Below are 57671 nucleotides of genomic sequence, written 5' to 3'. Positions count from 1 at the left end.
GCCGACCTCCTCGACCGGATGATCATAGGGAAACAGGAATTCGACCGCGGTGAAGCCGGCCTTGGCGGCGGCCGCGAAGCGATCGAGGAACGGATGCTCGGTGAACATCATCGAGAGATTGGCGGCGAATTTGGGCATGGCTGGGAGACTCGTCGTCTTGTTATTTGCAGATGTTACTTCGAAGAGCCCGGCAGCGTCGTGCCGGTGACCTGCGCGTACATCCGCGCGACCGAGGCGTCGTCGTCGCGGCCCATGCCGGCGGCCGCCGTCATCAGAAACATCTGCAGCGCCGCAGCCGAGACCGGCACCGGGAAGCGGTGATTGCGCGCCATGTCCTGGATGATGCCGAGGTCCTTGACGAAGATCTCGACCGCGCTGCGCGGCGTGTAATCGCCGTCGAGCACATGCGGCATGCGGTTCTCGAACATCCAGGAATTGCCGGCCGAGGCGGTGATCACCTCGTAGACCTTGCGGATGTCGAGCCCCTGCTTGGCGGCGAAGGCGATCGCCTCGCTGGCCGCGGCGATGTGCACGCCCGCGAGCAGCTGGTTGATCATCTTGAACGCAGCGCCCTGCCCTGCGGCATCGCCGAGCTCATAGAGCTTGGCGGCCATCGCATCGAGCGCCGGACGCGCCTTGGCGAACGCCGCCGCGCTGCCTGAGGCCAGGATGGTCAGCTCGCCCTGCGCCGCGCGCTGCGCACCGCCGGAGATCGGCGCGTCGAGATAGTGCCGGCCGGTCGCCTCGAGCTGCTTGGCGAGCCGACGCGCGACGTCCGGGTCCATGGTCGCGGAGGAGACGAAGACGGCGTCCTTCGGCATCGTCTCGGCCGCACCGCCGGGACCGAACAGAACGGCTTCGGTCTGCGCCGCATTGACGACGACGCTGACCACGATGTCGGCGCCAGCGGCCGCCTCGGCCGGGCTCTTGGCGCCCTTGCCGCCATCGGCGACGAACCGCGCCACCGCGTCCGCCGAGACATCGCAGCCGGTCACCGCGAAGCCGGCTCGCTTGAGCGAGGTCGCCATGCCGTAACCCATGGAGCCGAGCCCGATCACGGCGACGTTCAATTGCGATGACGACATGCAGCAAATCCTCGAAGCGTTTCCCGACCTGTCCGGTTGACCCGGCTCATCCCTGGGTAACACGGCTTGGCCGCGCTGCCAAAGCGTGAGACAAAGCAGCAAAAGAACGAGGAAATATCTGTGGCGGAGACTGCGATTCGTGAGGCCATCTGCCGGTTCGGCCGCTCGCTGTTCGAGCGCGGGCTGACGCCGGGCTCGTCCGGCAACATCAGCGTGCGACTCGACGATGGCGGCTGGCTGGTGACGCCGACCAATGCCTCGCTCGGCTTTCTCGATCCTGCCAAGCTGTCGCGTCTCGATACCTCAGGCAAGCTGGTCTCGGGCGATGCGCCGACCAAGGAGGTGCCGCTGCACACGGCCCTGTACCAGACCCGCGATGCGGCGCGCGCGGTGGTGCATCTGCACTCCACGCATTCGGTCGCGCTCTCGATGCTGCCGGAGATCGACCCGCTGATGGCGCTGCCGCCGCTGACACCTTATTATTTGATGCGCTGCGGTCAGACCGCGCTGGTGCCCTATCATCGCCCCGGCGATCCCGCCGTGGCCGATGCCATCAAGGGTCTCGCCGGCAAATATGCCTCGGTGCTGCTCGCCAACCACGGCCCCGTCGTGTCCGGCGACACGCTGGAGGCCGCCGTGTTCGCGATGGAGGAGCTGGAGGAAACGGCCAAACTCTATCTGCTGCTGCGCGGGCTCAATCCCCGCTATCTGTCGCCGCAGCAGGTCGCCGACCTCGTCAAGGTGTTCGGCCTCACCCTGCCCGATCACCACGATCATCACTGATCGAACCGGGCGGTCGACGCGCATGCAGTACCCTGCACCTTCGCCCGCCGAGATCGAAGCCGCGGCCCGCGTGCTGTTCGAGGAGGCCCGCTTCTATCGCTGGTTTCCGATAGCGACCGACTCCTATGAGATCTTCGCCGAGTCCGACCGGATCGGGGTCGCCGAGTTGCGCGGCATCGCGGAGCGCATGTTGATGGCCGCCTCCGTGGCCAAATTGCACACGCGATTGCGCTAGCCAACGCAGCCTGCCGCGCGTCCGCAGCGCGTAGCGTGGAGGTCAGCCCCGCTGTCACCCTCCTTTGGAAGAAAGGGCAACGGCCGCGCAGAGCGGCCGACCGGCCCCATCCACTCATCACCGAGACCAGATGGCGGTTGTGCTGCGATGTCACCCGTCAGTCCGCCTTGCCTCCGATCAGCTTTGATGCCTACTATTCAGGCAGAATTCGGCTGCGCAGGCAATCAGCGGCCGCTCGATCGATAGGCAGACGCGGCCCGGCCTGAGACATCATCGCGCCCGGGGGCGCTACCATCGATTGCAGCGGGTTCCGTTCCACACGCCTGATGCACAGACAGGAACAGGCAAAGTGCCTCCACAACGCCGTGGTTGCCGCTGTTTTCCCGGCTTATCGCCCGGGATGAGCCCGGCTGGCGCCGATGCTGACGGCTCGCGCCTGCCGATTGCATACGCGTCGCCTGGAGCGCGCGCTCCTTATGCACAGGGCCAGTCGGCGGCCAGCCATTGGCATATCCGTTGCAGACACCACGCAGGTCGGGAGCCGGGCGCCCGACCATGCGAAGGATGACTCATGCCCGGTTCTCGTTGACGACAGTCGAAATGGAGGGCGGATGGCGTCGGGCGCAAGCTTGGAATTGGTGAAGGTGACGAAGATGTACGGTCACGTCACCGCCGTCGACGCGATCGACCTGCGGATTCCCGCCGGCTCTTATTGCTGCCTGCTCGGCCCCTCCGGCTGCGGCAAGACCTCCACCTTGCGCATGATCGCCGGTCATGAATCGGCGACATCGGGCGACATCATCGTCGGCGCCAAGAACGTCACCGAGCTGCCGCCGGCGGGCCGCGGCACCGCGATGATGTTCCAGTCCTACGCGCTGTTTCCGCATCTCTCGGTGATCGACAACGTCGCCTTCGCGCTGAAGATGAAGGGCGTGTCCAAGACCGAGCGCCACGGCCGCGCGCGCGAGCTGCTCGATCTCGTGGACATGCAGAGCTATGCCGGCCGCCTCCCCGCGCAGCTCTCCGGCGGCCAGCAGCAGCGCGTGGCGCTGGCGCGCGCGCTGATCACCTCGCCGCAGATTCTCTTGCTCGACGAACCGCTGTCGGCGCTGGATCCGTTCCTGCGCCTGCGCATGCGCGCCGAGCTGAAGCGGCTGCAGCGCGAGCTTGGCCTTACCTTCATCCACGTCACCCACGGCCAGGACGAGGCGATGGCGCTGTCCGACCTCGTGGTGCTGATGAATGGCGGCCGCATCGAGCAGCAGGGCAGCCCGCGCGAGATCTTCAACCATCCCCGCACCGAGTTCGCCGCTCGCTTCATCGGCGGCCACAACGTGATCCCGCTGAAGGGCGAGACCTTCGCCGTGCGCGTCGACCGCATCCAGCTGAAGGCGCCCAATGCGACTGTCGACGGTCCCGCGGTGGCCGGCATGATCAGCAAGATCGAATATCAGGGCACGTATGTGCTGGTCGCGGTCGCGACCGATGGCGGCCCGGAAATCTCGGCCCAGCTCAGCGACGACCAATTCGATGCGGAGACCCACGTGATCGGTGAGCGCGTCACCGTCACCTGGAATCCGGCGCTTGCCGATGCCCTCACGCCGCGTCCTGCTTCAGCCGCGCCGGCTGCAGAGCTGGTCGCCTGATTTCGTTTGCTTGTCCTTATCTTTCCTCAAGGAGTGATCATGACCGATCGATCGAAAACAACCTCCGTCAGCCGCCGTTCGCTGCTCAAGGGCGCGGCCGGCATCGCGGGCCTCGCCGGCACCGGCACGCTGCTCAGCGCGCCCTACGTCCACGCCGCCGATCCGAAGGTGCTGCGCTATCTCGGCACCGCCGTGAACGAGGGCGATGAGATCTCGAAGAAGTGCCTCGCCGACACCGGCATCAAGATCGAATACATCACCGCGACGACCGACGACGTCACCAAGCGCGTCATCACCCAGCCGAACTCGTTCGACGTGCTCGACACCGAGTATTTCTCGCTGAAGAAGCTGGTGCCGTCGGGTAACATCTTCCCGCTCGATGCGCGCAAGATCAAGGAATTCGACAACATCACGCCGGTGTTCACCAAGGGTGAGCTGCCGAACGGCAAGAAGATCGGCGGCCAGGGCACGGCGCCGTGGAAGGTGCTGTATCTCGACGGCCCGAACTCCAAGACCTTCTCGGCCACCCCGACCGAATGGGTCACGCTGATCCCGACCGTCTACAACGCCGATACGCTCGGCATCCGTCCCGACCTGATCAAGCGTCCGATCAATTCCTGGGCCGAGCTGCTCAACCCCGAGTTCAAGGGCAAGGCCTCGATCCTCAACATCCCCTCGATCGGCATCATGGACGCCGCCCTCGTCGTCGAGGCAACCGGCCAATACAAATATGCCGACAAGGGCAACATGACCAAGGCCGAGATCGACCTCACCATGAAGGTGCTGACCGAAGCCAAGAAGGCCGGCCAGTTCCGCGCCTTCTGGAAGGACTTCAACGAGTCGGTCAACCTGATGGCCTCGGGCGAGACCGTGATCCAGTCGATGTGGTCGCCGGCCGTCACCAAGGTGCGCTCGATGGGCATCGCCTGCACCTTCCAGCCGCTGAAGGAAGGCTATCGCTCCTGGGCCTCGGGCTTCTGCGTCTCCAAGGCGGTGGCCGGCGGACCGAAGCTCGACTGGGCCTATGAGTTCGTCAACTGGTACCTGTCCGGCTGGGCCGGCGCCTATCTCAACCGTCAGGGCTACTACTCGGCCGTGCTCTCCACCGCCAAGGCCAACATGACCGAGGACGAGTGGGGCTACTGGATGGAAGGCAAGCCGGCGAAGAGCGACATCAAGGCGCCGGACGGCACCCTGATGGAGAAGGCCGGCGCGGTGCGCGACGGCGGCTCCTATGACGACCGCATGGGCGGCGTGGTGTGCTGGAACGCCGTCATGGACGAGAACGACTACATGGTCCGCAAGTGGAACGAGTTCATCGCCGCCTGATGTGACCGCCAATGCTGCCGCGCCCGCGACGTCGTGGGCGCGGCAGATCTTCTCAGCCGCCTCTTTGCGCCCCGACGACAGGTACACCCGTGGCCGTGACGATCGACACCTCGCCCGACACCGCAGCGCCTGCGGAGAGCACCTTCCGCAAGCTCACCATGCGCTCGATCGCCTGGCTGCAGGCCGGGCCGATGATGCTGGTGTTCGCGCTGTTCTTCCTGTTGCCGCTCGTGCTGGTCGTCGTCGTCAGCGTCTGGGACTACAACGAATATGAAATGATCCCGGCGCTCAGCTTCCGCGGCTATACCGACACGTTCGAGGGCTGCGTCGCCAATTTGCCCGAGCTGTGCACCATCCTGAAGACCTATCTGAAGACCTTGAAGCTGTGCCTGCTGACCTGGGGCCTGACCCTGATGATCGGCTTCTGGGTCGCCTATTTCCTCGCCTTCCACGTCCGCAGCAAGACCTGGCAGATCGTGCTGTCCTTGCTGTGCACGATCCCGTTCTGGACCTCCAACGTGATCCGCATGATCGCCTGGATCCCCCTGCTCGGCCGCAACGGCCTCGTCAACCAGGGCCTGATCGGGGTCGGCGTCATCAACAAGCCGGTCGAATGGCTGCTGTTCTCCGAATTCTCCGTGGTGCTGGCGCTCGTGCACCTGTTCACCTTCTTCATGGTGGTGCCGATCTTCAATTCGATGATCCGCATCGACAAGCGCCTGATCGAGGCCGCCTATGACGCCGGCGCGTCGGGCTGGCAGACGCTGGTCAACATCATCATCCCCTTGGCGAAGCCCGGCATCGTGATCGGCTCGATCTTCGTCATCACCATCGTGATGGGCGACTTCGTCACCATCGGCGTGATGGGCGGCCAGCAGATCGCCTCGGCCGGCAAGATCATCGAGGCGAGGCTGTCGGCGCTGCAATTCCCCGCCGCAGCAGCGAATGCCGTGATCCTGCTCGGCATCACCGTCCTGATCATTTCCGCGCTGACGCGGATCGTCGACGTGCGCAAGGAGCTCTGAGAGATGGGAGACAAGCGCCCCCGCTCCTTCTACATTCTCGCACTGTTCTTCACGGCCTATGTGCTTTTCCTGTACGGCCCGATGATCGCGATCTACATCCTGTCGTTCCAGGGGCCGGACGGCGGCCTCACCTTCCCGATGAATGGCGTGTCGCTGACCTGGTTCGGCAAGGTGTTTTCGGGCGGTGGCATCGTCGACATCGGCGCCGCCTTCAAGCGTTCGCTGGCGCTTGGCCTCGTGGTGATGGTCATCACCGTCGTGCTGTCGGTCGCCGCAGGCATGGCGTTCCGCAAACCGTTCCGCGGCGCCTCGATCCTGTTCTACACCGCCATCGCCAGCCTGATCATGCCCTCGATCATCACCTCGCTCGGCATCGCGCTGGAATTCCGCCTGGTCGACGATTTCGTCAACAAGCACGCCGCCGACTATGGCCTGGGCTGGCTCGCCGACGGCTACACCACCGCGATGGGCCTGTTCACCTCGGGCCTAGGTGCACATCTCACCTGGACCTTGCCGTTCGGCCTCCTGATCATGTTCGCAATCTTCAACCGCTTCGACGGCCGCCTCGAAGAAGCCGCCCGCGACCTCGGCGCCACGCCCTGGCAGACCTTCCGCCACGTCGTGCTTCCGATCATCCTGCCCTCGGTCGTCGGCATCGGCCTGTTCGGCTTCACTTTGTCCTGGGACGAACTGGCACGGTCGAGCCAGGCGATCGGCTCGGTCAACACCTTGCCGCTGGAATTGCAGGGGCTGACCACAACGGTGACCAAGCCCGACATCTACGCTCTGGGCACGCTGACCTCGGCGGTGTCGTTCGTGGTGATCTTCGCGGCGCTGTCGGTGATTTTGGTGCTGCAGGCCCGCCAACGCCGTCAGGGCTCGGACGCCGGCAAGGGAATGGTGTGAGGCAGGAAGGCTGATCGCTCGATCCCTGCGCCGTTCGACATCCTCACCAAGGAGACCCTTGCCTGAGCCCCTGGATTGCTTCGCTACGCTCGCAATGACGGTTGTGGCGGGCACCGCAGATCGCATACTCCGTCATCGCGAGCGCAGCGAAGCGATCCAGGGGCGGCAGCAAAGACTCTAAGTGATCCTGCGTCGCTCCGCTTGATGAGTTGGGGGCGCCCATGAAACAGCCTTTCGTGTACATCATGGCGAGCGGCCGGAACGGTACGCTCTACGTGGGCGTGACGAGCGATCTGCCGAACCGGGCCTACCAGCATCGCGAAGGCCTCGTTCCCGGCTTCACCAAGATCTACGGCTGCAAGATGCTGGTGTGGTACGAGCCGCACGAAACGATGATCGCCGCGATCGAACGCGAGAAGCAGGTCAAGTCCGGTAGCCGCAAGAAGAAGCTGTTGCTGGTCGAAGCGCTCAACCCGCAATGGCTCGATCTCTACGAGACACTGATCTGAGTCGAATCCCAACTCAAACCGATCAAGCGGCCCCTGGATTGCTTCGCTCCGCTCGCAATGACGGTTGTGGTGGGCACCGCCGTCCCCACAAACTCCGTCATCGCGAGCGCAGCGACGCGATCCAGGGGCTACAGAAAAGACTCCGGATTGCGTATTCGCTCGCGATGATGGCAGGACTGACAGCGGAGTGCGACGCGAAGCAGGCAACTGAACGTATCGCCTCAAAGTCCCAGATACGCCTTCCGCACATCCTTGTTGCCGCTGATCTCGGCTGCCGTGCCCTGCATCAGCACGCGCCCTGTCTGCAGGATGTAGGCCCGGTCCGCGATCTCCAGACATTCGGCCATGCGCTGCTCGACGATGAGCACGGTCATGCCGGCGTCGCGGATGCGTTTCACCGCCTGGAAGATCTCGTCGACCAGTTTCGGCATGATGCCCTGCGACGGCTCGTCCAGCATCAGCAGCCGCGGCCGGGTCATCAGCGCGCGGCCGATCGCCAGCATCTGCTGCTCGCCGCCGGACAACGTCTCGGCGCGCTGCTCGAGCCGCTCCGACAGCCGCGGAAACAGCGTGAACACGAAGTCGAGCGGTTCCTCGCGATTGGCTTCGCTGCGGTAGAGATAGCTGCCGAGTCGTAAGTTGTCGCGCACCGACAATCGCGGAAACAGCCGCCGGTTCTCGGGCACATAGGCGATGCCCTTGGCCGTGATCAGATGCTGCGCCATGCCGTCGATGCGGTTGCCGTCGAAGGTGACGCTGCCCGCGCGCGGCCGCTCGGCGCCGGCGATCGATTTCAACAAGGTCGACTTGCCCGCGCCATTGGCGCCGGCGACGCAGACGATCTCGCCCTTCTCGACGTCGATCGAGACATTCGAGATCGCAACCAGGCCCTGATAGGCGGTGGTGACGTCACGCACCGACAGCATGGCGGTCTCCAAGATAGGCGGAAATGACTTTGGGATCGCGGACGACGTCCTTGGGGCTACCTTCGATCAGCACCTTGCCGAGGTCGAGCACGATGGCGCGGTCGACCAGCGGCATCACGATCTCCATGACATGCTCGACCATCAGCACGGTGATGCCGGTGTCGCGCACGCGACGCACGAGTTCGACGCCCTTCTGCGACTCGACCGGCGTCAGACCGGTCAGCACCTCGTCGAGCAGCAGCAACTTCGGCTCGGTCGCGAGCGCGCGTGCGACTTCCAGCCGCCGCTTCTCCGACGGCACGAGGTCGCTGGCGAGCACGTCGGCCCGCGCATCGAGGCCGCAGAATGCCAGCACCTCATGCGCCTTGCGGCGCGCGTCGCGCATGTTAGTGGTGCGCACCAGCGCGCCGACGATGACGTTCTCGATCACCGTCATGCTCTCGAAGCTCTTGACGACCTGGAAGGTGCGGCCGATGCCGCGCTGGCAGCGCTCGGCGGCCGGCAACGCGGTGACGTCCTCGCCGTCGAACAGGATCGTGCCCTCGGTCGGCTTGAACGCGCCGGCGATCAGGTTGAACAGGGTCGACTTGCCGGCGCCGTTCGGCCCGATCAGGCCGACGATCTCGCCGCGCCCGACCGAGATCGAGACGTCGGAGTTCGCCGTCAGGCCCGAGAATCGCTGGGTGATGTTACGGGTTTCCAATAGCGCGGTCATGACGCCACCGCCTCTCGCACCGGCTGCGCTGCCGGCTTCCGCTTGCGGGAGAACAGGCTGACCAGCCCTTGCGGCCGCGCCAGCGAGATTGCGATGATCAGGCCGCCATAGACGATCAGGTCGACCCCACGGCCGGAGCCGCCGATATAGGAGCGGGTCAATTCGGTGAGCGGGATCAGGATGACGGCGCCGAGCATCGGGCCCCACAGGGTGCCGATGCCGCCGAGCACGGCAGGCAGCGCCATCAGCAGCGAGAACTGGAAGCCCATCACGCTCTCGGGATCGATGTAGGTGACGTACATCGCATAGAAGCCGCCGCCGACCGCAACAAGAAACGCCGACACAGCCGCCGCGCCCATCTTGGAATTGAACACGACAACGCCCAGGCTCTCGGCAGCGACCGGATTGTCCTTCACGGCCCGCCACCAATAGCCCCACTTGGAATCCTCCAGCCACCAGGTCACGAACCAGGCGACGCAGGCCAGAGCGAGCGCGAAGTAGAAGTAAGGCAGCTTGTCCTTGGCAAATTGAAGGGTAAGCCAGCTATCCTGCTTCGACAGCGGGATCGTGATGCCGAGCGCGGCTCCCGCCCATTCCCAGTTCTGGAACAGCACGAGCGCAATCTCGGCGATCACGATGGTTGCAATGACGAAATAGTGTCCGCCCAGTCGGAAGCAGGGATAGCCGAGCGCCATCGCGATCACCGCCGACAGCAGCCCCCCGGCGCACATGCCGAACCAGGGCAGCATCCCGAACTTGGTGTATAGAATCGCAGTGACGTAAGCGCCGAGCCCGAAGTACAGCGCGTGCCCAAGCGAGATCTGGCCGCAATAGCCGGACAGGATGTTCCAGCTTTGCGACAGCGCTGCATACATCAGGGTCATGATCATCATGTTCTGGATGTACACATCGGTGACGTAGCGCGGCACCTGAGTCGCGAGCAGCGCCAGGCATGCCGCGACGATCAGGTCGCGCCGGCGACGTTGAATGAATGCCTTGTCCATCAGATCGATCCGAACAGGCCGCGCGGGCGGATGAAGACGATGAGGAGATAGACGCCGTAAATGCCGACGGTCTTGAGCGACGGCGGCAGGATCAAGGTGGTCATGGCCTCGACGAGGCCGACCACGATGCCGCCGGCAAAGGCGCCGAACACGCTGCCGAAGCCGCCGAGCGCCACCGTGACATAGGCGATTGTCGCAAACGAGGCGCCGACATCCGGGAAGACGTAGAAGAAGATCGCCATGACCGCGCCAGCTAGCCCGACCAGCGCCGCGCCCAGGCCCCAGCCGAGCGCGAACACCTTGTTCTTGTCGATGCCGACCAGCGCCACCGCGCCGGCGTCCTCACGCGTCGCCTCCAGAGCGCGGCCGAAATCGGTGCGGTGGATGAAGAAATACAGCCCCGCAAAGGCCGCGATCGCGATGAGAGCGCCTACCAGCTGCGGCTGCGGAAGGTAGATGCCGGCGATCGAGATCGTCTTGCCGCCCAAATAGGAGTGCGGAATGCTGCGATAGTCAGGCGTGAAAAAATACTGCGCGACGCCGCGCATCAGCACGGCCAAGCCGAAAGTCGAGAAGATCTGCACCATGCCTGTATTGGCCTTGGCCCTGACCGCAAATCTCACGATCAAGAGATAGACCACCGCGCCAAAGATGAACAGCGCGGCCGCGACCAGCGGCGCCGCCAACAACGGATCGAGCGCGAAGAACGCAAACAGGAAGAAGGTCGCGTACATCGCGATCATCAGGAACTCGCCATGCGCGAAGTTCACGACGTCCATCAGGCCGAAGATGAGCGCCAGCCCCACGGCGATCAGGCCGTAGAGCAGCCCCATCAACAGGCCGCTGGCCAAGCTTTGGATGATTGTTTCTGCCGTCACAGATCTTGCCCCACTCTCGATGTGACACTGGGTGTCGTCCTGGCGAAAGCCAGGACCCATAACCACGACTGTTTGTGTGGGGCACGACGACAGCCGATCATCGTCCAACCACGGCCTCGGAATATGGGTCCCGGGTCGGCGCAGCCACGCGCTGATGCGCGTGACTGCTTGCCCGGGACGACGCCCGAGGTACTTACTTCATCGGCCAGCTGGCTTCGGCGACCGCGGCCTGGGTCGGGAAGATCGTGACGAACTTGCCGCCGACATATTGCAGCAGCACCGGATCGGCGTCGTTGTTCTGGCCGTTCTCGTCGAACTTAACCCGCTTCCACGGCATGATCGTCTGGTCGCCAGGCATGTCGGTGGCGGCCAGCGCATCGCGGATCTTCTCGCCGTCGGTGGACTTGGCGCGGTTGATGGCATCCGCCATCACGATCAGGCCCATGAACTGGCGCGACGAGTAGTCGTTGAAGTCCTTGCCCGACTTCGCCTTGAACATGTCGTTGATCTTGCCGACCATCGGCCGCTTGGCGGCGAGATCGAGCGAGAATGAGCCGCGCGAGATCACGCCTTCGAGCTTGTCGCCGACCGCGTCATACAGCGCCTTCTCCGAGAAGCCCGCGTCCTGGGCGACGATCGCGTTCGGCTTGTAGCCGAGCTCGGCCATGGTCTTGACCAGCAGGATGCCGTCGGTGGTGTAGCTCGACGGCATCAGCACGTCGGCATTCGCAGCCTTCAGCTGCTGCACCTCGGCCGACAGCGACGGCGAATTGGCGCGGTACTTGATGTCGGCGACGATCTTGTAGCCGCGCTCCTGGGCGAGCTTGAGCTGGGCGTTGCTCGAATCGGTACCGAAGATGGTGTCCTCGTGGAACAGCGCGAGCGTCTCGATCTTGGTGCCCTTCTTCTTCATCGCGTCGAAGAAGTCGAACATCGCCTGCGAGAACATCTCGTCATGCGGGGCGGCGCGGAAATAATACTTCAGGCCGCGGCGATGCAGGCTGGGCGAGGAGTTGTCGGCGGAGAGATACGGGATCTGGTAGCGCTCGCAGATCTGGCTCGCGGTCACCGCGACGGCGCTCTGATAGGAGCCGATGACGGCTGCGACCTTCTCCTGGGTGATCAGGCGCTCGGTCTCGGCACGGCCCTTCTGCGGATCGGCCTGGTGGTCGGCGAACACCAGCTTGATCTTGGCGCCGCCGAGGCCCGGCAGGCCTTCGGTGCGGGCGAGCGGCAGGTCGTAGTCATACTTGCCGTTGATGATTTCCGCCGCGGTCTCGAACGCGCGCTGGGCGTCGACGCCGATCTGCGCGCTGGCGCCGGAGAACGGATAGATGACGCCGATCTTCACTTCCGACGTCTGGGCGCGGGCGGCAATCGGCCCGAGCGCGGCGGCAGCGGTGGCTCCAAGCAGGACGTTACGGCGCGTGATGGTCATGGCAAGATCCTCTGATGAAAGCGCATCGATGAAGCGGTTGAGGTCGGCGGTAAAGGCTCAATAAGCAGCAGGACTGCCTGATTAAGGGCGGCCTGATTAGAGGACGGCGAGATCCTTGTTCTTGAGATCGGTGATCAGCATCAGTCCCGGCGCATGCGTGATGGCGAAGGGCAGCCTGGCGGCTGCGATGACCGCCTGCGGCGTCACCCCGCAGGCCCAGAAAACGGGAATTTCATCTGCGCCGACCGGCACCGGGTCACCGTAGTCAGGCTTGTTGATATCGGCGATGCCGATCTGGTCGGGAAGACCGAGATGCACGGGTGCGCCGTGCACGGCGGGAAAGCGCGTCGTGATCTGCACCGCGCGGATCGCCTGCGCCGGCTTGAACGGGCGCATCGACACCACCATGGGACCGGCGAACGGCCCTGACGGCGTGCAGGCGATGTTGGTGCGGTACATCGGCACGCGGCAGCCCTGCTCGATATGCCGGATCGGCAGCCCGTCGGCCATCAGCGCTTCCTCGAACGAGAACGAGCAGCCGAGCACGAAGGTGACGAGATCGTCGCGCCAATGCGCCATCAGATCGGTCGGTTCTTCGACCACCTCGCCGTCGCGCCACACGCGGTAGCGCGGCACGTCGGTGCGGATGTCCAGATCGGCGCCGAGTGCCGGAATATGAGGATTGCCCGGATCGGACATGCCGATGATCGGGCACGGCTTTGGATTGAGCTGGCAGAAGCGGTGGAAGGCGCCGGCGTACTGCTCCGGGATGATGGCGAGATTGCCCTGGACGAAGCCGTTGGCGACGCCGGCCGTGCTCCAGCCCTTGCCGGTGCGATAGTCCAGGCGGGCTTGGTGGCTGGGCAGAAGGCCCGCTTTATCGGTCGATTGCTGCAATGCCGCAAAAACAGTCATTTGAGCCATTTGCCTAATATCTCGACAAACTCACTCAACATCAGCCATGCTATAAAGTCTAATCTTCGTTTTTAATCAGGATCGATAAAACAAATTGATCCAAGGCGGGCCTGATGTTGGATTTCCGTTCCATCGAGACGTTTCTCTGGGTGGTCAAGCTCGGCAGCTTCCGCGGCGCGGCGCAGCGCCTCAATACCACCCAGCCCGCGATCTCCCAGCGCATCGCCCAGCTCGAGCGCGAGCTTGGCGTCAAGCTGCTCAACCGCGACCACCGCGTGGCCTCGCCGACCGCCGTCGGACGACAGATGCTGGTCTATGCCGAGAAGCTGATCGGCCTGCGCGCGGAAATGATGGCCGAGGTCGGCGACCGCTCGGCGATGCGCGGCGTGCTCCGGCTTGGCGTCGCCGAGACCATCGTGCACGACTGGCTGCCGCGGCTGATCAAGAGCGTCAACGAGAGCTATCCGAATTTGTCACTGGAGATCGAGGTCGACGTCACGCCGAACCTGCACGCGCGCCTGCTGGCGCAGGAGATCGAGCTCGCTTTCGCATTGGGCGCGCCGTCCGAGTCGGGCATCCGCAGCCGGGTGCTGTGCGACTATCCGATCAGCTTCCTCGCGAGCCCTGCCCTCGGCTTCGGCACCGGCGTGGTCACCGCCGAGCAGATGGCTCGCTTCCCGATTATCACCTTCCCACGCAACACCCAGCCCTATGACAATGTGCGCTCGCTGTTCAATCGCCCGCATTTGCCACCGATGCGCCTGCACGCCAGCGCCTCGCTGGCGACGGTGATCCACATGGCGGTCGAGGGCCTCGGCGTCGCCGTGATTCCCGCCGCGATCGTGGCGCACGAAATCGAGCGCGGACGACTGCAGGAGCTCAAGACGGATTTGCGGATTCCGCCGCTGACCTTCACGGCGAGCTGGCTGTCGTCGCCCGAGATGGTCGCGATCGAACGCGTCGCCGAGCTTGCAGCGAGGACGGCGCAGACGGCCAGCCATCCCTCTGCGTCGGTTGACGCCGCCGTCGCGGCGCGCGATGGACAGGATGCCGGAGTACAGGGATTTCAAGCATGAGCCGCGCCGTCACCAATCTGCAGATCGATTCCGCCCGCCTCTGGGACAGCATCCACGAGACCGCCAAGTTCGGCGGCACCCCGAAGGGCGGCGTGCGCCGGCTGACCCTCAGCCAGGAGGATAAGCAGGTCCGCGACTGGTTCCGCAAGGCCTGCGAGGATGCCGGGCTTGAAGTGCATGTCGACACCCTCGGCTCGATGTTCGCCCTGCGCAAGGGGCGTGACATGGCGAAGGCCCCGGTCGGGCTCGGCTCGCATCTCGACACCCAGCCGACCGGCGGCAAGTTCGACGGCATTCTCGGCACGCTCGGCGCGCTGGAAGTGATCCGCACCCTCAACGACGCCGGCATCGAGACTGACGCGCCGCTGTGCATCGTCAACTGGACCAACGAGGAAGGCTCGCGCTTCGCGCCGGCGATGATGGCCTCCGCCGCCTATGTCGGCGACTTCACAGTCGAGGACATTTTGTCGCGCAAGGACGCCGAAGGCACCACCGTGGGCCAGGCGCTTGATAGCATCGGCTATCGCGGCGAGACCAAGGTCGGCACGCAGAAATTTTCGGGCTTCGTCGAATTGCATATCGAGCAGGGTCCGATCCTGGAGGCCGAGAACAAGACTATCGGCGTGGTCGATCACGGCCAGGGCGTGTTCTGGTACGACGGCAAGATCACGGGCTTCGAGAGCCACGCCGGCTCGACGCCAATGCCGCTGCGCCGCGACGCGCTGCTGACACTGTCGGAGTTCGCGCTGACCCTGGAGCAGATCGCGCTCAAGCTCGGGCCGAACGCGGTCGCCACCATCGGCGAGGCCGTGATCGCCAATCCCTCGCGCAACGTCATCCCCGGCGAAATCGCCTTCACCATCGACTGCCGAAGCGCCAATGCCGATACGCTGGAGGCGCTCGACGCCAGCCTGCGCGCGGCGGCCGGCGAGATTTCCAAGAAGCGCCGGGTCGAGATCGCGATCGACCAGGTCTGGCGCAAGCCGCCGACGCATTTCGATCCCAAGCTGGTCGACGCCGTCGAACGCGCCGCCGGCACGCTCGGCTATTCGCACCGGCGCATCACCTCCGGCGCCGGCCACGACGCCTGCAACCTCAATACCATCATGCCCGCGGCTATGGTGTTCGTCCCCTGCAAGGACGGCATCAGCCACAACGAACTGGAGGACGCCACTCAGTCCGACTGTGCGGCGGGCGCGAACGTGCTGCTGCACACCGTGCTGTCGCTGGCCGGCGTGGCGTCGTGATAGGCTGATTCAATCAGCTCCACAGAACTATCAGTTATCAATCACAGCCCTGAATCGCGCGGGCACACTGAGCTCCCCTCCCCCTTGCGGGGAGGGGTTGGGGGTGGGGGTCCACACAGGAAGTCTTTCCTGGGTCCCCCCTCCCCGACCCTCCCCCGCAAGGGGGGAGGGAGCGCACCTAAGTCTGCGCAGCCACTTCGCATCCTTTGTAAAGGAGACCACCCCGTGCGCGGAGTTTTCATCGACGCCAACTCGTCGCTTGCCGAGATCTTCGAGCGGCAGCGCCAATCCGGCGATCCCGAGATGCACGTACATCTCGACCCCGACATCAAGCCGGAGGACTGGCCGACCATTCTCGACGGCGCCGAGATCGGCGTGGTCGATCACACCGCGCTCCCCACCGACGTCGCCAAGCAGTGCAAGAACCTCAAGCACGTCGTCTTCCTCGGCACCGGCGCCCGCAGCTACATGAACCCCGACGAGCTCGCCGAGCTCGGCATCACCGTGCACCTGATCAAGGGTTACGGCGACACGGCCGTTGCCGAAGCCGCCATCGCGCTGATGTGGGCCTCGGCCCGCGGCATCGCCCAGATGGACCGCGAGATGCGCGCCGGCAACTGGCTCCGCGATGACGGCATGCAGCTCACCGGCAAGACGCTCGGCCTGATCGGCTTCGGCGGCATCGCCGCCGAGGTCGCGCGCATTGCGTCCGGCAGCGGCATGAAGGTGATCGCCTGGAACCGCTCGCCGAAGAGCCATCCGGGTGTGGAGTTCGTGTCGCTCGATCAGTTGCTGGCGACCAGCCACGTCGTGTCGCTGCATCTCCTGCTCAATGACGAGACCCGCGGCTTCCTCTCGCGCGAGCGCATCGCGCAGATGCGCAAAGGCGTGATCTTCGTCAACACCGCCCGCGCCGCCATCGTCGACGAAACAGCCATGATCGACGCGCTCCGCTCCGGCCACATCCGCCACGCCGGCCTCGACGTCTTCAACACCGAGCCGCTGCCGGCCGGTCACGTGCTGACGACGATTCCGAACGTGACGCTGTCGGCCCATTCGGCGTTCCGGACGCCGGAAGCGAGCGAGAACCTGATCCACGCCGCATGGGAGCACTGCCGGCGCGAGGCGAACGAGTAGTCCGCGCCCTCTCCTCCGTCATTGCGAGCGAAGTGAAGCAATCCAGAGTCCCGCGACGACCCTGGATTGCTTCGTCGCTGCGCTCCTCGCAATGACGGTGTTGCCCGAGTTGTGGCCGCAACCACCATTGTCGTCCCGGCCTAGTGCGCAATTGCGCACGCGACGCCGGGACCCATACCGCGCGATCTATCGAGAGCAGACGGAGGCAGACGCGTAGGGCGGATTAGCGCAGCGTAATCCGCCATCCCGTAGCGATGAAGAAGCCGGCGGGTTACGCTGCGCTAACCCGCCCTACGTACTGGTGTCGTCAGCTCCCGGCCGGGGCGACAACAAACAGCAGCGACTAATCCACCATCTCCGCGACCGCCTTGCCGCACGCGACCGTATCAGCATTGCCGCCGAGATCGCGCGTGCGCAGCGTCCGCTCCGCCAGCGTCCGCTCGATGGCGCCGACGATCGCCTGCGCCGCCTGCTTCTCGCCGAGATGCTCCAGCATCATCGCGCCCGACCAGATCATGCCGATCGGGTTGGCGATCCCCTGCCCCGCGATGTCGGGCGCCGAGCCGTGCACCGGCTCGAACACCGACGGAAAATTACGCTCCGGATTGATGTTGCCCGACGGCGCGATGCCGATGGTGCCGGTGCAGGCAGGTCCCAGATCCGACAAGATGTCACCGAACAGATTGGAGCCGACGACGACGTCAAACCAGTCGGGATGCAGCACGAAATTCGCGGTGAGGATGTCGATGTGGTACTTGTCCCATTTCACGCCCGGATAGGTCTTGGCCATCGCCTCGACCCGCTCGTCCCAATACGGCATCGTGATCGAGATGCCGTTCGACTTGGTCGCCGACGTCAGATGCTTCTTCGGCCGTGACTGCGCCAGCTCGAACGCAAACTTCAGGATGCGGTCGACGCCGGTGCGGGTCATCACTGTCTGTTGCGTGACGAACTCGCGATCGGTGTCCGGGAACATGCGGCCGCCGACGGAAGAATACTCGCCTTCGGTGTTCTCGCGCACCACCCAGAAATCGATGTCGCCCGGCTTGCGGTTCGCCAGCGGGCACGGCACGCCCGGCATCAGGCGGACAGGCCGCAGGTTCACATACTGATCGAACTCGCGGCGGAACTTGATCAGCGACCCCCACAGCGAGACGTGGTCGGCGATCTTGGCCGGCCAGCCGACCGCGCCGAAATAGATCGCGTCATGGCTGCCGATCTGCGTCTTCCAGTCGTCCGGCATCATCTGGCCGTGCTTCTCGTAATAGTCGTAGCTCGAGAAGTCGAAATGATCGAACTGCACGGCGACGCCATGCTTCTTGGCTGCCTGCTCGATCACGCGAATGCCCTCGGGCATGACCTCCTTGCCGATGCCGTCGCCGGGAATGACTGCGATGCGATAGGGCTTCTTGCTCATCGAGCGGATCCTCATAGTGTCGCCGGTTGTCCCGGCCGAAATCGTCGATCGCCTGAATGGACCAAACCACGGTCAAGCGCAACGCTGCGGTGCGGGATTGACCGCATGGCTGACGCGCAAGACAATCGCGCAGGACAATCGCATAAGACAATCCGGTCTCCTCCCATTCAGCGAGAGTTGCCATGGACCTTCATCTGCGCGGCAAGCGCGTTCTCATCACCGGCGCCTCCAAGGGAATCGGCGCCGCAGCCGCCGAGGCGTTTGCCGAGGAAGGCTGCCATGTCCGGCTCGCGGCGCGCAGCGCCGACCGGCTCTCGGCGCTGGTCGAGCAACTCCGGTCCAAGCACCAGATCGACGCGGCCGCGCATGTGGTGGACCTGCGCAAGTCCGAGGACGTGACCCGACTGGCACAGGAGGCCAGCGACATCGACATCCTCGTCAACAATGCCGGCGACATTCCGGGCGGCCCGATCGACAAGATCGACGAGGCCGCCTGGCGGCACGCCTGGGACCTCAAGGTGTTCGGCTTCATCAACCTGGCGCGGCTGGTCTACGCCCAGATGAAGGCGCGCGGCGCGGGTGTCATCATCAACGACATCGGCGCCGCCGGCGAGAAGTTCGACTTCAACTACATCTGCGGCAGCGCCGGCAATGCCGCGCTGATGGCCTTCACCCGCGCACTCGGCTCCAAGAGCCTCGCCGACAACATCCGCGTCGTCGGCATCAATCCCGGGCCCGTCGGCACCGACCGCCACGTCACCCTGCTCAAGACCCGCGCCAAGCAGCAGTTCGGCGACGAGAGCCGCTACACGGAATTCCAGAAAGGCCTGCCGCTCGGCCGCCCGGCGCATCCGCGCGAAATTGCCGACCTGATGGCGTTCCTGGCGTCCGACCGCGCCGGCTATACGTCGGGCGTGATCTATACCGTCGATGGCGGCATCAGCGCAGGGTGGGGTTGACCGCGGCGACCTTTCCACTCCCGGCGAAACATGATCTACCCCCCAATCGCCGGGATGCTTCCAATGAGGAGAACCAAGCTTTGGCCGACCAGGGATTGATCCGCGAGACCGCCTGTGCCGTCGTCGACAAGTTGAAGGCCGGCGATATCACGCCGCTCGATTGCCTCGATGCGCTGGAAGCCCGCATCAAGGCTGTCGACGACAAGGTCAATGCGCTGCCGACGCTGTGCTTCGATCGCGCGCGCGATCACGCCAAGGCGCTGATGAGCAAGCCGGCCGGTGCGCGCGGGCTGCTCGCAGGCCTGCCCGTCCCGATCAAGGACCTCACCGACGTCCAGGGCGTGCTGACCACGCAGGGCTCGCCGATCTTCAAGGACCGGATTCCGGAACAATCAGATCTCCTGGTCGAGCATCTCGAAGCCAATGGCGGGGTGATCTACGCCAAGTCGAACACGCCGGAGTTCGGCGCCGGCGCCAACACCTTCAACGAGGTGTTCGGCGCGACGCGCAATCCCTGGGACACGTCCCGCTCGGCGGCCGGCTCCTCCGGCGGCGCGGCGGTCGCGCTGGCGACCGGCACCGCCTGGCTTGCGCACGGCTCTGACATGGGCGGCTCGCTGCGCAACCCCGCGAGCTTCTGCGGCATCGTCGGCCTGCGCCCGAGCTTCGGCCGCGTCGCGCATACCCCGGCAGTCGCCGTTGACCGCAATCTCGGCGTCCAGGGCCCGATGGCCCGCAACGTCGAGGATCTCGCGCTGCTGCTGGATGCGATGAGCGGCGAGCATGCCGCCGACCCGATCTCGCTGCCCTCGCCCGCGCCCTCCTTCCTCGCCGCCGCCCGCTCAGGCAAGAAGCCGCTGCGCGTGGCCTATTCGCCCGATCTCGGCATCACGCCGGTCGATCCCGAAGTCATCGCCGTCACCCGCAAGGCGGCGCAGCGCTTCGCCGAGCTCGGAATCATCGTCGAGGAGGCCCATCCGGATTTCAGCGAGGCGCATGAATGCTTCCACGTGCTACGCGCGCTCGACTTCGCGATGAGCAAGCAGGAGCTGCTGCGCACCAAGCGCGACCTGCTGAAGCCCGAGGTGATCTGGAATATCGAGGAAGGCCTGAAGCTGACCGTCGCGCAGATCGCGCGCGCCGAGGCGCAGCGCGTGGCGATCACCGCGCGCGCGGTGAAGTTCTTCGAGACCTATGACCTCCTGCTGGCGCCGGCGACGATCGTGCCGCCCTTCCCGGTCGAGAACCGCTACGTCGCCGAATGCGCCGGGCACAAATTCGACAACTACGTGCAGTGGCTCGGCATCGTCTACGCGATCACGCTGGCCTGCTGCCCGGCTTTGTCGCTGCCCTGCGGCTTCACCGAAACCGGGCTTCCGGTCGGATTGCAGATGATCGCGCGTCCGCGCAACGACGCCGGTTTGCTCGCCGGTGCCAAGGTGCTGGAAGATGTTCTCGGCGTTGCCAGCTCCACCCCGATCGAGCCGCGCGCGCCGAAGTGACGAACTTTCCCCTCACCCTGAGGAGCCGCGCAGCGGCGTCTCGAAGGGTGAGGCCCGTGCGCTGGCCTCATGGTTCGAGACGCCCGCCTGAGGGCGGGCTCCTCACCATGAGGATTGGGAGGCGCGCCCGCATCTACCTTCGCTCGTCTCGGGATCATCTTCCCCCTCACCCTGAGGAGCTCGCCGAAGGCGAGCGTCTCGAAGGGCGAGGCCCCCGATTTTCGTTGCACAGCACATAGTTCCTGCCTCGGGAACATGGGACCCCTGCCGTTATTCTATATTGGCAATCCCGGTGGCTGCCGTAGAAGGGCCGCAAACGATGCTTGCCCGGAGACCGGAAATGACAGACCAGGCGATCCAGCCTGCCGCAGAGCCCGCCACGTCCATTGCCGACGTCGAGCGCCGCATCAAGGCGATCCTGATCGGCTCGGCCGGCAATCTGGTCGAATGGTACGACTTCTACGCCTACACCGCGTTTGCCCTGTATTTCGCGCCGGCCTTCTTCCCCTCGAAAGATCCGGTGGTCGAGCAGCTCAACGCCGCCGTGGTGTTCGCCGCGACCTTCCTGATGCGCCCGCTCGGCGGCTGGCTATTCGGCTATCTCGCCGACCAGTATGGCCGCAGGCTGTCGCTGACCGTCTCCGTGCTCTGCATGTGCTTCGGCTCGCTGATCATCGCAGTGACGCCGACCTATGCCACGATCGGCATCGCCGCGCCGATCATCCTGGCGCTTGCCCGCGTCATCGAGGGTCTCAGCCTCGGCGGCGAATACGGCGCCAGCGCCACCTATCTCTCGGAGGTCGCCGACGCCAAGCATCGCGGCTTCTATTCCAGCTTCCAATACGTCACCCTGATCGGCGGTCAGCTCACCGCGATCATCGTCCTCCTGCTGCTGCAGAAGGTGTTCCTGACCACCGAGGAGTTGAAGGCCTGGGGCTGGCGCATCCCGTTCTTCATCGGCGCCTGCCTTGCGATCTTCGTCGCGGTGATGCGGCGGAATCTGCACGAGACCGAAGCGTTCGTGGAAGCCAAGAAGAAGGCAGGCTCATCCAGCTCGATGGCCGCGCTGTTCAGATATCCGCGCGAGCTGCTGCTAGTCGTTGGCCTCACCGCAGGCGGCACCGCGGCGTTCTACACCTTCACCACCTACATGCAGACCTTCGTCAAACTCTCGGTCGGCCTGACCGAGGACCAGACCACGATGGTGATTTTCGGCTCGCTGCTGTTTGCATGCGTTTTGCAGCCACTGTACGGCGCGATCTCCGATCGCATCGGCCGTAAGCCGCTGCTGATCTTCTTCGGCATCGCCGGCACCTTGTCGACGATCCCGATCCTGACCGCGCTGAAGGGCACCAAGGAGCCGTTCACGGCCTTCCTGCTGATCTGCGGCGCCTGGATTTTCACCGCCGGCTACACCTCGATCAACGCCGTCGTGAAAGCCGAGCTCTTCCCCACCAACATCCGCGCGCTCGGCGTCGGCCTGCCCTACGCGATCACCGTGTCGCTGTTCGGCGGCACCGCGCCGGCGATCGCGCTCTACTTCAAGAGCATCGGGCACGAGACTTGGTTCTATTATTATCTCACCGGCGTGATCTTCCTGTCGCTGCTCATCTATGCGACCATGCGCGACACCAAGCATACGTCCGCCATGCACAGACATGAATAAGTCTGCATGAATGAGGCGCGCGAATTGAAGAGGTGCTGAGATGGCAGACGAATCCGGGCTGCCCCCCGACAGCAAGCTGACCCGCAGCAAGGAGCGCTGGGCGCGCGAAGGCAAATTCCTGACCGGGCGCATCGTGCGGCCGGAGGACCAGCGTCTGCCGCCCGGCCAGCATTTGACCCGCGACTGGCCGGTGCTCGACCTCGGCCTGACGCCGTCGGTCACACAAGAGCGCTGGCGGCTCGACGTCTACGGCGCGGTCGAAAATCCGCTGTTCTGGGACTTCGCGGCGTTCCGCGCCCAGGAGCAGCGCCAGTTCGTCTCCGACATCCATTGCGTCACGACCTGGTCGCGCTACGACAATCAATGGGAGGGGCTCGCCACGCGCGACCTGCTCGCCGCCTGCCGGCCGCGCGACACCGCCAATTTCGTCGTGCTGCATTCCTATGACGGCTACACCACCAACCTGACGCTGGAGGATTTCGCCGCCGAGGATGCGCTGCTGGCGCACAGCTGGTCCGGCGCGCCGATCACCGGGGAGCATGGCGGCCCGGTGCGCGTCGTGGTGCCGCATCTATATTTCTGGAAGAGCGCGAAGTGGCTCAAGGCGATCGAGTTTCTCGAGGCCGATAAGCCCGGCTATTGGGAGGTGCGCGGCTATCACAACCGCGGCGATCCCTGGGCCGAACAGCGCTATTCGGAGTGACGGGCTACGCCGGCGCCGAACCGACGAAGCCGTAGGGTGGGCAAAGACGCGTAGCGTCGTGCCCACCGTCGTCCCGCCGAAAAGAAGAGCCCCAAAAAGAAAAGAACGGTGGGCACGCTTCGCTTTGCCCACCCTACGGACTGCATGCTATCGCTTCCGCACCACAGCGCGGTCACCGCGATATCCGAACGTTCCAGAGACCCCTGCATGGAGTTCACCTCAGAGACCGGCAAGATCCCCAAGGGCTACGGGTATCTGCTCAAGCCGAGCGTCATCCTCGCCGCACTGACCGCACAGGATCTCGGCGGCATTCGCATCCATCTCGTGCGCAGCCACGGCCGGCGTCTGTTCGATGCACGCTATCGGCCTCCGGATGGCGACATCCCCTACGAGCGTCTCAACATCAAGGTCGGCACCGCGCATGAACGCGACCTGCCTCCGCTTCGCCGGCAGGCGAAGGACGAAGCGCTGCCGGCGCTCATCCGATGGATTACCGATCTCGTCGCGCAGGACCTGCCGACGGCGATCCGGCACGGCGAACAGGTGATAGAGCTTCTGCCTCCGCGCGAGTGATCATGCGCGGTCGCGAGTTGCTGTGAAGACGCAACGATTGGAGACCAACCATGCCGACCGAACGTTTCCAGTTTGACGGCGCAGCCGGCGACCGACTGTCCGCGGCCCTCGACCTGCCCGACGGCGCGCCGCGGGCGTACGCGCTGTTCGCGCATTGCTTCTCCTGCGGCAAGGACACGCATGCGGCGCGGCGCATCGCGATGGCGCTGACCGCGCATGGCATCGCGGTGCTGCGCTTCGACTTCACCGGCCTCGGCTCCAGCGAAGGCGATTTTGCGAACACGACCTTCTCCTCCAACGTGGCGGACCTCGTTCGCGCCGCTGATCATCTGCGCGAGACGAGGCAGGCGCCTTCGATCCTCATCGGCCACAGCCTCGGCGGCGCCGCTGTGCTGGTCGCGGCCGGCGACATCCCGGATGCGAAAGCCGTGGTGACCATCGCCGCCCCTTCCGATCCGGCGCATGTCACCGCGATGTTCAAGGACAGCCTCGAGGCGATCCGCCGCGACGGCACGGCCGAGGTCTCGCTCGCCGGTCGTCCGTTCCGCATCAGCAGCTCGTTCCTCGACGACGTCGCCGAGCAGCGCCTGCTCGACAAGGTCAAGCATCTGCACAAGGCGCTCTTGGTGATGCACTCGCCCGTCGACGACACCGTGGGGATCGACAATGCGACCCACATCTTCGTCGCCGCCAAGCATCCGAAGAGCTTCATTTCGCTCGACCATGCCGATCATCTCATCAGCAGCAAGCAGGATGCGGCCTACATCGCCGAGGTCATCGCGAGCTGGGCCGGCCGCTACGTCGCGCCGGCGGCCGCCGAGCCCGCGGCCACGGACGGCCCGCGCGACGTGGTCGTGCGCGAGACCTGCTCGAGCAAGCTGCAGCAGAGCATCGCGCTCGGCCCGCATCGTCTGACAGCGGATGAGCCCGTCTCGGTCGGCGGCCAGGACACCGGTCCGGGCCCCTACGACCTCCTGCTCGCCGCGCTCGGCGCCTGCACCTCGATGACGATGCGGCTCTATGCCGACCGCAAATTCCTGCCGCTCGACCGCATCACCGTCACCCTGCGCCACAGCAAGATCCATGCGGAGGACTGTGCGGAATGCGAGACCAAGGTCGGCCTGATCGATCAGCTGGAGCGCGAGATCCATCTCGACGGTGCACTGGACGACGAGCAACGCAAGAAGCTGATGGAGATCGCCGACAAATGCCCGGTGCACCGGACCCTGACCTCGGAGATCCGCATCGTCACGCGCGTGGCGGAGTGAGTTCATTCGCTGCGACACTCCCACCGTCATTCCGGGGCAAGGCCAAAAGGCCTTGAACCCGGAATCCCGAGATTGTCTTGCGTTCATATCCGACCATCTCGAGATTCCGGGTTCAATCGCCGATGCGCGGCCGCGCATCGACGATTGCCCCGGAATGACGGTGGATGACGCAATGAGACTAACGCGCCGGCTGCGGCTCCGCCTTTAACGGCCTTACGCGCAGCACGCCGCGCAGCCCCACTGCCGTGCCGATGAAGATGCCGCCGATCGCCACGAAGGACGGCAGCGCCAGGGTCGACAATCCGGTAAGCCCCTGCCCGACCGAGCAGCCCAGCGCCATGACGCCGCCGACGCCCATCAGCGCGGCGCCACTGGTGGAGCGCAGCATGTGCTGTGGCGAATGAAAGCCTTCGAGCTTGAAGCGGCGTGTGACGATCGCCGTCACGAGACTGCCGGCGAGCACGCCGGCCACGGTCGCGATGCCGAAATTCACGGTCGACCCGGTCGACAGCATCACATATTGCAGACCATCGGCGATCGGCGCGACAAAAGTCAGCGACGCCACTGGCACCGGATTGAAGTCGTCGGCGCCCAGATATCCGGTCGCGAACCATCCGGCCGCAATCAGCAGGCCGACGATGAGGCCCGCGAGCATCTGGCCGGGTGCTCGCCGGAATGGCGCATGCGCGAACGCAAAGACGATCAGCACGCCGCCGAGCGCGAGCGCCGGCAGCAGCCGCGCGGGAGCACCATGCAGCCCACCGACCGACAGCAGCGCGGGGAGCGACGTCGCCGCTGCCGTCGTCTGCGAGCCCTGCATCAGCGCGATCCGCAGCGGCGCGATCAGGCCCTTCAACGTCATCTCCGCTGCGATCGCCAGCACGGTAACGACGACGAAGGAGCGCAGATTGCCGCGGCCGAGCAGCACCAGCGCGCGCGAGCCGCAGCCGTTCGCCAGCACCATGCCATAGCCGAACAGCACGCCGCCGGCGAACATCAGCGGCATGGAAAACGTCGGCTGGAGATAGATCGACTTGCCGAGATCGACATAGCCGACGGCCGCAAGCAGTTGCGTGGCGATGACCGCGATGCCCATCGCCAGCGCATACGTGCGCGCCTTCAGGCCGTCGCCATCGGCCCACCAGCCGCGCAGGCTGCTCACCATGCAGAAGCCGCTGAGCAGTCCGACGGCGCCATAGACCAGGCCAATCCCGAGACCGGCCATGATGGCCACATCAGCAGCTTCCGGCACGCGCGGCAGTCCTTCTGGTTGCGGAGAAAGTGCGGCGGCGCACCGGCCATGCAAGCATCGCTTTCGCTTGACGCGCGCGGATTATTCGCCACGATATCGCGCTTAACTAGTTCAGAATGCTTGTTCCAACAAGCATCACCGGGAGAGAACGCCGTGGTTTCACCAGCGCAGCCTGATGCGCCGACCCTGGCCCGTGCGCGGCCGGAAGGCCGCCGATGAGCGGCACGGCGCCCCTCTCTCCCGACGCCCTCGCCCGCGCCTGCGCGGATGCGATGTGGCAGGACGATCGCGCCAGCCAGGGACTGGGGATGCAGATCGTCGAGATCGGCCCGGGCCGCGCGACCTTGCGGATGACGATCCAGCCGCACATGGTCAATGGCCATGGCATCGCCCATGGCGGCTTCATCTTCACGCTGGCCGATTCCGCCTTCGCGTTCGCCTGCAACTCGCACAACGACCGCACCGTGGCCGCCCAGGGCAGCATCAGCTTCATCCGGCCCGGCAAGCTCGGCGATGTGCTGACGGCGCGCGCCCAAGAAGTGTCGCGCAGCGGCCGCTCCGGCATCTACGACGTCCGCGTCACGGCAGGCGAGACCGTCGTCGCCGAATTCCGCGGCCATTCACGCAGCATCGGCGGCACGCTGGTGCCGCTCGATGCAGGCGACGCGCCCTGACCCATTCGCCCGCGCTCCCGCCGAAGGACCTCACACCATGACCAAGCTTCAATCGCCCGGCGCCTACGTGCCCGAGATGGACGACATCGAACGCGCGTCGCGCGACGAGATCATGGCGCTGCAAACCAGGCGCCTCGCCTGGTCGCTGAAGCACGCCTACGACAACGTCGCCCATTACCGGCAGGCGTTCGACAAGGCCGGCGTCCATCCGTCGGACTTCCGCGAGCTGACCGACCTCGCCAAATTTCCGTTCACGGTGAAGACGGACCTGCGCGACAACTACCCGTTCAACATGTTCGCAGTCCCGCGCGAGCAGCTGGTGCGGGTGCATGCCTCGTCGGGCACGACCGGAAAGCCGATCGTCGTCGGCTACACCAGGAATGATATCGCGACCTGGTCGACCGTGATGGCCCGTTCGATCCGCGCCGCCGGCGGACGCAGCGGCATGATCATCCACAATGCCTATGGCTACGGCCTGTTCACCGGCGGCCTCGGCGTTCACTACGGCGCGGAGCAGCTCGGCTGCACCGTGGTGCCGATCTCCGGCGGCATGACCGAGCGGCAGGTGCAGCTGATCAACGATTTCCGGCCCGACATCATCACGGTCACGCCGAGCTACATGCTGGCCATCCTCGACGAGTTCAAGCGCCAGGGCCTCGATCCACGCGAGAGCTCGCTCAAGATCGGCATCTTCGGTGCCGAGCCCTGGACCAACGCCATGCGCGCCGAGATCGAGGACGCCTTTGCGATGGACGCAACCGATATCTACGGGCTGTCGGAGGTGATCGGTCCGGGCGTGGCGCAGGAATGCCTGGAGACCAAGGACGGGCTGCACATCTGGGAGGATCATTTCTATCCGGAGATCGTCGATCCCGACACCGGCCGTGTGCTGCCCGACGGCGAGATCGGCGAGCTGGTGTTCACGTCACTGACCAAGGAGGCCTTCCCCGTCATCCGCTATCGCACCCGCGACCTGACGCGGCTCCTCCCTGGCACGGCACGGCCGGGCATGCGACGCATGGAGAAGGTGACGGGCCGCTCCGACGACATGATCATCCTGCGCGGCGTCAACCTGTTCCCGTCGCAGATCGAAGAGATCCTCCTGACCACCGAATGGTGCGGCGGTCATTTCATGCTCGAGCTGACCCGCGAAGGCCGCATGGACGAGCTGACCATCTACGCGGAATCCCGCCCCGAGCATTGGGACGAAACGGGGTTGGGTGAGCACGCCGAGCGGATCTCGATCCACATCAAGAACACGATCGGCGTGACGGCAAAGGTGAAGGCCGTGCCGCCGGACACGCTGGAGCGCTCGGCGGGCAAGGCGAAGCGGATCAAGGATCGGCGCCCGATGGAGTGATGCGTCTGCGCCCTTCCATCTATCCCCTCTCCATGAACACGCCTCTTGGCGTGTTCATGGTCCGGTGTGCAGTGCGCCCGGCTTTTGACCCTCATGGTGAGGAGCGCCGCAGGCGCGTCTCGAACCATGAGGCAACAGCTCGGGCCTCGCCCTTCGAGACGCCCGCCTTTGGCGGGCTCCTCAGGGTGAGGAGTAGCAGTGGCGGTGCGCCCTCTCACATATGATCGTAATCCACCACCACCCGCTCCGTCACCGGCTTCGCCTGGCACGTCAGCACGAATCCCGCCTGCAATTCCCACGGCTCCAGCGAGTAGTTCAGCTCCATCTCGGCCCTGCCCTCGACCAGCTTGGCGCGGCAGGTGGAGCACATGCCACCCTTGCAGGCGAACGGCAGATCGACGCCGGCGCGCAACGCGGCGTCGAGGATGGCTTCGCCCTCGGCGACAGGAACCTCGCGGCGCTTGCCGTCGATGATCAGGGCGGCGATCGCCTTGGGTGGCGCGGAGTCGGGGACGACCATCTTCGCCCGCGGCTTGCCGCGTGCGCCTGAGACGAAGCGTTCGACGTGGACGCGGTCGCCGGGGATACCGAGCGTGCAACAGGCGGCCTCGATGTCCTCGCTCATCCCGGTGGGGCCGCAGATGAACACATGGTCGACGCTCGAAGCCGGCACCAGCGAGCGCAGCAGCATGCGCACCTTTTCGCCGTCGAGACGGCCGTGCAGGATCGGCAGGTCCTGCTCCTCGCCGGAGATGACGTGGAAGACTGAGAAGCGATCGAGGAAGCGGTCCTTCAGTTCCTCGAGCTGTTCACGGAACAGCATGCCCGCCGTGGTGCGGTTGCCGTAGAACAGGAAGAAGCGGCTGTCCGGCTCGCGCGCCAGCACCGCCTTCACGATCGACAGAATCGGCGTGATGCCCGATCCCGCAGCAAAGCCGACATGCGTGCGCGACACCTCAGGCTGCAGCGCCACGCCGAAGCGTCCGGTCGGCGTCATCACGTCGATCTCGTCGCCGCGCTTCAGCTCATCGGTGACGAAGCTGGAGAACGCGCCGCCATCGACGCGCTTCACGGCGATACGGATCTCGTTGTCATCGGGTCCGGAACAGATCGAATAGGACCTGCGCACCTCTTCCCCGCCGAGCGTGGTCTTCAGCGTGAGATATTGGCCGGGCGCGAACTGATAGTCCGCAGCCAACTCGTTCGGAATCGCAAAGGTCAGCGACACCGCATCCGGCGCCTCGTGGCGCAGGTCGCGGACGGCAAGACGATGGAAGCGTGGCGTAGTGGACATCGAACTATCCCCGGCGTCATTGCGAGGGGCGAAGCGACGAAGCAATCCAGGACTCCGGGCGTGGCCCTGGATCGCGTCGCTGCGCTCGCGATGACGGTTGCTGCATTAGTGGCACTTGAAGTAGTCGAACGGCTCGCGGCACGATTTGCAGCGCCACAGCGCCTTGCACGAGGTCGAGCCGAATTCGGCGAGCTGCTCGGTGTCATCAGACCCGCATTGCGGACACGCGACCTCGGCGACGCCGAACAGCGCGCGGCGTCCGCTCGTGGCTTGCGGCGGCGCGATGCCGTACTCGCGCAGCTTGCGGCGGCCCTCCTCGCTCATCCAGTCGGTGGTCCAGGCCGGCGACAGCACGGTGCGAACGCTGGCCTCGCGGAAGCCTGCGCGCTCCAGCGCGAGCTCGATCTCCAGCGCGATCATGTTCATGGCCGGGCAGCCCGAATAGGTCGGCGTGATCGCGACCTCGACGCGGTCGCCCACCACCTCGACCTCGCGCAGCACGCCGAGATCGTCGATCGTCAGCACCGGAATTTCCGGATCGGCCACCGACGCCGCCGCGTCCCAGGCGCGCTGCCGCAACTCCGCCGGGCTGATGTCGGCGACTACCACGTCGCACCAGGGAAGCTGCGCTGCATGTATTGCAGCTCGCTGAGGAGATGACCGAGATGCTCGCTGTGGCGCCCGTCGCGGCCGCCCCGCTGCATCCAGTCGTTCTCCGGCAGGGTCAGAGTCGCCTCACGCGCGACATGCGAGACGATCGACAGCCATTCCGGCAGCAGCATCGTCGGATCGATCGCGATCCCGGCATCGATCAGGCTGCGCTCGCTATCGTCGATGTTGAACATCTCCCCGGTGTACGCCCAGAGATCGTCGACAGCGGCCTGTGCGCGGCGATGGCTCTCGTCGGTACCGTCGCCGAGCCGGATCACCCATTCGCTGGCATGGCGCAGATGATAGGCGCATTCCTTCTCCGACTTCGCCGCGACCGCCGCCAGGGTCGCATCGGTCGAGCCCATCATGCCGCGCCAGTAGAGATCGGCAAAGGCCGCGTAGAACAGCTGCCGCACCATGGTCTGCGCGAAGTCGCCATTGGGACGCTCGACCAGCAGCAGGTTGCGGTACTGCCTGACGTCGCGGAGATAAGCGAGCTTGTCCTCGTCATTGTCGCGGCCCTCGACCTTCGCCGCATAGCCATAGAGCTCGCGCGCCTGGCCGATCAGGTCCAGCGCCATGTTGGACAGCGCCATGTCCTCTTCGAGAACAGGCGCGTGACCGCACCATTCGGAAAGACGATGGCCGAGGATCAGCGCATCATCGGCGCGGCGCAGCGTGTAGAGCACCAGCGGCGTTTCGGAGACGGTGATCGAGGGGGCGGTCATGACGTTTCGCCTCTGAAGCCACGCATTCGACCTCATCCTGAGGAGCCCGCCGCAAGCGGGCGTCTCGAAGGATGGGCCACAAGCGATAATGGGCCTCATGGTTCGAGACGGCGCTGCGCGCCTCCTCTCCATGAGGAGCTGGACCTACATATGCCCGACTTCCTCGGGCACCTCGTAGAACGTCGGGTGCCGATAGATCTTGGATTCCGCCGGCTCGAACATCATCCCCTTGTCGGCGGGATCGGAGGCCGTGATCGCGCTCGACGGCACCACCCAGATCGACAGGCCCTCGCCGCGGCGGGTGTAAAGGTCGCGCGCGGCCTGCAGCGCCATGGTCGCGTCCGGTGCATGCAGCGAGCCGCAATGCTTGTGCGCAAGCCCGTTGCGGCTGCGGATGAAGACCTCCCACAACGGCGTGTTCGGCGTCGCCATTTCGATCTCCCTGTCCTATTCGGCGGCTTGCGCCATCTGGCGCCGGGCGCGCTTCTCGGCATAGGCGGCCGCGGCGTCGCGCACCCAGGCGCCGTCGGCGTGCGCCTTGCGGCGCGCCGCCAGGCGATCGCGGTTGCACGGGCCGTTGCCGGCCAGCACCTGCTTGAACTCGTTCCAGTCGATCGGGCCGTGCCGCCAGTGGCCCTGCTCGTCCTGCTTCATCTCGGGGTCAGGCATCGTCAACCCGAGGTATTGCGCCTGCGGCACCGTGGCATCGATGAACTTCTGGCGCAGCTCGTCATTGGAGAAGCGCTTGATCTTCCACTTCGTCGACGCATCGCTGTGCTGGCTGGCCTGATCCGGCGGGCCGAACATCATCAGCACCGGCCACCACCAGCGGTTCAGCGCCTCCTGCGCCATCGCCTTCTGCTCCGCCGTGCCGCGGCACAAGGTCAGCATGATCTCGTAGCCCTGGCGCTGATGGAACGATTCTTCCTTGCAGACGCGGATCATCGCGCGCGCATAGGGACCGTAGGAGCAGCGGCACAGCGGGATCTGGTTCATGATCGCGGCGCCGTCGACCAGCCAGCCGATCACGCCGATGTCCGCCCAGGTCAGGGTCGGGTAGTTGAAGATCGAGGAGTACTTGGCCTTGCCGGCCAGCATCGCGTCGACCAGCTCCTCGCGCGAGGCGCCGAGCGTCTCGGCGGCGGCGTACAGATACAGGCCGTGGCCGCATTCGTCCTGGACCTTGGCGAGCAGCGCCGCCTTGCGGCGCAGGCTCGGCGCACGCGTGATCCAGTTGCCCTCGGGCAGCATGCCGACGATTTCGGAATGAGCGTGCTGGGAGATCTGCCGGACCAGCGTCTTGCGATAGGCCGCCGGCATCCAGGCGTTGGGCTCGATGCGCTCCTCGGCATCGATGCGGGCCTGAAAGCGCGAGGCGCGCACGGCGTCCTCAGCGTGGCTGCCCTCCTCGGGCGAATTAAGCGCCTGCGTATACATGCGGCGGCGTCCTCCCAGGACTTGGTTGCCGCCAATATATAACGGAATTTTATTCATGCAATCGAATTCTGTAATATATTATGCCGTCTCATGCGCGCCGGCAAACCGCCGCAGCAGCGCCGCACCGGCCGGCGCCAGCGGCCCCTCCTCGTTGGTCGCGTGCTGATCGAGCCAGCGCTCGGACCCCGGCAGCAGCAGCCGGTAGATCTCGCCGCACTGCGCCCTCGCCTGCCGTCCCGGCCAGTTCCCCGGCAAGAGCTCGGCCGGCAGCAGCGGATCGCGCAGCACGATGCGACGGTAGTGGTGGATCAGCAGGATGCGGGCGGTGAAGGCCTGCCCGTCCGACAGCGCCTCGCCGCGCTCGATGCTGGCCTTGAGCGGCGCAAAGGACGCGCTGAACCTGCGATAGGCCTCGGCCGTCCGCTCGAGCGCCCAGCTCTCGGCCACCAGCCGCCGCGCCATCTCCGAGCCGGCGGACGCCTGCAGGCGGATGGCCCCGTCCACCGCGTCCGGCACCGCGATGCTCGTGGGCGCCACGAACACGCCGGGCAGCGGACTGCCGAAGCCGGCGTCGCGCAATGCCGTGCGCGCCTGCTCGCGGTCGTCGGCGCCCCCGATCAGGACCAGCTCGAAGCTGCCGTTCCACTCGGCCGGCGGCGAATCGTAGATATGGCGGGTGGCGCCGGCAAAGGTCTGCTCGCCGCGCCGGGTCAGGCGATAGAAGCTGTTGCGGCCGCTTTTGGTGCGCTCGAACCAGCCCTCCGCCGTCAGCCGCGACATCGCCGTGCGTACCACGCTGCCGTCGATGGCGAGCCCTTCGAAGAACGCCAGCAGAGTCCCCAGCCAGACGCTGCCGCCGCGCGGCACGATGGCATCGCCGAACACGGTGATGATCAGCGAACCCGTGCGCGACGGCTCGCTCTTCAGCTGGTTGACGATGCGCGACAGCGGCTGCGGCATGACGCACGCTTTAGCCGGTTTCGCCTCAGCGCAAAAGAAAAGGCCCGCGTGACGCGGGCCTTGAGGATCGATCGACTGATGCGCGAGCTGCGATCAGGCGGTCTTGTTGTAGGCCTTGGCCATGTTCTCCTGGGCGACCTTGGCGCCCTCGGTGACCAGCTTGCCGACATATTCGCTGGTCGACTTCGCACGGGCGACGAGCGCCTCGCCGCGGGCACGGGCCAGCTCACCCTGGATCGCAACGGCTTCGCTGATCGACTTGGCGGACGCCAGCTTGTCCAGGCCGTCGAAGAACGCCTCGGTGTCCTGGTACAGCGCCTGCTGGATGTTGCGGCTGATCTTGCCGGCTTCGGTCACGCCGTCGAACACGGCGGTCTCGATCGCCGAGGTCACCTTCTCGGAGCCCGCGAGGGCCTCCGCAGCGCGCTCCTTGGCGGTCGACGCGGTCTTCTTGACGAACTCCCGCGCGGATTCCGGCACTTCCATCGTCTGCAGGTTCTTCAGCGCGTCCGTCATCGGCGCGAAGGCATCCTTGACGGTCTCGAACACTTTGTTGGTCTCGGTGGTCATGGTCGTCTCCATCCTCGTCTGAGCTATGGCTCTCGCTCCGTCCCCTAAGAAAACCGGAGTAACTCAACCATATCACAAAAATGGTGCATCGCAACATATTTGTTGCAATGCACCATTGCGGGAGGATGGAGAGTGCTGCTCAGTTGCCGCCGTGCTTCTTGTTGCGCGACTTGCCCTGGCGGGCAGGCTCGGCGGCCCTGGGGGTGACTTCGGCCGCCGCTGGAGCCTCGGTCGAAGGAGGAACTTCGGCTGCCTCGGACGCTCCTTCACCCGCTTGCTGCGTCTGCTTCAGCAGCACATCGAGCGCGGACCGGATCTCGTGCAAGCCCGCCTCGATCGAAGCCGTGGCTGCAGGTTCCCGCGTCTGCGTACCCTTCAGAAGTTGGTCGAGCAGCGCCTTGATCTCGCTCAACTGCGGCGTGACATCGACGGGCGGCTTCGCTTCCGGCCGAGGTGCCTTGGAGGCGGCAACAAGCTCGCCCAGCAAAGCCTTGATCTCGTTGAGTTCAGGCGTGACGTCCACCGGCTTCGGGGCGACGGGCGGCGGGACCTTGGACGCCGCCACAAGCACGTCGAGCAAGCCCTTGATCTCGTTCAGCTGCGGAACGAGGTCCGCAGCCGGCTTTTCTGCCGGGGGCGCCTTGGTCGCGGCCAGCAGCTCCTTCAGCAGCACGCGCGTTTCCGAAAGCTCGCTCTCGATCGACGTGAGCCGCTCGCTCAAGGCGGTGAGCTGGCCCCGGCTCGGCACGTTCATGCCGGCGAAATAGTTTTCCATGAGATCGGCCATGGGCTTCTGTCCGTTTCCAGAAGTTGCAGGATCATTGGAGGAGCTGGTTGCCGCGCCCATCGGGCGCAGCCGCGTGAAGGCCGTGAAGCTCTTCTGCATCTCACCGACCATCTGCTGCCAGAACGCGATCGGGTCGCCAGACTTGTTCACCATTGGCACGCTCCTTCAGGTCACGCGGAAGACTCAAAGCACAACCTCTCATAGCACGGTTACGTTGCAATGCGGGAGACGCGGTCTGCTTCTCTCCGTCAGCGGAACCGTGGCATAGAAGACCTGTTGGCCTTGAAAGAGGATTCCCGTGACCGCACCCGCCCATCAGCCGCCGCAGATCGCCCGCGCCAACGGTATCGACATCTGCTACGAGACGTTCGGCGATCCCGCAGCGCCGCCGCTCCTGCTGATCATGGGCTTGGGCGGCCAGATGATCATCTGGTACGACGAGTTCTGCGAGCAGCTCGCAAGCCGCGGCTTCCGCGTCATCCGGTTCGACAACCGTGATGTCGGCCAGTCCAGCAAGCTGCACGGCGGACGCCGGCTGACGCCGTTCGAGTTGCTCAAGCTGCGCTTCTTCAACATCCCGGTCGCCGCGCCCTACAAGCTCCTCGACATGGCCAAGGACACGGTCGGGCTGATGGACGCGCTCGACATCAAGTCGGCGCATCTGGTCGGCGCGTCGATGGGCGGCATGATCGCCCAGGAGACCGCGATCAGCTTTCCGCACCGGGTGCGCTCGCTGACCTCGATCATGTCGACCACCGGCAACCCGCGCCTTCCGCCGCCGACCCGCGAGGTCGCGATGATGCTGATGGCGCCGCCGCCCAAGACGAAGGACGAATACATCAGGCGCTTCCTCAGGACTTGGAAGGTGCTGCGCGCCGGCTCGTTCCCCGAGGACGAGGCCCGCGACGTGGCGCTGGCCGAACGCTGCTTCGCCCGCGGCACCAGCCCCGCCGGCGTCGGCCGCCAGCTACGCGCCATCCTCGCCTCCGGCAGCCGCAAGCCGCGGCTGCACAGCGTCACGGCGCCGACGCTCGTCATCCACGGCAAACGCGATCCGCTGGTGCATCACTCGGCCGGCACCGACACCGCCGAGTCGATCCCAAATGCCAAGCTGCTGATGATCGACCAGATGGGCCACGCGATCCCGACACCGACCTGGCCTGAGATCATCCACGCCATCGCTGACCACGCCCATGGGGCCAACGTGCAGGCGGCACAGGATCAGCGCCAAAGAGGGTGAGCCAAGCTGCCCGCCACGTCCTCCGCTGTCGTCCTTGCGAACGCAGGGACCCATACCGCGTGATGCCTGAAACAGGCAGGCGGCACGTTCCGCGTACCTCACTGAGGACGGTGGCTATGGGTCCCGGCCGCTCTGGAGCGGAGCCGGCCGCTCCCTACCCGAACCTTCGCCGCCGCCATTCGATCAGCTTGGCGCTGACCTCTTCAGGCTGCTCCTGTTGCGTCCAATGGCCGCTGTCGCGGACGAGGTACTTCTCGAGGTCCGGCACCAGCTTCTCCATGCCGTCGGCCGCCGATGGCGGCAATACGGCGTCGTTCTCGGCCATGATCATCAGCGACGGCACGCGCACGGTATGGTCGAGTCCCTCGGACCGCTCCCAATTGCGGGTCATGTTGCGATACCAGTTGATGCCGCCGGTGAAGCCGGTGCGCGTGAACGTCTCCACGAACACCTGCTTCTCTGCGTCCGACAGAATCGGCCGCCGTTTGTCATTGGCGACGTCATAGGCCGCGATCATCTGCGGGAACGCCAGGTTCAGCGAGGGCGAGGCGCCGATGCCGCCGGCCGGCGGCTCGGTCGGCGGCGCATCGTTGCGCGGCAGCGGCTTGCGCATGAAGGCGTCGAACGTCTGCTCCACGCGGCTGCCGAAGATGCGGTCGGGCTCTCGCGCGGCATCCTGGAACTGCACGATGTACATCATGTCGCCGAACCGCTTGCGCATGATCGCGATGGGATCGGCCGGCGCGCGCGGCAGATGCGGCGTGTTGATGCCCACCACCCCCGCGACGCGGTCCGGGTATCGCAGCGGCATCTGCCAGACGACGAAGCCGCCCCAGTCGTGACCGACGAAGATCGCCTTGTCGATTCCGAGATGATCGAGCAGGCCGACGAGATCCGCGGTGAGATGCTCGAGATCGTAGGCCTCGACAGGCTCCGGCCGGTCGGTCGAGCCATAGCCGCGCTGGTCGGGGGCGATGACCCGGATGCCGGAATCTGCCAGCGCCCTGATCTGGTGGCGCCAGGAGAAGGCGATCTCCGGCCAGCCGTGGCACAGGATCATGGGCGGCTGATCCGTCGCGGGACCGGCCTCGTAATAACCCATGCGGATGCCGTTCGTCGTCGCGAACTGCAGCGGCGGCATCCCAGCCGGATCGCTCATCGGTCCTCCCCGATTGGTTCAGCCGGCCTTTGCTGGCCGGTCTTTGGCTCCGGCACGGAGCGCGCTCCGTACCGCGACATCAAGGCGGAAAGCCGTGTTCCGCACGGCGAAAACGCCGGCGGGTGCCGCTGGCGCTCAGGCCGACTTCTTGTCGCTCGACCGGCTGCCGCCGAGGCCGGTCATGGTCAGCATCAGGTCCTGAAACCGCTCGGCCAGGCGCGGATCGAAGGTGAACCAGCTCTGCATGATCGCCTCGGGCGTCAGCTTGTCGATGTTGCTGGTCATCTGGTGCTGCAACCGGTCCATCACGGCGGACTGCATCGGACCGACATCGGGAAGTCCGAAAAACTGCCGCGCCTCGAGCGGGGTGCAATCGATCTCGATATTGACTTTCATATCCGCTCCGCTCGGTTCAAAACCACGCCCACACCGCCTCCTGCCGGGTCCGGTTACCGGACTCGCGAGGGAAGGCGTACAGTATCACCGCGCCGGCCCCCCTCTAGCAAGCGGCGCGTTGCTGCAGGTGCGCAATTCCCAGGACATGGTCAACCCGGACCGCGCCGGCACCGTTCCCTCGCGTGCGCTGCACAGCATCGCCCATAACCATATCGTTGAGGCTTCAACAAACTGGCTTGTGTGCCGCCGCCGAACTCTGGCAACATCTTGCTCATCGATGTGCCGCCGGTCGTACGGCGCAGCGTCAGCCGACAGTCTCCGGATCGTTCCGGCTCGGCATCAGACTTGCAAGCATATCGCCCGGCGTCTTGTTGCTTCTTGAAGTTCGTGCAAGAGGCGCTGCTGAGATCACGAACTTCGAGGCAAGAACTTCAAGTCAAGGCAGGCCGGATCAATCGCGCCTGCCGCGAAAACAAGCGTCAAACGCGGAGAATTTGAACATATGTCGGGACGCAAATCCCTGCTGATCGCTGCAGCGGTCGCATTCGTCGGCCTCGCACTGCCGGCCTCGGCTCAGACCCTGCGCTACGCCAACCAGGGCACGCTGAAGTCGCTCGATCCCTATACCTTCAAGGAATCGACCACGATTGCGCATCACGCCCACGTCTATGAGGGGCTCACCGCGCGCGACAAGGATCTCAAGATCGTCCCCGGCCTGGCCGAGAGCTGGGAAACGCCCGAGCCGACCCGCTGGCGCTTTCACCTGCGCAAGGGCGTCAAGTTCCACAATGGTGAACCCTTCACCGCCGACGATGTGATCTTCTCCGCCGACCGCGTCCGCGCCACCGGCTCCAACTTCCTCTCCAACGTTCCGCCCGACGCAAAATTCATCAAGATCGACGACTACACGGTCGACGTGAAGCTGGATGCGCCCAATCCCATCCTGATCTCGCAGTGGGATACGTGGTTCATCATGAGCAAGAAGTGGTGCGAGGAGAACAACTCGATCGCGCCGACGCCGGTCTCGGCAACTACACCGAGCTTCGCCTCGCTGCACGAGAACGGCACCGGGCCCTTCATCATCGAGAGCCATCAGCCCGGCGTGAAGACCGTCTTCAAGGTCAATCCGAACTGGTGGGGCAAGCCGGAGCACAATCTCAAGGAGATCGTGTTCACGACCATCTCCTCGGATGCGACGCGCGTTGCTGCGCTCTTGTCCGGCGAGGTCGACATCATCGAGCCGGTTCCGGTGCAGGACATCGGTCGCGTCGATTCCAGCCCGAACGCGCAGGTGCTCAAGGGGCCCGAGCTGCGCACCATCTTCCTCGGCATGGACGAGACGCGCGACGAGCTGCTCTACTCCAACATCAAGGGCAAGAACCCGTTCAAGGACATCCGCGTCCGCGAAGCCTTCTACAAGGCGATCGACGTCGAGCTGATCAAGACCCGCGTCATGCGCGGCCTGTCGACGCCGTCGGCGCTGATGGTCGCCCCGCAGCTCTATGCGCTGTCGAAGGACTTCACCCGTCCGAAATATGATCCGGATGCGGCCAAGAAGCTGCTGACCGAGGCCGGCTATCCCGACGGCTTCGAGGTCGGCATGGACTGCCCGAACGACCGCTACGTCAACGACGCCGCGATCTGCCAGGCCGTGGTCGGCATGCTCGCCCGCATCGGCGTCAAGGTGAACCTGAACGCGCAGCCGAAGGCGCAGTACTTCGCCAAGGTGCTGAAGCCGGGCGGCTACAACACCTCGTTCTTCCTGCTCGGCTGGACGCCCTCGTCGATGGACTCCCACAACGTGATGCACGACATCATGGGCTGCCGTGACGACGCCAAGGATCCGACCCGCGGCGAGGCCAATCTCGGCAACTACTGCAACAAGGAGTTCGACGCCCTCACCGACAAGGTCCTGGTCGAGGCCGACCCCGCCAAGCGCGATCAGCTGATCAAGCAGGCGTTCGAGATCGGCATCAAGGATTACGGCTATATCCCGCTGCACCAGCAGGCCGTGGCCTGGGGCGTGTCGAAGAAGGTCAAGATCCCGCTGCGCGCCGACAACGCCGTGCTGATGTTCTGGGCCAACAAGACCGAGTAGTTGATCTGACGACCAAGAGTCCCGGAAAGCAGAACCTGCTTTTCGGGACTTTTCATTTTCCGCGACAGGTGCTACCCGCCGCGCGATCGAAGGGACTGAAAGGACCAGATGCTCGCCTTCACGCTTCGCCGAGCAATTCAGGCCATCGGCGTCATGATCGCCGTCGGGATCATCGCGTTCGCGATGTTCCGCTTCGCCGGCGACCCCGTCAGCCAGCTCGTGGCGATCGACGCATCGTCTGCGGAACGCGCCCAGATCCGCCAGTCCCTCGGGCTCGACGATCCCTTCATCGTGCAGTTCGGCCGCTATCTGTTCGACGCCGCGCAATTCAAGTTCGGTGTGTCCTATCAGTTCCGGCAACCTGTGTCGGATCTCCTCAAGGAACGCATGCCCGCGACCCTGGAGCTCGCGGTCTGCGCAACCATCCTGGCGCTGTTCTTCGGCATCATCATGGGCGTATTCTCAGCGCTACGCCGCGACTCGCTGATGGCAAAACTGTTCCAGATGGTATCGCTGATCGGCATCTCCTTGCCGACCTTCCTTATCGGCATTCTCCTGATCTATTTGTTCTCGGTCACGCTCGGCTGGCTGCCGTCGTTCGGCCGCGGCGATACCGTCAAGCTCGGCTGGTGGACGACCGGCCTGCTCACCGTCTCCGGCTGGAAGGCGCTGATCATGCCCTCGATCACCCTCGGCCTGTTCCAGATGACGCTCATCATGCGGCTCGTGCGCGCCGAGATGCTGGAGGTGCTGCGCACCGACTACATCCGCTTCGCCCGCGCGCGCGGCCTGACGACACGCGCCATCCATTTCGGCCACGCGCTGCGCAACACGCTGGTTCCGGTCATCACCGTCGTCGGCCTGCAATTCGGCTCCGTCATCGCGTTCTCGATCATCACCGAGCAGGTGTTCCAATGGCCGGGCATGGGCCTGTTGTTCGTGCAGGCGGTGCAGAACGTCGACATCCCGATCATGGCTGCGTACCTGATGATGGTGTCGCTGATCTTCGTCACCATCAATCTCGTGGTTGATATCCTCTACACCGTGGTCGATCCGCGCCTGCGCGCGACCATCAGCCGTCCGGCCTGATCATGAGCGACGCAGCCCTGCCCCACCCCACGCCCGTCGAGGCTCCGCGCACCACCAGCGACGGCTGGCTGAAACGCGCACTGGCGAGCGACCTGTTCTACTCCTTCCGCCGCTCCAAGCTGACCGTGGCCGCGGCTGTCGTCACGCTGCTGTTCTTCCTGCTGGCGATCTTCGCCCCGCTGCTGTCGCCACAGAACCCGTTCGATCCGGCGCAGCTGCAACTCCTGAATTCCCGCATTGCGCCGCTGTGGACGGCCGACGGCCAGAGCCCGTTCCTGCTCGGGACCGACGAGCAGGGCCGCGACGTGCTGTCCGCCATCCTCTACGGCCTGCGGATCTCGCTGCTGGTCGGCATTCTCGGCGTCGTCTTCTCCGGCGTGCTCGGCATCGGTCTCGGCCTCGTCGCCGGCTATTTCGGCGGCCGCGTCGACACCGTGATCATGCGCATCGCGGACGTGCAGCTCACCTTCCCGCCGATCCTGATCGCGCTGCTCGTCAACGGCATCGCCAAGTCAGCGTCCGGCAATCATCTGGAATGGCTCAGCATGCTGGGCGTGCTCGTGCTCGCCATCGGCCTGTCTTTCTGGGTGCAATATGCGCGCACGGTGCGCAGCTCGGTGCTGGTCGAGAAGAACAAGGACTATGTCGCCGCGGCTCAGCTGATCGGCCTGCCCGCGCCGGTCATCATGCTCCGCCACGTGCTGCCCAACACCACCGGTCCGGTGCTGGTCATCGCCACCATCAATCTGGCGCTCGCGATCATCACCGAAGCAACCTTGTCGTTCCTCGGCTCCGGCATGCCCGAGACGATGCCCTCGCTCGGCACCCTGATCCGGATCGGCAACAACTATCTGTTCGCCGGCGAATGGTGGATCGTCGCCTTCCCCGGCATCGCGCTGGCCGGACTGATCCTCGCGATCAACCTGCTCGGCGACTGGCTGCGCGACGCGCTCAACCCGAAACTGCGATGACCCCGTTCATGCGTTGCGAAGGCTTGACCTCATGACCGCCCCCGTCCTGTCCGTGCGCAATCTGCAGGTCGAGTTCGAGACCAGGCGCGGCACGTTGCGCGCGATCGACGGCGTCTCCTGGGACATCGCCAAGGGCGAAGTGCTCGGCGTCGTCGGCGAATCCGGCGCCGGCAAATCAGTCACCGGCCTCGCCGTGATCGGCCTGATCGACCGCCCCGGCCGCATCTCCGGCGGCGAGATCCTGCTGTCCGGCCTGCGCATCGACAACCTCCCGCCGGAGGAGATGCGCAAGGTGCGCGGCAAGCGCATCGGCATGATCTTCCAGGATCCGCTGACCTCGCTCAATCCGCTGTATCGCGTCGGCGACCAGATCATCGAGACCATCAAGACCCACACCAATCTCACAGACCAGCAGGCGCGCAAGCGCGCCATCGACCTGCTCGCCGAGGTCGGCATCCCCGCTCCCGAGAAGCGCATCGACGGCTATCCGCATGAATTCTCCGGCGGCATGCGCCAGCGCGTCGTGATCGCGCTCGCGCTGTGCGCCGAGCCGGAGCTGATCATCGCCGATGAGCCGACCACCGCGCTCGACGTCTCCGTGCAGGCGCAGATCATCTCGCTGATCAAGCGGCTCGGCCGCGACCACGGCACCGCGGTGATGCTGGTGACCCACGACATGGGCGTGATCGCCGAGACCTGCGACCGCGTCGCCGTGATGTATGCCGGCCGCGTCGCCGAGATCGGCCCGGTGCAGGAAGTGATCAAGAACCCGCTGCATCCCTACGCCAAGGGCCTGATGGGCGCGATCCCGACCTTGGCAGGCGAGGACAAGCGCCTGGTGCAGATCCCAGGCTCGATGCCGCGGCTGTCGGCAATTCCGCCGGGCTGCTCGTTCAATCCGCGCTGCGGCGCAGCCTTCGACCGCTGCCGCATCGACCGGCCCGAGCCGCTGCGCCAGGGCACACAGGCGGTCGCCTGCCATCTGTATGATCGCGCGACGGAGACCGCGGCATGAGCGATTTCGTCGAGGTCAAGAATCTGCGCCGGGTGTTCGACGTCTCGAAGCCCTGGCTCAACCGCGTCATCGAGCGTCAGCCGCAGGAGTTTTTGAAGGCGGTCGACGGCGTCAGCTTCGGCATCAAGAAGGGCGAGACGTTTGCCCTGGTCGGCGAGTCCGGCTCCGGCAAGACCACGGTGGCCCGCATGGTGGTCGGGCTGCTGGCGCCGACCTCGGGCGAGGTCATCATCGACGGCGTGTCGATGAGCGAGGCCCGCCAGGCGCAGGTGCGGCGCAAGCTGCGCCGCCGCATCCAGATGGTGTTTCAGGATCCCTACGCCAGCCTCAACCCGCGCTTCCGCGTCGAGTCCATCATCGCCGAGCCGATCCGCGCCTTCAATCTCATCGACGGCGAGCGTCAGATCAAGGATCGCGTCGGCGAACTGCTGACGCTCGTGGGCCTGCATCCGGACGACGGCCAGAAGTTTCCGCACGAATTCTCCGGCGGCCAGCGCCAGCGCATCGCGATCGCGCGCGCGCTCGCATCGGAAGCCGAATTCATCGTCTGCGACGAGCCGACCTCGGCGCTCGACGTCTCCGTCCAGGCGCAGATCCTCAACCTGATGCGCGACCTGCAGGACAAGTTCGGCCTGACCTACCTGTTCATCAGCCACAATCTCGCGGTCGTGCGCCACATGGCGAGCCGCATCGGCGTGATGTATCTCGGCCGCATCGTCGAGATCGCGGAAGGGCGCACGCTCTTCAACGATCCGCGCATGCCCTACACCAAGATGCTGCTCGGCGCGGTGCCCGACCTCTCGATGTCCGGCCGCCAGCGCATTCCGGTGAAGGGTGAGATCCCCAACCCGATCAATCCGCCCGCGGGCTGCACCTTCAACCCACGTTGTCCCCTCGCCTTCGATCTGTGCCGGCAGAAGTCGCCGGAGCTGATCGGCGGCGTGGCCTGCCATGCGGTGAACCAGCCGGCAGACAGGACCGTTGTGACGGCATCGGTTGCGTAACGCGGAATCTAAATGAGGCCGTCATTGCGAGGAGCGAAGCGACGAAGCAATCCAGGGGCGTCAACCTGGGCCCTGGATTGCTTCGCTTCGCTCGCAATGACGGCGAGTAGTTACACCGATCAAAGGGCGCCATGAGCTTCATCAATCCTGATCCATTCACCACCCGCCCCGAGATCGACGGCACCTTCGGCGTCGTTACCTCGACACACTGGCTCGCCACCGCCGTCGGCATGGCAATGCTGGAACGCGGCGGCAACGCCTTCGACGCCGGCGTCGCGGCGGCCTTCACCTTGCAGGTGGTCGAGCCGCATCTCAACGGCCCCGGTGGAGACGTGCCGATCATCCTGCACGACGTGAAGCGCGGGCGCACCGAGGTGATCTGCGGCCAGGGCCCGGCGCCGGCGGGCGCGACCATCGCGCACTACAAGCGCGAGGGGCTGGAGATGGTGCCCGGTACCGGCCTGCTCGCAGCCTGCGTGCCCGGCACCTTCGAGTCCTGGATGCTGCTGCTGCGCGACTACGGCACGATGCGACTGCGCGATGTGCTGGAGCCGGCGATTGCCTACGCCCGCGACGGCTACCCGCTTGTCGAGCGCGTCTCCGCAACGATCCAGACCGTCGAGCAGCTGTTCAAGACGCATTGGCCGACCTCGGCCGCGCTGTACCTGCCGAACGGCGAGGTGCCGCGCCCCGGCACGCTGTTCACCAATCCCAAGCTCGCCGAGACCTATGCGCGCATCCTCAGCGAAGGCGAGAGCGCCGGGGAGAATCGCGACGCGCAGATCGAGCGCGCGCGCAAGGCCTGGTCGCAGGGCTTTGTCGCCGAAGCGATCGACCGCTTCTGCCGGACGCAGGAGGTGATGGACGTCTCCGGCGCGCGCCACAAGGGCGTGCTGACGGCCGACGACATGGCACGCTGGCAGCCGACCATCGAAGCTCCTCTGACTTATGAGTACGGCCGCTACACGGTGTGCAAGGCCGGCGTCTGGAGCCAGGGCCCGGTGCTGTTGCAGCAACTCGCGCTGCTCAAGGGCTTTGCGCTCGACGGTCTCGACCCGACCGGTCCTGATTTCATCCATTGGCAGATCGAAGCCGCGAAGCTCGCGTTTGCCGATCGCGAGGCGTTCTACGGCGATCCGAACTTTGCCGACATCCCGATCGAGACGCTGCTGTCCGACGCCTATAACGACGAGCGGCGCAAGCTGATCACCGACAAGGCCTCGCTGGAGCTTCGTCCAGGCAAGCTCGACGGCTACGGCGCCGAGGTGAAGCTGCGCGAGGCGGCAGGCAACCGCGAGGCTGTCGACGCGATGGGCTCGGGCGAGCCGACCGTCGGCCGCTTCGGCGAGGTGCGCGGCGACACCGTGCATTTCGACATCATCGACTCCCAAGGCAACATGATCTCGGCGACGCCTTCAGGCGGATGGCTGCAATCCTCGCCCGTCATCCCCGAACTCGGTTTCTGCCTGGGCACGCGCGCGCAGATGTTCTGGCTCGAGGAGAATCATCCGGCAGCACTTGTGCCCGGCAAGCGGCCGCGCACCACGCTGTCGCCGACCATGGCGCTGCGCGACGGCGAGCCTTACGTCGCCTGGGGCTCGCCCGGCGGCGACCAGCAGGACCAGTGGAACACGCAGTTCTTCCTGCGCCACGTCCATGCCGGCATGAACTTGCAGGAATCGATCGACGCGCCGGCGTGGCACTCCGAGCATTTCCCGATCTCGTTCTGGCCGCGCACCGCGCGCCCCGGCGTGCTCGTGGTCGAGGGTCGTGTGCCGAAGGCCACGATCGATGAGTTGCGCCGCCGCGGCCATGTCGTCGAGGTCGGCCCCGATTGGTCGGAGGGCCGCCTCACGGCCGCTTCGCGCGTCGGCCGCCGCCGCCGCGCGGCCGCCAATCCACGGGGCATGCAGGGCTACGCCGCCGGACGATAAGAGAGCGAGGCGACGATGACCTGGTCGATCATTGCGAAGGACGATCTCACCGGCCAGATCGGCATCGCCGTCGCCACGCGTTTCTTCGCCGTCGGCGCACGCGTGCCGTTCATCGTCGCCGGCCGCGGCGGCATCGCCACCCAGGCGCTGGTCAATCCGTACTACGGCATCGATGGCGCGACGCTGCTGCGCGACGGCCGCCATCCGCGCGACATCGTGCAGCTGCTGACATCCGCCGATCCCGGCCGCGAGAGCCGGCAGGTCCACATCCTCGATGGCAACGGCCAGATCGCCGCCCATACCGGCCGCGACTGCATCGACTGGTGCGGCCATCTCGAAGGCCAGGGATTCTCGATCGCGGGCAACATGCTCGCCGGGCCGCAGGTGCTGAACGAAACGGCAAACGCCTTTCTCGCCCACAGCGCCCTGCCCTTCGCCCAACGCCTGATCGCGGCGATGAAGGCCGGCGAGGCCGCCGGCGGTGACAAGCGCGGCAAGCAATCGGCTGCGCTCCTGATCCACGGCAAGGAGGAATGGTCCGCGCTCGACCTGCGCGTCGACGATCATGCCGATCCACTCGCCGAGCTGGAACGGCTGGAGAGCGTCAGCCGCAAGCATTGGGCGGTGTTTCGCCAGTTCATGCCGACACGCGAGAACCCGGCCGGCATCACCGACCGCGCCACCATCGATGCCGGGATCGCGGCGGCGCTCGCGAACCCGACATGAGCTCCGGAAGGACTGCGTCTGGCCGGGGTTGGTATGATTAGTGCAAAAGCGCAGGCTGTATTCGTAGAGGACATCCGATGATCAGGAATTGGTGCTTGGCCGCCGCAGCGGCTACTGTGATGGTGACGTGCAGCCCAGCTGCGCAGGCACAGACCACGTTGCGCATCGGCCTTGCCGAGGATGCCGACATTCTCGATCCGACGATGGCGCGAACCTATGTCGGCCGCATCGTCTTCGCCGCCGTCTGCGACAAGCTGTTCGACATCGACGAGAAGCTGAACATCGTGCCGCAGCTGGCGCTGTCGCATGAGACCTCCGCCGATGGGAAGGAGGTCACGATCAAGTTGCGGCCCGGCGTGAAGTTTCAGGACGGCGAGCCGTTCGATGCCGAGGCAGCGAAGTTCTCGCTCGATCGCCATCTCTCGACGCCCGGCTCGTTCCGCAAGCCGGAGATCGCCTCGCTCGACCATGTCGATGTCGTCGATCCCCTGACGATCAAGCTGGTGCTGAAGACGCCGTTCTCGCCGCTGCTCGCCCAGCTCACCGACCGCGCCGGCATGATGGTGTCGCCGAAGGCCGCCAAGGAAGCCGGCGACAAGTTCGGCCTGCGCCCGGTCTGCGCCGGGCCGTATAAATTCGTCGAGCGCGTCCAGCAGGACCGCATCGTGTTCGAGAAGTTCGCCGACTACTGGAACAAGGACAACGTCTTCATCGACAGGATCGTCTATCAGCCGATCGTCGACTCCACGGTGCGGCTGGCGAACCTCAAATCCGGCGGCCTCGACATCATCGAGCGGCTGCTCGCGACCGACATCAAGGACGTCACCAGCGACAAGCGCCTGAAGCTGTCGACCGGGACCAGCCTCGGCTATCGCGGCCTCACGCTCAACATCGGCAAGGACAAGACCAAGGGTCCGCTGAGCCAGTCCGCCAAGGTGCGTCAGGCGCTGGACCTGTCGATCGACCGTGAGGCGCTCAACCAGGTGGTGTTCAACGGCGAGTTCAAGCCGGGCAATCAGTTCGTCAATCCCGAGAATCCCTACTACCAGACCGCCTTCCCGGTGCGCGGCCGCGACCTCGAAAAGGCCAAGGCGCTGCTGAAGGAGGCCGGCGTGACGCCTCCGGTGACGGTCGACTTCATGGTGTCGAAGGACAGCGAGAGCGAGGCCGCAGCGCAGGTGCTGCAGGCGATGGCCGCGGAGGCCGGTTTCGACCTGAAGATCCGCGTGACCGAGTTCGCCACGGCGCTGAAGCAGGCCGAGGCCGGCGAGTATCAGGCCTTCTCGCTGGAATGGAGCGGCCGCAGCGATCCCGACGGCAACACCTACAACCACCTGCATTCGGGTGCCGCGCTCAACTACAGCGCCTGGAGCAACGCCGCCGCCGACAAGGCGCTGGAGGACGCCCGCCTCGTCACCGACCCGGCCAAGCGCAAGGCGATCTACGAGACGCTGGTCAAGGAGCAGCAGGCCGACGAGCCGATCCTCTACCTCTATCACCGCAAGTTCCTGTTCGCGCAGACCACGAAGCTCGAGGGCTTCAAGCCGATGCCGGACGGCCTGCTGCGCGTGGTCGGGCTGAAGCTGAAGTGAGGGCTGAGTTGGCGAGAGACGCTATCACTAAGTCCTCCGTCATGCCCGGGCTCGTCCCGGGCATCCACGTCGTTCCCAGCATGCGGAACGGCGTGGATGGCCGGGACAGGCCCGGCCATGACGATCCGAAAACGGTTTCGGCGTCGGGCATCTGACCATGCTGACCTTCCTCGCCCGTCGCATCGCCCAGATCATCCCGACCTTGATCTTCGTCTCGATCCTGATCTTCTCGCTGCAGCAGCTATTGCCCGGCGATCCCGCGCTGGTGATGGCCGGCGAGGAGCGTGACCCTGCCGTGATCGAGCAGATCCGCAAGCAATATCGCCTCGACCAGCCGCTGCCCGTTCAATACGGCTACTGGATCAAGGGCGTACTGTCAGGCGATTTCGGCGAGTCGCTGCGCATCAAGATGCCGGTGCGCGATCTCATCCTGCAGAAGCTGCCGGTGACGTTGCAGCTTGCCTCGATGGCGATCGTGATCGCGTTCCTGATCGGCATTCCCGCCGGCATCATCTCCGCGGTGAAGCGCGGCACGGCTTGGGACTATGCCGCCAACCTGTTCGCGCTGTGGGGCATCTCGACGCCGAACTTCTGGCTCGGGATCATGCTGATCTTCGTGTTCTCGATTCAGCTCGGCTGGCTGCCCGCCTCCGGCTATGTCTCGCTGGCCGAGGACTGGCGCGCCAGCCTCGCTGCCACCATCATGCCGGCCTTCGTGCTCGGCAACGCCATCGCCGCGATTCTGATGCGCCACACCCGCAGCGCGATGCTGCAGGTCTTGAGCAGCGACTACATCCGCACCGCCCGCGCCAAGGGCATCTCCGAACGTCAGGTCATCCTGCGCCACGCCCTACGCAACGCGCTGACGCCGGTCATCACGCTCGGCGCGCTCGAGCTCGGCACGCTGTTGTCCGGCGCGGTGCTGACCGAGCAGATCTTTTCCATCCCCGGATTCGGCAAGCTGATCGTGGATGCCGTGTTCAACCGCGACTACGCCGTCGTGCAGGGCGTCGTGCTGGTCACCGCCACCGTCTACATCATGCTGAACCTGATCGCCGACCTCGCTTATGTCCTGGTCAATCCGCGGCTGAGGAGCTGACATGGCCGAGACCACGCTGTCAGCATCTCCCGGCACGCGCACCCTCGCCCCGCTCGAGCGGCCGATGCAGCGCACCTGGCGCCGCCTGGTCAAGCGCCAGGGGGCCATGGTCGGGCTCGGCCTGATCACGGCATTCATTCTGCTCGCGGTATCAGCGCCGCTGGTGGCGCCCTACGATCCGATCAAGACGAGCTGGGCGCTGGTGCGCAAGGCGCCGTCGGCGGCGCATTGGTTCGGCACCGACGATCTCGGCCGCGACGTACTCGCCCGCGTCATCTACGGCGCGCGCGCCTCGCTCTTGGCCGGCGCGATCTCGGTCGTGATCGCGCTGTCGATCGGAGTGCCCATCGGCATGCTCGCGGGATACCGCGGCGGCTTCGTCGATGCCCTGATCAGCCGCATCACCGATGCGATGCTCGCCTGCCCGTTCCTGATCCTGGCGATCGCGCTCGCGGCGTTCTTAGGGCCGAGCCTCGGCAACGCGATGATCGCGATCGGCGTCTCGGCGACCCCCATCTTTGTCAGGCTCACCCGCGGCGAGGTGCTGAGCGTCAAGGTCGAGGAGTATGTCGAGGCCGCGCGCAGCGTCGGCGACACCGACCTGCAGATCGCTATCAGGCACATCCTGCCGAACATCATGCCGGCGTTGCTGGTACAGGCGACCCTGTCGGTCGCCGCCGCCATCATCGCCGAGGCCGCGTTGTCGTTCCTGGGGCTGGGCCAGCAGCCGCCGGCGCCGTCCTGGGGCAGCATGCTCAACGCCGCCCAGCGCTTCCTCACCAATGCGCCCTGGATGGCGATCTGGCCGGGGCTCGCGATCTTCCTCGTCGTGCTCTCGCTCAATTTGCTGGGCGACGGCCTGCGCGACGCGCTGGATCCGCAGCAGGAGGAGTGAGGCCTCGCGGAGGAACTCCGCCGGAGCAACGCACTCCGCCGTCGTCCCGGCCTCCGAGCCGGGACCCATAACCACCGTCAGTCATTGTTGCGCCAGAAGGTCACTCCGCGCCTGCCTCACACCACGACCTGTGGCTATGGGTCCCGGCTCAAGGCCGGGACGACAGCGGTGGGCGTTGAAAGACCACTCCTCACAAAACAAAACGGCGGCTGCCCGAGCAGCCGCCGTTGATGTCGTTGATCCAGCAGCGCCCCGTCTCACGTCGCCTTCAGCGCGTGGTCCGGCTCGGCGTCGAACTGCGCGATCTCGCGGGCGCGCTTCGACTTGGCGGCGGCCTGGTGGTCGGTGGCGATGACGGTGTAGACGGCCGGCAGCACGAACAGCGTGAACAGTGTGCCGATCGACATGCCGGCGACGACGACGAGGCCGATCGAGAACCGGCTGGCCGCGCCGGCGCCGGACGCCGTCAAGAGCGGGATCAGGCCGGTGACCATCGCGGCCGTGGTCATCAGGATCGGCCGCAGACGAATGCGTGCCGACGTCTGGATCGCGGTGCGGCGGTCGACGCCCTCGTTCAATTGCAGCTCGTTGGCGAACTCCACCATCAGGATGCCGTGCTTGGTGATCAGGCCGACCAGCGTGAGCAGACCGACCTGGGTGTAGATGTTCATCGTCGCAAGCCCGAAGAACAGCGGGATCAGCGCGCCGACGATCGCCATGGGCACGCTGATCATGATGACCAGCGGATCCCGCAGGCTCTCGAACTGCGCCGCCAGCACCAGGAAGATGATGATCAGCGCGAAGCCGAAGGTGATGGCGAGCTGATTGCCTTCCTGGACGTATTGGCGGGCGTCGGCGAGATAGTCATGGCTGAAGCCGGACGGCAGATTCTTGGCCTGCTTCTCCAGGAAGTCGACGGCCTGGCCGACCGTGACGCCCGGCATCGGCACCGCGGAGAACGTCGCCGAGTTGAGCTGGTTGAAATGGGTGAGTGAGTTCGGGTCGGTGGCGGTCTCGATGTTGACCACCGTCGACAGCGGCACCTGCTGACCCGTCGCGCTCGCAACGTAGTAGCCGGACAGCGATTCCGGCGACAGGCGCTTGTCGCGCGGCACCTGCGGGATCACCTGGTAGGAACGGCCCTCGAGGTTGAAGCGGTTGATGTAGTTGCCGCCGAGCAGCACGGCCAGCGTGTTGCCGATCGACTGCATGGTCACCCCGAGGTCGCTGGCCTTGCTGCGGTTGATCCAGACTTTCACCACCGGCTGGTTGAACTCGAGGTCGCTGTCGGAGACGATGAAGATGCCGCTCTTGCGCGCAGCGTCCTTCAGCTTGGTCATCTGCTCATAGACGGCCTGGAAGCCGCTGGTCGAGCTGATCACCATCTGCACCGGAAGGCCGCCCGGGCCGCCCGGCAGCGCCGGCAGGTTGAAGGCGAAAGCGTTGATGCCCTCGATCTTCGACAGCTCCGCCTGGACCAGCGGCTTCAGCTTGATCGAGGAGCGCGTGCGCTCGTCCCACGGCTTGAGCAGCATGCCGGCAAAGCCGCCCTGCGGGCCCTGGATGCCGTTCAGGATGAAGCGCAGGTCGGTCTCTGGAAACTTCGCGAACGCCTTGTCGACCTTGTCGGTGTAGAAATTGATGTAGTCGATGTTGGCGTATTTCGGCGCCTTGGTGATCGAGAACACGATGCCCTGATCCTCCTCCGGCGCCAGCTCCTTGGAGGTGTGCATATAGAGGAAGCCGACCAGGCCGAGAATCGTCAGCGCGAACAGGCCGGTCACCGGCCGGTAGTCGAGCGAGCGGTCGAGCTGGCGGCCGTACCAGCGGGTCATCGCGCCGAAGACGCGGTTGACGAGCCGCGCGAAGCGGCCCTCCTCGGCGCTCGTCAGCAGCACCGAGCACATCATCGGCGACAGGGTCAGCGCGATGACGCCGGAGACGATCACCGAGCCCGCGAGCGTGAAGGCGAACTCGCGGAACAGCGATCCGGTGAGGCCGCCGAGGAATCCGATCGGCGCGTACACCGCCGCCAGCGTGATCGTCATCGAGATGACGGGTCCCACGATCTCGCGCGCGCCCTGCAGCGCGGCCTGGACCGGCGTCTTGCCCTCCTCCAGATGGCGGTGGATGTTCTCGACCACCACGATGGCGTCGTCGACGACGAGGCCGATCGCGAGCACCATGGCGAGCAGGGTCAGCAGGTTGATGGAGAAGCCAAGCGCCAGCATCATGGTGCAGACGCCGATCAGCGACAGCGGGATCGTCACCACGGGGATGATCACCGAGCGCAGCGACGCCAGGAACAGGAAGATGACGACGATGACGATCAGCACGGCTTCGCCCAGCGTGTGCTCGACCTCGTCGATCGAGGACTGGATGAATTTGGTGGAATCGTAGGCCACCTTCATCTTCATCGACGGCGGCAAATTGCGCTCGAGGTCCGGGAACAGCGCGCGCACGCCCTTGACGATGTTGAGCGGGTTGCCCTGCGGCGTGGCGTCGACGCCGATGAAGATCGCGCGCTCGCCGTTGAAGGCGACGCTGGCGTCGGTGCTCTGCGCCGCGAGCTCGACGGTTGCGATGTCCTCCATGCGGACGAAGCCGCCGTCCTTGGCCTTCACGATCATCCGCTTGAACTGGTTGACGTCGGTCAGGCCGGTATTGGTCGTGACGTTGGAGACGATGAAATAGCCCTTGGCCTGGCCGGCAGCGGACTGGAAGTTGTTGGCGGCGATCGCCGTCGCCACGTCGGTCGGCGACACGTTGCGGCCGGCCATCTTCTCCGGATCGAGCCAGATGCGCATCGCGAAGGTCTGGCCACCCAGGATGTTGGCCGCGGCAACGCCGTCGACCGTCGACAGCACCGGTTGAACCACGCGCGTCAGATAGTCCGAGATCGCCGAGCCCGACAGCTCCTCGCTGGAGAAGCCGAGATACATCACCGACGTCGTCTGCCCCGTGGTCTTGGTGACGATCGGGTCGTTCGATTCCTTCGGGATCAGGTAGCGAACCGAATTGACCTTGGCGAGCACCTCGGTGAGCGCCTGGTTCGGATCGAAGTTGAGCTTGACGAACACCTGGATCGTGCTGGTGCCCTGCACCGAGGACGAGGTGATGTAGTCGACACCCTCGGCCGAGGCGACGGCCTGCTCCAGCGGCGTCGTGATGAAGCCCTGGATCAGGTCGGCGGACGCGCCGGGATACACCGTCGTGACGTTCACGACCGTGTTCGACAGTTTCGGATATTGCCGGATCGGCAGCTCGAAGGCGGCGCGCAGGCCGAGCAGCAGGATCAGCATGCTGACCACCAGCGACAGCACCGGGCGCTTGATGAAAATGTCGGTGAAACGCATCGCGGCAATCCTGTCAGCAGACGTCAGATGAGGACCGGGCGGGCCGCCATGATCAGGCGGCCCGGCATTGGCTCAGAGGCTCGCTCAGTAGCGCGGCGGCTTGGCCGGCACCGGCGGCGGCGGATCGGTCGAGATCGCAACCGCGGCGCCGGACTGGATCTTGAGCTGGCCGACGGCGATGACGCGATCGCCCTCCTTCAGGCCCTTGATGATCACGGCGCGGCCGTTGATGCGATCGCCGGTCTGCACATAAATGCGGTCGGCGGTCAGCGTGGTCTTGCCGTCATCGGTCTTCTTCTCGTTGATGACGAACACGGAGTCGCCATACAGCGTGTAGTCGACCGCCGTCTCCGGCACCGTCAGCACCGGCGGCTTCTCCGGCAGCACCACGGTGGTGGTGGCGAACATGCCGGGCTTCAGGATGTGCTCGGGATTGGCGATCGTCGCCTGCACGCGAATGTTGCGGGTATCGGTCGCGATCTGCGGCTCGATCGTCGTGATCTTGCCCTCGAAGGTCTTGCCCGGATAGGCGTCGACGCCGATGCGCACGGTCTGGCCGACCTTGAGCTGGCCACTGTCCTTCTCGGTCACCGTGAAGTTGACCCAGAGCTGCGACAGATCGGTCAGCGACACGATCTGCGTGCCGGCGGACAGATACTGGCCGACCTCGACCTTGCGAACGCCGAGATCGCCGTCGAACGGCGCCCGCACCAGCTTCTGCGCGATCAGCGCCTCGGTCTTGGCGACGCCGGCCTGTGCCTGATCATAGGCAGCCTGCGCCTGGTCGACGGTCGCCTGCGGCCCGAACTGGCGCGAGGCCAGCTGCTTGGCGCGATCGAGCGACAGCTGCGCCACCGTCACCTGGGCCTTGTAGTTGGCGAGGTCGCCCTGCTCCGGCGCATCATAGAGCTGCACCAGCGGCGTGCCCTGCTTCACCGTCGTGCCGGGCATGAACATGATGTCGGTGATGCGGCCCGAGGCATCCGAGGTGACGTTGACCTGGTGCACGGCGGCGAGATCGCCGACCGCGGTCAACAGGTTCGGCACCGTCTCGGACGCCGCCGTGGCGACGCTGACATTGATCGGCGGCGGCTTCATGTTGGCGAAGAACTGCGCGATCATCTTGTCGCGGAACATGTTGAACCACACGAAGCCGCCAACCAGCGCCGCGAGCAGGATGCCGACGATGATGAACCACAGCACCGGACGGGTGCGCTTGCGCGGCTTGTCGTCGAACGGCTTTCCAGAGAGCTTGGGTTCGGTCGCAATGTTCATGTCATGCACTTTCTGCCGTCGCCGGCCGGGCCGGAGGTTGCGACAATTCGTGGTCGAGATAGCACGCAATGGCGGCGTCGGTCAGTCCGATGCCGCGCAGGATGAACTCGCTGAGCTGGCGCTCCAGGCTATCAGCGGTTCCATAGGCCAGACACGGGGTCGATGGAAGCCGCGTCAATGCGGCCATCAACACGGTATGATGCGCAAACCAGAACAGATCACGCGGCGTGGCGGCTGATCGGACGGCATCACCACAGGCGACGGCCCTTTCCAGAGAGTTAACGAATTTGTCGCCGATCAGATCATCGATCTTGGCGTAGATGAGCCGCGCGAACTCGCCATCATCGAGATGGCTGGTCGCCATCAGCCGCAGCCGCTGCTCCTCCTGGTCGTTGGGGCCATCGGCGATGCTGAGAAAATGCCGCACCATCCCGGCCATCAGCTTGACCAGCGTCGCGGTCGAAGGTTCCTGCCCCAGCAGCAGCTCGAAATCAGGATCGGTCTCGCATTCCTCGCTCAGGATCTCGGCATAGAGCGCGGCCTTCGAGGAGAAATGCTTGAACAGCAGCGCCTCGGAAATGGCGGCGGCCGCAGCCACGCTCTTGGTCGTCGTCCCGGCATAGCCATGGCGCGCGAAGCAGCGCTTGGCCGCACCGAGGATCAGCTGCCTCCGGAGATCGCTTGTCATGCGCAAAGTGGACATCGCCTGTGAGTAAATACTCACTTGATTGATGTCAAGAAACATGCCGCGGCGCAGCAGGGTTCTGCCGCCAAGTCCCTGAAATCACTACTGAGAACCAGCAGCGCGGGAGGCAATTTTATACCGTTCCACTAAGGCGGATCTGCGGCACGCGTGGGTGGTGAGCAGGGAGAGCCACACCGCCCGGCGGATTTTCTTCCTCTTCCGTCCATGCGAGCCTGCCGGCAACGAACGAGAATCGGCCGGGAGGACCTGACATGACCGACGACGCAGCGCTCGCCGCCAGCTTCGACCTCGAGAGCCTGACGCCGGAGTTCTACGCGGACCCCTACCCGACCTATCGCGCGCTGCGACGGCATGCGCCGGTCAAGCGCCTGCGCAGCGGCTCCTATTTTCTCACGCGGTATGACGATCTCGTCACCGCCTACAAGGCGACCAAGGCGTTCTCGTCGGACAAGAAGCGCGAGTTCGCGCCGAAATACGGCGACTCGTTGTTGTACGAGCATCACACCACCAGCCTCGTCTTCAACGATCCGCCCGCGCATACGCGCGTCCGCCGCCTGATCATGGGCGCGCTGTCGCCGCGCGCGATCGCCGAGATGGAGCCGGCGCTGATCGCGCTGGTCGACGGGCTGCTGGACCGGATTGCGGCGAAGCCGACATTCGAGCTGATCGAGGATTTCGCCGCCGCGATCCCGATCGAGGTGATCGGCAATCTGCTCGGCGTGCCGCATGAGGAGCGCGCGCCCTTGCGCGACTGGTCGCTCGCCATTCTCGGCGCGCTGGAGCCGGTGCTGACGCCCGAGCAGTTGGCCCGCGGCAACAAGGCTGTCGCCGACTTCTTGGGCTATCTCGAAACTCTCGTCGCGCGCCGCCGCGCCGCGCCCGGGAATCCCGAGCGCGACGTGTTGACGCGGCTGATCCAGGGCGAGGCCGATGGCGAGCGGCTCAGCGAAAATGAGCTGCTGCACAACTGCATCTTCCTGCTCAACGCCGGACACGAGACCACCACCAACCTGATCGGCAACGGCCTCGTGCTGCTGTGCCGGCACCCGGCCGAGCGGCAGAAGCTGATCGAGGCCCCCAGCCTGATCCGCACCGCCGTCGAGGAGATCCTGCGCTACGAAAGCTCCAACCAGCTCGGCAACCGCATGACGTCAGAGCCGGTCACGCTCGGCGACGTCACGCTCGACGCCGGCACCTCCGTCACCCTCTGCATCGGCGCCGCCAACCGCGACCCCGCCCAGTTCGACGCCCCCGAACGCTTCGACATCACCCGCCTCGCCAACCGCCACCTCGCGTTCGGAACGGGCGCACACCAATGCGCTGGCATGGCGCTGGCAAGGCTGGAGGGAGCGGTGGCGATCGCGCGGTTTGTGAGCCGATTTCCGAACTATCAGCTGGCGGGTGAGCCGGTTCGTGGGGGACGGGTGCGATTTCGCGGGTTTGCGAGCGTGCCATGCGTGGTTGCCCCGTGAGGCGAGGATCACGTTGCGCGTCGCGACGCTAACAACTTCAATCAGACGATCGTAGGGCGGATCAGCGAAGCGTAATCCGCCGTTGAAGCCGAGTGGTCGTCAGCATGCATGATCACGACTGCCGTAGGGCGGATTACGCTTCGCTAATCCGCCCTACGCGCTGACTTAGAAAGCCGAAGGTCAAGGTATCGATGCGCATCTCTGCAGTGGTCACCGGAATTTCTTTCGTCAGTTTCCTGGTCGCGACGTGGAGATACCTCGTGATCTCCACGCCATACCACTTCGACAGGGCCGAGAGCATTCTGGAGAATCCAAACGGCAACGTCATTTGGCTCGAGACATGGAGCCTGCATCGAGAGATCAGCATGGCGTGCGCTTGCATCTCGCTGGTCATCTTCTTGCTGTCTTACATTTTTCTGTGGCGAGCGCAGCGGCGAGACGAATGCGAGCGTGATGGCTGAGCTGGCCATGCCACTGCTGCCGGTGCGGCGGATGACGCTTCGTTATTCTCCCACGCGCTGAACCACTCTCAACCCTCGCCCTGAGGAGCCCGCCAGAGACGGGCGTCTCGAAGGGCGAGGCCCGGCTTGCGGCCTGGTTCGCCCAGCCATGCGCAGGATCGTCCGGAGACGCGCCTTCGGCGCTCCTCACCATAAGGGACGAAATGTGAAACCGGGCTGCAGAAATTTCTTTCTTTTTTTCGGAATTAATGTATATCTTACTCCGTCCCGCCTCACACGAGGGATGCTTCGCGGTCGTCACGAACGTCGAGGCGGGATGCGGTGGGCGTGTTGGTGCTGCGGCGTGGGTTTCCACCCGGACGAACGGCAGCGATGCGCACGGTCAAGTCGCGTGGTCCTGACACCCCGATGCTGGTGTCACGTCCGTGCCGGCGCTCACGCGCCGCGCGGGCAACGGTGGCCAGAAAGCCCGGCGCACCGGGGAGAGCGCGAAGCAGCCGTCAGACCATCGCGCGGGGAATGCCGGGG

Annotated in this window: 54 protein-coding genes (1 of these 54 running past the window's edge); 30 read left to right on the top strand and 24 right to left on the bottom strand. The window is 65.3% G+C overall.

From position 1 onward, the window contains the following. Positions 1–138, bottom strand: partial view of a 2-oxo-tetronate isomerase gene (otnI, locus tag NLR35_RS25260; protein WP_257169240.1) — the 5' portion only. The gene continues 645 nt to the left of window position 1, outside the view; 138 of the gene's 783 nt are visible here — the first part of the coding sequence; the start codon lies at positions 136–138; its stop codon lies beyond the left edge, outside the window. 35 nt (positions 139–173) lie between these two features. Next, positions 174–1085 (bottom strand): L-threonate dehydrogenase, encoded by a 912-nt coding sequence (ltnD, locus tag NLR35_RS25255; protein WP_257169239.1) that lies wholly within the window; start codon positions 1083–1085, stop codon positions 174–176. A 120-nt stretch (positions 1086–1205) separates the two neighbouring features. Between ltnD and NLR35_RS25250 the strand changes: the two genes are divergently transcribed. From NLR35_RS25250 to NLR35_RS25220, 7 genes are all read left to right on the top strand, one after another. Then, a complete protein-coding gene (locus NLR35_RS25250; RefSeq protein WP_257169238.1) occupies positions 1206–1868 on the top strand; it encodes an aldolase in 663 nt (220 codons plus the stop codon). Positions 1869–1890: 22 nt separating this feature from the next. Continuing rightward, positions 1891–2103, top strand: coding sequence for a hypothetical protein (locus tag NLR35_RS25245; RefSeq protein ID WP_257169237.1), 213 nt, complete (start codon positions 1891–1893; stop codon positions 2101–2103). Positions 2104–2714: 611 nt separating this feature from the next. Then, positions 2715–3749, top strand: a complete 1035-nt coding sequence (locus NLR35_RS25240) for an ABC transporter ATP-binding protein (RefSeq protein ID WP_257169236.1) — start codon at positions 2715–2717, stop codon at positions 3747–3749. A gap of 39 nt (positions 3750–3788) precedes the next feature. Continuing rightward, positions 3789–5078, top strand: a complete 1290-nt coding sequence (locus tag NLR35_RS25235) for a PotD/PotF family extracellular solute-binding protein (RefSeq protein WP_257169235.1) — start codon at positions 3789–3791, stop codon at positions 5076–5078. Positions 5079–5167: 89 nt separating this feature from the next. After that, positions 5168–6103: an ABC transporter permease gene (locus NLR35_RS25230; RefSeq protein ID WP_257169234.1), complete on the top strand. Its 936-nt coding sequence runs from the start codon at positions 5168–5170 to the stop codon at positions 6101–6103. 3 nt (positions 6104–6106) lie between these two features. After that, on the top strand, positions 6107–7009 hold the full coding sequence (locus NLR35_RS25225) for an ABC transporter permease (protein ID WP_257169233.1): 903 nt from the start codon (positions 6107–6109) through the stop codon (positions 7007–7009). A gap of 221 nt (positions 7010–7230) precedes the next feature. Further along, on the top strand, positions 7231–7518 hold the full coding sequence (locus tag NLR35_RS25220; protein ID WP_257169232.1) for a GIY-YIG nuclease family protein: 288 nt from the start codon (positions 7231–7233) through the stop codon (positions 7516–7518). Between the two features lie 221 nt (positions 7519–7739). Here NLR35_RS25220 and NLR35_RS25215 read toward each other — a convergent pair whose 3' ends face one another. From NLR35_RS25215 to NLR35_RS25190, 6 genes are all read right to left on the bottom strand, one after another. Further along, a complete protein-coding gene (locus NLR35_RS25215) occupies positions 7740–8444 on the bottom strand; it encodes an ABC transporter ATP-binding protein (protein WP_257169231.1) in 705 nt (234 codons plus the stop codon). Then, a complete protein-coding gene (locus NLR35_RS25210; protein WP_257169230.1) occupies positions 8428–9159 on the bottom strand; it encodes an ABC transporter ATP-binding protein in 732 nt (243 codons plus the stop codon). The genes NLR35_RS25215 and NLR35_RS25210 overlap by 17 nt, the downstream gene beginning before the upstream one ends. Then, the gene (locus NLR35_RS25205) at positions 9156–10163 is read right to left on the bottom strand and encodes a branched-chain amino acid ABC transporter permease (RefSeq protein WP_257169229.1); all 1008 of its coding nucleotides are present in this window, start codon (positions 10161–10163) and stop codon (positions 9156–9158) included. Before NLR35_RS25205 ends, NLR35_RS25210 begins: the two co-directional genes overlap by 4 nt. Then, positions 10163–11041, bottom strand: coding sequence for a branched-chain amino acid ABC transporter permease (locus NLR35_RS25200; RefSeq protein ID WP_257169228.1), 879 nt, complete (start codon positions 11039–11041; stop codon positions 10163–10165). The genes NLR35_RS25205 and NLR35_RS25200 overlap by 1 nt, the downstream gene beginning before the upstream one ends. Positions 11042–11234: 193 nt before the next feature. Further along, positions 11235–12479, bottom strand: a complete 1245-nt coding sequence (locus NLR35_RS25195) for an ABC transporter substrate-binding protein (protein WP_257169227.1) — start codon at positions 12477–12479, stop codon at positions 11235–11237. A 96-nt stretch (positions 12480–12575) separates the two neighbouring features. Further along, positions 12576–13394, bottom strand: a complete 819-nt coding sequence (locus NLR35_RS25190; RefSeq protein ID WP_257169226.1) for a putative hydro-lyase — start codon at positions 13392–13394, stop codon at positions 12576–12578. Between the two features lie 113 nt (positions 13395–13507). Between NLR35_RS25190 and NLR35_RS25185 the strand changes: the two genes are divergently transcribed. The 3 genes from NLR35_RS25185 to NLR35_RS25175 all read left to right on the top strand — a co-directional run bounded on the left by NLR35_RS25185 (position 13508) and on the right by NLR35_RS25175 (position 16854). Beyond that, positions 13508–14470 (top strand): LysR family transcriptional regulator, encoded by a 963-nt coding sequence (locus NLR35_RS25185; RefSeq protein ID WP_257169225.1) that lies wholly within the window; start codon positions 13508–13510, stop codon positions 14468–14470. Beyond that, positions 14467–15717, top strand: a complete 1251-nt coding sequence (locus NLR35_RS25180; RefSeq protein ID WP_257169224.1) for a Zn-dependent hydrolase — start codon at positions 14467–14469, stop codon at positions 15715–15717. Before NLR35_RS25185 ends, NLR35_RS25180 begins: the two co-directional genes overlap by 4 nt. A gap of 225 nt (positions 15718–15942) precedes the next feature. Next, positions 15943–16854, top strand: a complete 912-nt coding sequence (locus NLR35_RS25175; protein WP_257169223.1) for an NAD(P)-dependent oxidoreductase — start codon at positions 15943–15945, stop codon at positions 16852–16854. A 343-nt stretch (positions 16855–17197) separates the two neighbouring features. On the opposite strand, the gene NLR35_RS25170 is transcribed toward NLR35_RS25175, so the two are convergent. Continuing rightward, complete coding sequence (locus NLR35_RS25170; RefSeq protein WP_257169222.1) at positions 17198–18271, bottom strand: tartrate dehydrogenase; 1074 nt, start codon at positions 18269–18271, stop codon at positions 17198–17200. 182 nt (positions 18272–18453) lie between these two features. Between NLR35_RS25170 and NLR35_RS25165 the strand changes: the two genes are divergently transcribed. From NLR35_RS25165 to NLR35_RS25140, 6 genes are all read left to right on the top strand, one after another. Beyond that, positions 18454–19230, top strand: a complete 777-nt coding sequence (locus NLR35_RS25165; protein WP_257169221.1) for an SDR family oxidoreductase — start codon at positions 18454–18456, stop codon at positions 19228–19230. An 80-nt stretch (positions 19231–19310) separates the two neighbouring features. Further along, positions 19311–20732 carry an amidase gene (locus tag NLR35_RS25160; protein ID WP_257169220.1) on the top strand — a complete coding sequence of 474 codons (1422 nt, stop codon included), beginning with the start codon at positions 19311–19313 and terminating at the stop codon, positions 20730–20732. 340 nt (positions 20733–21072) lie between these two features. Further along, entirely contained in the window at positions 21073–22398 is a 1326-nt protein-coding gene (locus tag NLR35_RS25155) for an MFS transporter (protein ID WP_257169219.1), read from the top strand. 40 nt (positions 22399–22438) lie between these two features. After that, complete coding sequence (locus NLR35_RS25150; RefSeq protein ID WP_257169218.1) at positions 22439–23101, top strand: sulfite oxidase-like oxidoreductase; 663 nt, start codon at positions 22439–22441, stop codon at positions 23099–23101. Between the two features lie 207 nt (positions 23102–23308). After that, positions 23309–23674 carry a hypothetical protein gene (locus NLR35_RS25145; RefSeq protein WP_257169217.1) on the top strand — a complete coding sequence of 122 codons (366 nt, stop codon included), beginning with the start codon at positions 23309–23311 and terminating at the stop codon, positions 23672–23674. Between the two features lie 50 nt (positions 23675–23724). After that, positions 23725–24942 (top strand): bifunctional alpha/beta hydrolase/OsmC family protein, encoded by a 1218-nt coding sequence (locus NLR35_RS25140; protein ID WP_257169216.1) that lies wholly within the window; start codon positions 23725–23727, stop codon positions 24940–24942. A 178-nt stretch (positions 24943–25120) separates the two neighbouring features. On the opposite strand, the gene NLR35_RS25135 is transcribed toward NLR35_RS25140, so the two are convergent. Beyond that, positions 25121–26167, bottom strand: a complete 1047-nt coding sequence (locus tag NLR35_RS25135) for a YeeE/YedE family protein (protein ID WP_257169323.1) — start codon at positions 26165–26167, stop codon at positions 25121–25123. Between the two features lie 242 nt (positions 26168–26409). Here NLR35_RS25135 and paaI point away from each other — a divergent pair, with 242 nt between their 5' ends. Together paaI and paaK are read left to right on the top strand one after the other, a co-directional pair. Next, positions 26410–26868: a hydroxyphenylacetyl-CoA thioesterase PaaI gene (gene paaI / locus NLR35_RS25130; RefSeq protein ID WP_257169215.1), complete on the top strand. Its 459-nt coding sequence runs from the start codon at positions 26410–26412 to the stop codon at positions 26866–26868. A 37-nt stretch (positions 26869–26905) separates the two neighbouring features. Further along, entirely contained in the window at positions 26906–28228 is a 1323-nt protein-coding gene (gene paaK, locus NLR35_RS25125) for a phenylacetate--CoA ligase PaaK (protein ID WP_257169214.1), read from the top strand. Positions 28229–28442: 214 nt separating this feature from the next. On the opposite strand, the gene paaE is transcribed toward paaK, so the two are convergent. The 8 genes from paaE to NLR35_RS25085 all read right to left on the bottom strand — a co-directional run bounded on the left by paaE (position 28443) and on the right by NLR35_RS25085 (position 34808). Continuing rightward, a complete protein-coding gene (paaE, locus tag NLR35_RS25120; protein WP_257169213.1) occupies positions 28443–29522 on the bottom strand; it encodes a 1,2-phenylacetyl-CoA epoxidase subunit PaaE in 1080 nt (359 codons plus the stop codon). A gap of 105 nt (positions 29523–29627) precedes the next feature. Then, positions 29628–30131, bottom strand: coding sequence for a 1,2-phenylacetyl-CoA epoxidase subunit PaaD (gene paaD, locus NLR35_RS25115; protein WP_257169212.1), 504 nt, complete (start codon positions 30129–30131; stop codon positions 29628–29630). Next, entirely contained in the window at positions 30125–30901 is a 777-nt protein-coding gene (gene paaC / locus NLR35_RS25110) for a 1,2-phenylacetyl-CoA epoxidase subunit PaaC (protein ID WP_257169211.1), read from the bottom strand. The genes paaD and paaC overlap by 7 nt, the downstream gene beginning before the upstream one ends. 144 nt (positions 30902–31045) lie before the next feature. Continuing rightward, positions 31046–31333: a 1,2-phenylacetyl-CoA epoxidase subunit PaaB gene (paaB, locus tag NLR35_RS25105; RefSeq protein ID WP_009025702.1), complete on the bottom strand. Its 288-nt coding sequence runs from the start codon at positions 31331–31333 to the stop codon at positions 31046–31048. A gap of 15 nt (positions 31334–31348) precedes the next feature. After that, complete coding sequence (paaA, locus tag NLR35_RS25100) at positions 31349–32338, bottom strand: 1,2-phenylacetyl-CoA epoxidase subunit PaaA (RefSeq protein ID WP_257169210.1); 990 nt, start codon at positions 32336–32338, stop codon at positions 31349–31351. A gap of 78 nt (positions 32339–32416) precedes the next feature. After that, positions 32417–33298: a phenylacetic acid degradation operon negative regulatory protein PaaX gene (paaX, locus tag NLR35_RS25095; RefSeq protein ID WP_257169209.1), complete on the bottom strand. Its 882-nt coding sequence runs from the start codon at positions 33296–33298 to the stop codon at positions 32417–32419. 93 nt (positions 33299–33391) lie between these two features. Beyond that, complete coding sequence (locus tag NLR35_RS25090) at positions 33392–33868, bottom strand: phasin (protein WP_257169208.1); 477 nt, start codon at positions 33866–33868, stop codon at positions 33392–33394. 139 nt (positions 33869–34007) lie between these two features. Continuing rightward, entirely contained in the window at positions 34008–34808 is an 801-nt protein-coding gene (locus NLR35_RS25085) for a hypothetical protein (protein ID WP_257169207.1), read from the bottom strand. 145 nt (positions 34809–34953) lie between these two features. Here NLR35_RS25085 and NLR35_RS25080 point away from each other — a divergent pair, with 145 nt between their 5' ends. Next, the gene (locus NLR35_RS25080) at positions 34954–35895 is read left to right on the top strand and encodes an alpha/beta hydrolase (RefSeq protein WP_257169206.1); all 942 of its coding nucleotides are present in this window, start codon (positions 34954–34956) and stop codon (positions 35893–35895) included. Positions 35896–36049: 154 nt separating this feature from the next. Here the strand turns inward: NLR35_RS25080 and NLR35_RS25075 are convergent, their stop codons facing one another. Both NLR35_RS25075 and NLR35_RS25070 read right to left on the bottom strand, forming a co-directional pair. Continuing rightward, positions 36050–37054 (bottom strand): alpha/beta fold hydrolase, encoded by a 1005-nt coding sequence (locus NLR35_RS25075; protein ID WP_257169205.1) that lies wholly within the window; start codon positions 37052–37054, stop codon positions 36050–36052. Positions 37055–37189: 135 nt separating this feature from the next. Further along, a complete protein-coding gene (locus NLR35_RS25070; RefSeq protein ID WP_006613360.1) occupies positions 37190–37450 on the bottom strand; it encodes a DUF6489 family protein in 261 nt (86 codons plus the stop codon). A 502-nt stretch (positions 37451–37952) separates the two neighbouring features. Here NLR35_RS25070 and NLR35_RS25065 point away from each other — a divergent pair. From NLR35_RS25065 to NLR35_RS25020, 10 genes are all read left to right on the top strand, one after another. After that, on the top strand, positions 37953–39548 hold the full coding sequence (locus NLR35_RS25065) for an ABC transporter substrate-binding protein (RefSeq protein ID WP_257169204.1): 1596 nt from the start codon (positions 37953–37955) through the stop codon (positions 39546–39548). A 108-nt stretch (positions 39549–39656) separates the two neighbouring features. Continuing rightward, positions 39657–40637: an ABC transporter permease gene (locus NLR35_RS25060; protein ID WP_257169203.1), complete on the top strand. Its 981-nt coding sequence runs from the start codon at positions 39657–39659 to the stop codon at positions 40635–40637. A 2-nt stretch (positions 40638–40639) separates the two neighbouring features. Continuing rightward, complete coding sequence (locus NLR35_RS25055) at positions 40640–41608, top strand: ABC transporter permease (protein WP_257169202.1); 969 nt, start codon at positions 40640–40642, stop codon at positions 41606–41608. Between the two features lie 31 nt (positions 41609–41639). Beyond that, positions 41640–42623, top strand: a complete 984-nt coding sequence (locus NLR35_RS25050) for an ABC transporter ATP-binding protein (protein ID WP_257169201.1) — start codon at positions 41640–41642, stop codon at positions 42621–42623. Beyond that, positions 42620–43627, top strand: a complete 1008-nt coding sequence (locus NLR35_RS25045; RefSeq protein ID WP_257169200.1) for an ABC transporter ATP-binding protein — start codon at positions 42620–42622, stop codon at positions 43625–43627. The genes NLR35_RS25050 and NLR35_RS25045 overlap by 4 nt, the downstream gene beginning before the upstream one ends. Before the next feature lie 131 nt (positions 43628–43758). Continuing rightward, on the top strand, positions 43759–45561 hold the full coding sequence (locus NLR35_RS25040) for a gamma-glutamyltransferase family protein (protein WP_257169199.1): 1803 nt from the start codon (positions 43759–43761) through the stop codon (positions 45559–45561). A 15-nt stretch (positions 45562–45576) separates the two neighbouring features. Continuing rightward, positions 45577–46287 carry a DUF1028 domain-containing protein gene (locus tag NLR35_RS25035; protein WP_257169198.1) on the top strand — a complete coding sequence of 237 codons (711 nt, stop codon included), beginning with the start codon at positions 45577–45579 and terminating at the stop codon, positions 46285–46287. 119 nt (positions 46288–46406) lie between these two features. Then, positions 46407–47879 carry an ABC transporter substrate-binding protein gene (locus NLR35_RS25030; protein WP_257169197.1) on the top strand — a complete coding sequence of 491 codons (1473 nt, stop codon included), beginning with the start codon at positions 46407–46409 and terminating at the stop codon, positions 47877–47879. Between the two features lie 157 nt (positions 47880–48036). Next, positions 48037–48978 carry an ABC transporter permease gene (locus NLR35_RS25025; RefSeq protein ID WP_257169196.1) on the top strand — a complete coding sequence of 314 codons (942 nt, stop codon included), beginning with the start codon at positions 48037–48039 and terminating at the stop codon, positions 48976–48978. A 64-nt stretch (positions 48979–49042) separates the two neighbouring features. Beyond that, entirely contained in the window at positions 49043–49873 is an 831-nt protein-coding gene (locus tag NLR35_RS25020; RefSeq protein WP_257169322.1) for an ABC transporter permease, read from the top strand. Positions 49874–50130: 257 nt separating this feature from the next. On the opposite strand, the gene NLR35_RS25015 is transcribed toward NLR35_RS25020, so the two are convergent. From NLR35_RS25015 to NLR35_RS25005, 3 genes are all read right to left on the bottom strand, one after another. After that, positions 50131–53229 carry a MexW/MexI family multidrug efflux RND transporter permease subunit gene (locus tag NLR35_RS25015; protein ID WP_257169195.1) on the bottom strand — a complete coding sequence of 1033 codons (3099 nt, stop codon included), beginning with the start codon at positions 53227–53229 and terminating at the stop codon, positions 50131–50133. An 84-nt stretch (positions 53230–53313) separates the two neighbouring features. Next, positions 53314–54504, bottom strand: a complete 1191-nt coding sequence (locus NLR35_RS25010; protein WP_257169194.1) for an efflux RND transporter periplasmic adaptor subunit — start codon at positions 54502–54504, stop codon at positions 53314–53316. 1 nt (position 54505) lies between these two features. After that, entirely contained in the window at positions 54506–55192 is a 687-nt protein-coding gene (locus tag NLR35_RS25005) for a TetR/AcrR family transcriptional regulator (protein WP_257169193.1), read from the bottom strand. A gap of 269 nt (positions 55193–55461) precedes the next feature. Here NLR35_RS25005 and NLR35_RS25000 point away from each other — a divergent pair, with 269 nt between their 5' ends. Further along, positions 55462–56682 (top strand): cytochrome P450, encoded by a 1221-nt coding sequence (locus NLR35_RS25000; protein WP_257169192.1) that lies wholly within the window; start codon positions 55462–55464, stop codon positions 56680–56682. 133 nt (positions 56683–56815) lie between these two features. Here NLR35_RS25000 and NLR35_RS24995 read toward each other — a convergent pair whose 3' ends face one another. Then, positions 56816–57076, bottom strand: a complete 261-nt coding sequence (locus tag NLR35_RS24995; RefSeq protein ID WP_257169191.1) for a hypothetical protein — start codon at positions 57074–57076, stop codon at positions 56816–56818. Positions 57077–57671: the final 595 nt, after the last annotated feature.

This window comes from Bradyrhizobium sp. SRS-191, assembly GCF_024586915.1.
GTDB lineage: Bacteria > Pseudomonadota > Alphaproteobacteria > Rhizobiales > Xanthobacteraceae > Bradyrhizobium.
Note: the sequence above shows the minus strand (reverse complement) of the source record. Positions and strands in the feature narration are given on the sequence as shown.

Coding starts and splice junctions, on each gene's coding strand:
- ltnD (WP_257169239.1), bottom strand. CDS start 1,085: ATGTCGTCATCGCAATTGAACGTCGCCGTGATCGGGCTCGGCTCCATG.
- NLR35_RS25245 (WP_257169237.1), top strand. CDS start 1,891: ATGCAGTACCCTGCACCTTCGCCCGCCGAGATCGAAGCCGCGGCCCGC.
- NLR35_RS25240 (WP_257169236.1), top strand. CDS start 2,715: ATGGCGTCGGGCGCAAGCTTGGAATTGGTGAAGGTGACGAAGATGTAC.
- NLR35_RS25235 (WP_257169235.1), top strand. CDS start 3,789: ATGACCGATCGATCGAAAACAACCTCCGTCAGCCGCCGTTCGCTGCTC.
- NLR35_RS25225 (WP_257169233.1), top strand. CDS start 6,107: ATGGGAGACAAGCGCCCCCGCTCCTTCTACATTCTCGCACTGTTCTTC.
- NLR35_RS25220 (WP_257169232.1), top strand. CDS start 7,231: ATGAAACAGCCTTTCGTGTACATCATGGCGAGCGGCCGGAACGGTACG.
- NLR35_RS25215 (WP_257169231.1), bottom strand. CDS start 8,444: ATGCTGTCGGTGCGTGACGTCACCACCGCCTATCAGGGCCTGGTTGCG.
- NLR35_RS25210 (WP_257169230.1), bottom strand. CDS start 9,159: ATGACCGCGCTATTGGAAACCCGTAACATCACCCAGCGATTCTCGGGC.
- NLR35_RS25205 (WP_257169229.1), bottom strand. CDS start 10,163: ATGGACAAGGCATTCATTCAACGTCGCCGGCGCGACCTGATCGTCGCG.
- NLR35_RS25195 (WP_257169227.1), bottom strand. CDS start 12,479: ATGACCATCACGCGCCGTAACGTCCTGCTTGGAGCCACCGCTGCCGCC.
- NLR35_RS25190 (WP_257169226.1), bottom strand. CDS start 13,394: ATGACTGTTTTTGCGGCATTGCAGCAATCGACCGATAAAGCGGGCCTT.
- NLR35_RS25185 (WP_257169225.1), top strand. CDS start 13,508: ATGTTGGATTTCCGTTCCATCGAGACGTTTCTCTGGGTGGTCAAGCTC.
- NLR35_RS25180 (WP_257169224.1), top strand. CDS start 14,467: ATGAGCCGCGCCGTCACCAATCTGCAGATCGATTCCGCCCGCCTCTGG.
- NLR35_RS25170 (WP_257169222.1), bottom strand. CDS start 18,271: ATGAGCAAGAAGCCCTATCGCATCGCAGTCATTCCCGGCGACGGCATC.
- NLR35_RS25165 (WP_257169221.1), top strand. CDS start 18,454: ATGGACCTTCATCTGCGCGGCAAGCGCGTTCTCATCACCGGCGCCTCC.
- NLR35_RS25155 (WP_257169219.1), top strand. CDS start 21,073: ATGACAGACCAGGCGATCCAGCCTGCCGCAGAGCCCGCCACGTCCATT.
- NLR35_RS25150 (WP_257169218.1), top strand. CDS start 22,439: ATGGCAGACGAATCCGGGCTGCCCCCCGACAGCAAGCTGACCCGCAGC.
- NLR35_RS25145 (WP_257169217.1), top strand. CDS start 23,309: ATGGAGTTCACCTCAGAGACCGGCAAGATCCCCAAGGGCTACGGGTAT.
- NLR35_RS25140 (WP_257169216.1), top strand. CDS start 23,725: ATGCCGACCGAACGTTTCCAGTTTGACGGCGCAGCCGGCGACCGACTG.
- NLR35_RS25135 (WP_257169323.1), bottom strand. CDS start 26,167: ATGGCCGGTCTCGGGATTGGCCTGGTCTATGGCGCCGTCGGACTGCTC.
- paaI (WP_257169215.1), top strand. CDS start 26,410: ATGAGCGGCACGGCGCCCCTCTCTCCCGACGCCCTCGCCCGCGCCTGC.
- paaK (WP_257169214.1), top strand. CDS start 26,906: ATGACCAAGCTTCAATCGCCCGGCGCCTACGTGCCCGAGATGGACGAC.
- paaE (WP_257169213.1), bottom strand. CDS start 29,522: ATGTCCACTACGCCACGCTTCCATCGTCTTGCCGTCCGCGACCTGCGC.
- paaC (WP_257169211.1), bottom strand. CDS start 30,901: ATGACCGCCCCCTCGATCACCGTCTCCGAAACGCCGCTGGTGCTCTAC.
- paaB (WP_009025702.1), bottom strand. CDS start 31,333: ATGGCGACGCCGAACACGCCGTTGTGGGAGGTCTTCATCCGCAGCCGC.
- paaA (WP_257169210.1), bottom strand. CDS start 32,338: ATGTATACGCAGGCGCTTAATTCGCCCGAGGAGGGCAGCCACGCTGAG.
- paaX (WP_257169209.1), bottom strand. CDS start 33,298: ATGCCGCAGCCGCTGTCGCGCATCGTCAACCAGCTGAAGAGCGAGCCG.
- NLR35_RS25090 (WP_257169208.1), bottom strand. CDS start 33,868: ATGACCACCGAGACCAACAAAGTGTTCGAGACCGTCAAGGATGCCTTC.
- NLR35_RS25085 (WP_257169207.1), bottom strand. CDS start 34,808: ATGGTGAACAAGTCTGGCGACCCGATCGCGTTCTGGCAGCAGATGGTC.
- NLR35_RS25075 (WP_257169205.1), bottom strand. CDS start 37,054: ATGAGCGATCCGGCTGGGATGCCGCCGCTGCAGTTCGCGACGACGAAC.
- NLR35_RS25070 (WP_006613360.1), bottom strand. CDS start 37,450: ATGAAAGTCAATATCGAGATCGATTGCACCCCGCTCGAGGCGCGGCAG.
- NLR35_RS25065 (WP_257169204.1), top strand. CDS start 37,953: ATGTCGGGACGCAAATCCCTGCTGATCGCTGCAGCGGTCGCATTCGTC.
- NLR35_RS25060 (WP_257169203.1), top strand. CDS start 39,657: ATGCTCGCCTTCACGCTTCGCCGAGCAATTCAGGCCATCGGCGTCATG.
- NLR35_RS25055 (WP_257169202.1), top strand. CDS start 40,640: ATGAGCGACGCAGCCCTGCCCCACCCCACGCCCGTCGAGGCTCCGCGC.
- NLR35_RS25050 (WP_257169201.1), top strand. CDS start 41,640: ATGACCGCCCCCGTCCTGTCCGTGCGCAATCTGCAGGTCGAGTTCGAG.
- NLR35_RS25045 (WP_257169200.1), top strand. CDS start 42,620: ATGAGCGATTTCGTCGAGGTCAAGAATCTGCGCCGGGTGTTCGACGTC.
- NLR35_RS25040 (WP_257169199.1), top strand. CDS start 43,759: ATGAGCTTCATCAATCCTGATCCATTCACCACCCGCCCCGAGATCGAC.
- NLR35_RS25035 (WP_257169198.1), top strand. CDS start 45,577: ATGACCTGGTCGATCATTGCGAAGGACGATCTCACCGGCCAGATCGGC.
- NLR35_RS25030 (WP_257169197.1), top strand. CDS start 46,407: ATGGTGACGTGCAGCCCAGCTGCGCAGGCACAGACCACGTTGCGCATC.
- NLR35_RS25025 (WP_257169196.1), top strand. CDS start 48,037: ATGCTGACCTTCCTCGCCCGTCGCATCGCCCAGATCATCCCGACCTTG.
- NLR35_RS25020 (WP_257169322.1), top strand. CDS start 49,043: ATGCAGCGCACCTGGCGCCGCCTGGTCAAGCGCCAGGGGGCCATGGTC.
- NLR35_RS25015 (WP_257169195.1), bottom strand. CDS start 53,229: ATGCGTTTCACCGACATTTTCATCAAGCGCCCGGTGCTGTCGCTGGTG.
- NLR35_RS25010 (WP_257169194.1), bottom strand. CDS start 54,504: ATGAACATTGCGACCGAACCCAAGCTCTCTGGAAAGCCGTTCGACGAC.
- NLR35_RS25005 (WP_257169193.1), bottom strand. CDS start 55,192: ATGACAAGCGATCTCCGGAGGCAGCTGATCCTCGGTGCGGCCAAGCGC.
- NLR35_RS25000 (WP_257169192.1), top strand. CDS start 55,462: ATGACCGACGACGCAGCGCTCGCCGCCAGCTTCGACCTCGAGAGCCTG.
- NLR35_RS24995 (WP_257169191.1), bottom strand. CDS start 57,076: ATGACCAGCGAGATGCAAGCGCACGCCATGCTGATCTCTCGATGCAGG.